At 46.1% G+C, this 57,671-nt stretch carries 49 protein-coding genes, 4 tRNA genes and 1 pseudogene (1 of these 54 running past the window's edge); 17 read left to right on the plus strand and 37 right to left on the minus strand.

Annotated features, from left to right (window positions below):
* Positions 1 to 73: 73 nt before the first annotated feature.
* From DWY79_RS09945 to DWY79_RS09970, 5 genes are all read right to left on the minus strand, one after another.
* Positions 74 to 1,507 (minus strand): sulfatase, encoded by a 1,434-nt coding sequence (locus tag DWY79_RS09945; protein ID WP_122369300.1) that lies wholly within the window; start codon positions 1,505 to 1,507, stop codon positions 74 to 76.
* A gap of 62 nt (positions 1,508 to 1,569) precedes the next feature.
* The gene (locus DWY79_RS09950) at positions 1,570 to 3,075 is read right to left on the minus strand and encodes a RagB/SusD family nutrient uptake outer membrane protein (protein WP_122369341.1); all 1,506 of its coding nucleotides are present in this window, start codon (positions 3,073 to 3,075) and stop codon (positions 1,570 to 1,572) included.
* A gap of 15 nt (positions 3,076 to 3,090) precedes the next feature.
* Complete coding sequence (locus tag DWY79_RS09955) at positions 3,091 to 6,435, minus strand: TonB-dependent receptor (RefSeq protein WP_233563962.1); 3,345 nt, start codon at positions 6,433 to 6,435, stop codon at positions 3,091 to 3,093.
* 171 nt (positions 6,436 to 6,606) lie between these two features.
* Positions 6,607 to 7,578 (minus strand): FecR family protein, encoded by a 972-nt coding sequence (locus DWY79_RS09960; RefSeq protein ID WP_122369302.1) that lies wholly within the window; start codon positions 7,576 to 7,578, stop codon positions 6,607 to 6,609.
* Positions 7,579 to 8,044: 466 nt separating this feature from the next.
* Positions 8,045 to 8,587 (minus strand): RNA polymerase sigma-70 factor, encoded by a 543-nt coding sequence (locus tag DWY79_RS09970; RefSeq protein WP_005866315.1) that lies wholly within the window; start codon positions 8,585 to 8,587, stop codon positions 8,045 to 8,047.
* 110 nt (positions 8,588 to 8,697) lie between these two features.
* Here DWY79_RS09970 and DWY79_RS09975 point away from each other — a divergent pair, with 110 nt between their 5' ends.
* From DWY79_RS09975 to DWY79_RS09995, 5 genes are all read left to right on the plus strand, one after another.
* The gene (locus DWY79_RS09975; protein WP_122369304.1) at positions 8,698 to 9,711 is read left to right on the plus strand and encodes a FecR family protein; all 1,014 of its coding nucleotides are present in this window, start codon (positions 8,698 to 8,700) and stop codon (positions 9,709 to 9,711) included.
* Positions 9,712 to 9,901: 190 nt separating this feature from the next.
* Entirely contained in the window at positions 9,902 to 13,309 is a 3,408-nt protein-coding gene (locus DWY79_RS09980; RefSeq protein ID WP_122369305.1) for a TonB-dependent receptor, read from the plus strand.
* A 27-nt stretch (positions 13,310 to 13,336) separates the two neighbouring features.
* On the plus strand, positions 13,337 to 14,983 hold the full coding sequence (locus tag DWY79_RS09985) for a RagB/SusD family nutrient uptake outer membrane protein (RefSeq protein WP_122369306.1): 1,647 nt from the start codon (positions 13,337 to 13,339) through the stop codon (positions 14,981 to 14,983).
* A 123-nt stretch (positions 14,984 to 15,106) separates the two neighbouring features.
* Positions 15,107 to 16,930 (plus strand): DUF4091 domain-containing protein, encoded by a 1,824-nt coding sequence (locus DWY79_RS09990; RefSeq protein WP_122369307.1) that lies wholly within the window; start codon positions 15,107 to 15,109, stop codon positions 16,928 to 16,930.
* A gap of 23 nt (positions 16,931 to 16,953) precedes the next feature.
* Positions 16,954 to 18,756 (plus strand): DUF5107 domain-containing protein, encoded by a 1,803-nt coding sequence (locus DWY79_RS09995; RefSeq protein WP_122369308.1) that lies wholly within the window; start codon positions 16,954 to 16,956, stop codon positions 18,754 to 18,756.
* Positions 18,757 to 18,770: 14 nt separating this feature from the next.
* On the opposite strand, the gene DWY79_RS10000 is transcribed toward DWY79_RS09995, so the two are convergent.
* Positions 18,771 to 19,349, minus strand: coding sequence for an RNA polymerase sigma-70 factor (locus DWY79_RS10000; RefSeq protein ID WP_057325935.1), 579 nt, complete (start codon positions 19,347 to 19,349; stop codon positions 18,771 to 18,773).
* A 188-nt stretch (positions 19,350 to 19,537) separates the two neighbouring features.
* Here DWY79_RS10000 and DWY79_RS10005 point away from each other — a divergent pair, with 188 nt between their 5' ends.
* Both DWY79_RS10005 and DWY79_RS10010 read left to right on the plus strand, forming a co-directional pair.
* Positions 19,538 to 21,637 (plus strand): DNA topoisomerase 3, encoded by a 2,100-nt coding sequence (locus DWY79_RS10005; RefSeq protein ID WP_122369342.1) that lies wholly within the window; start codon positions 19,538 to 19,540, stop codon positions 21,635 to 21,637.
* 3 nt (positions 21,638 to 21,640) lie between these two features.
* On the plus strand, positions 21,641 to 22,132 hold the full coding sequence (locus tag DWY79_RS10010) for an NUDIX domain-containing protein (protein ID WP_122369309.1): 492 nt from the start codon (positions 21,641 to 21,643) through the stop codon (positions 22,130 to 22,132).
* Between the two features lie 343 nt (positions 22,133 to 22,475).
* Here DWY79_RS10010 and DWY79_RS23370 read toward each other — a convergent pair.
* The 11 genes and pseudogenes from DWY79_RS23370 to DWY79_RS10060 all read right to left on the minus strand — a co-directional run bounded on the left by DWY79_RS23370 (position 22,476) and on the right by DWY79_RS10060 (position 34,669).
* Positions 22,476 to 23,626: pseudogene (locus DWY79_RS23370) on the minus strand (family 16 glycoside hydrolase).
* A 149-nt stretch (positions 23,627 to 23,775) separates the two neighbouring features.
* On the minus strand, positions 23,776 to 25,431 hold the full coding sequence (locus DWY79_RS10020) for a DUF6377 domain-containing protein (protein WP_122369310.1): 1,656 nt from the start codon (positions 25,429 to 25,431) through the stop codon (positions 23,776 to 23,778).
* Between the two features lie 113 nt (positions 25,432 to 25,544).
* Positions 25,545 to 26,933, minus strand: a complete 1,389-nt coding sequence (gene glmM, locus DWY79_RS10025; protein ID WP_005858149.1) for a phosphoglucosamine mutase — start codon at positions 26,931 to 26,933, stop codon at positions 25,545 to 25,547.
* Positions 26,930 to 27,502, minus strand: a complete 573-nt coding sequence (locus DWY79_RS10030; RefSeq protein ID WP_005858151.1) for a DUF4827 family protein — start codon at positions 27,500 to 27,502, stop codon at positions 26,930 to 26,932. The genes glmM and DWY79_RS10030 overlap by 4 nt, the downstream gene beginning before the upstream one ends.
* A 52-nt stretch (positions 27,503 to 27,554) precedes the next feature.
* A complete protein-coding gene (locus DWY79_RS10035; RefSeq protein WP_005866290.1) occupies positions 27,555 to 28,604 on the minus strand; it encodes a bifunctional oligoribonuclease/PAP phosphatase NrnA in 1,050 nt (349 codons plus the stop codon).
* A gap of 37 nt (positions 28,605 to 28,641) precedes the next feature.
* Positions 28,642 to 29,928: a ComEC/Rec2 family competence protein gene (locus DWY79_RS10040; protein ID WP_122369311.1), complete on the minus strand. Its 1,287-nt coding sequence runs from the start codon at positions 29,926 to 29,928 to the stop codon at positions 28,642 to 28,644.
* A gap of 33 nt (positions 29,929 to 29,961) precedes the next feature.
* Entirely contained in the window at positions 29,962 to 30,612 is a 651-nt protein-coding gene (rpe, locus tag DWY79_RS10045) for a ribulose-phosphate 3-epimerase (RefSeq protein ID WP_008774230.1), read from the minus strand.
* A 78-nt stretch (positions 30,613 to 30,690) separates the two neighbouring features.
* On the minus strand, positions 30,691 to 30,864 hold the full coding sequence (locus tag DWY79_RS22745) for a hypothetical protein (RefSeq protein WP_005858156.1): 174 nt from the start codon (positions 30,862 to 30,864) through the stop codon (positions 30,691 to 30,693).
* A 75-nt stretch (positions 30,865 to 30,939) separates the two neighbouring features.
* Complete coding sequence (locus tag DWY79_RS10050; protein ID WP_008774229.1) at positions 30,940 to 31,533, minus strand: RNA polymerase sigma factor; 594 nt, start codon at positions 31,531 to 31,533, stop codon at positions 30,940 to 30,942.
* A gap of 205 nt (positions 31,534 to 31,738) precedes the next feature.
* Positions 31,739 to 33,349, minus strand: coding sequence for an OmpP1/FadL family transporter (locus tag DWY79_RS10055; RefSeq protein WP_005866281.1), 1,611 nt, complete (start codon positions 33,347 to 33,349; stop codon positions 31,739 to 31,741).
* 30 nt (positions 33,350 to 33,379) lie between these two features.
* Complete coding sequence (locus DWY79_RS10060) at positions 33,380 to 34,669, minus strand: hypothetical protein (RefSeq protein WP_005866279.1); 1,290 nt, start codon at positions 34,667 to 34,669, stop codon at positions 33,380 to 33,382.
* A 287-nt stretch (positions 34,670 to 34,956) separates the two neighbouring features.
* Between DWY79_RS10060 and DWY79_RS10065 the strand changes: the two genes are divergently transcribed.
* Complete coding sequence (locus DWY79_RS10065) at positions 34,957 to 37,023, plus strand: cation:proton antiporter (protein WP_122369312.1); 2,067 nt, start codon at positions 34,957 to 34,959, stop codon at positions 37,021 to 37,023.
* Positions 37,024 to 37,026: 3 nt separating this feature from the next.
* Here the strand turns inward: DWY79_RS10065 and DWY79_RS23030 are convergent, their stop codons facing one another.
* The 7 genes from DWY79_RS23030 to DWY79_RS10100 form a co-directional block, all read right to left on the minus strand.
* Complete coding sequence (locus DWY79_RS23030; RefSeq protein ID WP_230327875.1) at positions 37,027 to 37,221, minus strand: hypothetical protein; 195 nt, start codon at positions 37,219 to 37,221, stop codon at positions 37,027 to 37,029.
* A gap of 263 nt (positions 37,222 to 37,484) precedes the next feature.
* Positions 37,485 to 37,569: transfer RNA gene (locus tag DWY79_RS10075), tRNA-Ser, on the minus strand.
* Between the two features lie 15 nt (positions 37,570 to 37,584).
* A tRNA-Lys gene (locus DWY79_RS10080) sits at positions 37,585 to 37,657 on the minus strand.
* A gap of 19 nt (positions 37,658 to 37,676) precedes the next feature.
* A tRNA-Lys gene (locus DWY79_RS10085) sits at positions 37,677 to 37,749 on the minus strand.
* A 116-nt stretch (positions 37,750 to 37,865) separates the two neighbouring features.
* A complete protein-coding gene (locus DWY79_RS10090; protein ID WP_005858162.1) occupies positions 37,866 to 38,669 on the minus strand; it encodes an MBL fold metallo-hydrolase in 804 nt (267 codons plus the stop codon).
* Positions 38,670 to 38,718: 49 nt separating this feature from the next.
* Complete coding sequence (locus tag DWY79_RS10095) at positions 38,719 to 39,783, minus strand: asparaginase (RefSeq protein ID WP_005858163.1); 1,065 nt, start codon at positions 39,781 to 39,783, stop codon at positions 38,719 to 38,721.
* A 22-nt stretch (positions 39,784 to 39,805) separates the two neighbouring features.
* Positions 39,806 to 40,417, minus strand: coding sequence for a trimeric intracellular cation channel family protein (locus DWY79_RS10100; RefSeq protein ID WP_005858164.1), 612 nt, complete (start codon positions 40,415 to 40,417; stop codon positions 39,806 to 39,808).
* 172 nt (positions 40,418 to 40,589) lie between these two features.
* Between DWY79_RS10100 and DWY79_RS10105 the strand changes: the two genes are divergently transcribed.
* Entirely contained in the window at positions 40,590 to 42,071 is a 1,482-nt protein-coding gene (locus tag DWY79_RS10105; protein WP_005858165.1) for a DUF3943 domain-containing protein, read from the plus strand.
* On the opposite strand, the gene DWY79_RS10110 is transcribed toward DWY79_RS10105, so the two are convergent.
* On the minus strand, positions 42,068 to 43,705 hold the full coding sequence (locus DWY79_RS10110) for an ABC-F family ATP-binding cassette domain-containing protein (protein ID WP_122369313.1): 1,638 nt from the start codon (positions 43,703 to 43,705) through the stop codon (positions 42,068 to 42,070). The two genes, DWY79_RS10105 and DWY79_RS10110, sit on opposite strands and share 4 nt — an antisense overlap.
* 345 nt (positions 43,706 to 44,050) lie before the next feature.
* Here DWY79_RS10110 and DWY79_RS10120 point away from each other — a divergent pair, with 345 nt between their 5' ends.
* Positions 44,051 to 44,599 (plus strand): 30S ribosomal protein S16, encoded by a 549-nt coding sequence (locus tag DWY79_RS10120; protein ID WP_005858168.1) that lies wholly within the window; start codon positions 44,051 to 44,053, stop codon positions 44,597 to 44,599.
* An 82-nt stretch (positions 44,600 to 44,681) separates the two neighbouring features.
* On the opposite strand, the gene DWY79_RS10125 is transcribed toward DWY79_RS10120, so the two are convergent.
* Positions 44,682 to 45,014 (minus strand): CGGC domain-containing protein, encoded by a 333-nt coding sequence (locus DWY79_RS10125; protein ID WP_005866270.1) that lies wholly within the window; start codon positions 45,012 to 45,014, stop codon positions 44,682 to 44,684.
* 84 nt (positions 45,015 to 45,098) lie between these two features.
* Complete coding sequence (gene trxA, locus DWY79_RS10130) at positions 45,099 to 45,572, minus strand: thioredoxin (protein ID WP_005858169.1); 474 nt, start codon at positions 45,570 to 45,572, stop codon at positions 45,099 to 45,101.
* 192 nt (positions 45,573 to 45,764) lie between these two features.
* Here trxA and DWY79_RS10135 point away from each other — a divergent pair.
* The 7 genes from DWY79_RS10135 to DWY79_RS10175 all read left to right on the plus strand — a co-directional run bounded on the left by DWY79_RS10135 (position 45,765) and on the right by DWY79_RS10175 (position 50,138).
* Positions 45,765 to 45,849: transfer RNA gene (locus DWY79_RS10135), tRNA-Ser, on the plus strand.
* A gap of 273 nt (positions 45,850 to 46,122) precedes the next feature.
* Entirely contained in the window at positions 46,123 to 47,352 is a 1,230-nt protein-coding gene (locus DWY79_RS10140) for a site-specific integrase (protein WP_007478215.1), read from the plus strand.
* A gap of 84 nt (positions 47,353 to 47,436) precedes the next feature.
* Complete coding sequence (locus tag DWY79_RS10145; RefSeq protein ID WP_007754106.1) at positions 47,437 to 47,967, plus strand: ORF6N domain-containing protein; 531 nt, start codon at positions 47,437 to 47,439, stop codon at positions 47,965 to 47,967.
* Positions 47,968 to 48,601: 634 nt separating this feature from the next.
* Positions 48,602 to 49,135: an antirestriction protein ArdA gene (locus DWY79_RS10160; protein ID WP_007754113.1), complete on the plus strand. Its 534-nt coding sequence runs from the start codon at positions 48,602 to 48,604 to the stop codon at positions 49,133 to 49,135.
* Between the two features lie 52 nt (positions 49,136 to 49,187).
* Entirely contained in the window at positions 49,188 to 49,400 is a 213-nt protein-coding gene (locus DWY79_RS10165; RefSeq protein ID WP_007754115.1) for a hypothetical protein, read from the plus strand.
* Between the two features lie 22 nt (positions 49,401 to 49,422).
* Positions 49,423 to 49,644, plus strand: coding sequence for a DUF3873 domain-containing protein (locus DWY79_RS10170; RefSeq protein WP_007754116.1), 222 nt, complete (start codon positions 49,423 to 49,425; stop codon positions 49,642 to 49,644).
* An 11-nt stretch (positions 49,645 to 49,655) separates the two neighbouring features.
* Positions 49,656 to 50,138, plus strand: coding sequence for a hypothetical protein (locus tag DWY79_RS10175; RefSeq protein ID WP_028728958.1), 483 nt, complete (start codon positions 49,656 to 49,658; stop codon positions 50,136 to 50,138).
* Positions 50,139 to 50,341: 203 nt separating this feature from the next.
* On the opposite strand, the gene DWY79_RS10180 is transcribed toward DWY79_RS10175, so the two are convergent.
* The 10 genes in view from DWY79_RS10180 to DWY79_RS10225 are tightly spaced (at most 33 nt apart) and all read right to left on the minus strand, a layout consistent with a single transcriptional unit that may run on beyond the window.
* Positions 50,342 to 50,662: a hypothetical protein gene (locus tag DWY79_RS10180; protein WP_007754121.1), complete on the minus strand. Its 321-nt coding sequence runs from the start codon at positions 50,660 to 50,662 to the stop codon at positions 50,342 to 50,344.
* Between the two features lie 12 nt (positions 50,663 to 50,674).
* Positions 50,675 to 51,133 carry a DUF3872 domain-containing protein gene (locus tag DWY79_RS10185; RefSeq protein ID WP_007754124.1) on the minus strand — a complete coding sequence of 153 codons (459 nt, stop codon included), beginning with the start codon at positions 51,131 to 51,133 and terminating at the stop codon, positions 50,675 to 50,677.
* Between the two features lie 13 nt (positions 51,134 to 51,146).
* The gene (locus tag DWY79_RS10190; protein WP_007754126.1) at positions 51,147 to 51,728 is read right to left on the minus strand and encodes a conjugal transfer protein TraO; all 582 of its coding nucleotides are present in this window, start codon (positions 51,726 to 51,728) and stop codon (positions 51,147 to 51,149) included.
* Positions 51,729 to 51,731: 3 nt separating this feature from the next.
* On the minus strand, positions 51,732 to 52,667 hold the full coding sequence (gene traN, locus DWY79_RS10195; RefSeq protein WP_007754128.1) for a conjugative transposon protein TraN: 936 nt from the start codon (positions 52,665 to 52,667) through the stop codon (positions 51,732 to 51,734).
* 33 nt (positions 52,668 to 52,700) lie between these two features.
* Positions 52,701 to 54,014 carry a conjugative transposon protein TraM gene (gene traM, locus DWY79_RS10200; RefSeq protein WP_007754131.1) on the minus strand — a complete coding sequence of 438 codons (1,314 nt, stop codon included), beginning with the start codon at positions 54,012 to 54,014 and terminating at the stop codon, positions 52,701 to 52,703.
* On the minus strand, positions 53,992 to 54,288 hold the full coding sequence (locus DWY79_RS10205; RefSeq protein WP_007754134.1) for a TraL conjugative transposon family protein: 297 nt from the start codon (positions 54,286 to 54,288) through the stop codon (positions 53,992 to 53,994). The genes traM and DWY79_RS10205 overlap by 23 nt, the downstream gene beginning before the upstream one ends.
* 4 nt (positions 54,289 to 54,292) lie before the next feature.
* Complete coding sequence (gene traK, locus DWY79_RS10210; protein WP_004325451.1) at positions 54,293 to 54,916, minus strand: conjugative transposon protein TraK; 624 nt, start codon at positions 54,914 to 54,916, stop codon at positions 54,293 to 54,295.
* A gap of 20 nt (positions 54,917 to 54,936) precedes the next feature.
* The gene (traJ, locus tag DWY79_RS10215) at positions 54,937 to 55,932 is read right to left on the minus strand and encodes a conjugative transposon protein TraJ (RefSeq protein ID WP_028728967.1); all 996 of its coding nucleotides are present in this window, start codon (positions 55,930 to 55,932) and stop codon (positions 54,937 to 54,939) included.
* A gap of 19 nt (positions 55,933 to 55,951) precedes the next feature.
* On the minus strand, positions 55,952 to 56,578 hold the full coding sequence (locus DWY79_RS10220; RefSeq protein ID WP_007566703.1) for a DUF4141 domain-containing protein: 627 nt from the start codon (positions 56,576 to 56,578) through the stop codon (positions 55,952 to 55,954).
* Between the two features lie 11 nt (positions 56,579 to 56,589).
* On the minus strand, positions 56,590 to 57,671 hold the end of the coding sequence (locus DWY79_RS10225) for a TraG family conjugative transposon ATPase (RefSeq protein WP_007478204.1). It continues 1,432 nt past the right edge of the window; only the last 1,082 of its 2,514 coding nucleotides appear in the window; the start codon falls outside the window, past its right edge — the gene reads right to left on this strand; its stop codon occupies positions 56,590 to 56,592.

The following is a 57,671-nucleotide window of genomic DNA, read 5'->3' on the forward strand; positions in this document are numbered from 1 at the left end:
TGCTAATTATCGTTAACCGTATTCAATTTTCTTATTATAGTTCATGATTTATTGAATATCATTGTTAGATACATTACTTCCAAATATTCCACCAATCTTGCCAATCCACAAGATCTTCAGTCTTTCCTTTCTCGAAAGATTGTCTGTAATCCTCCACATTCTCTTTCAAGCACTTTTCTAATCGCTCCTTTTTCTCGGGATAAGCCGCCGAAATATCATTTTTCTCACTCGGATCTTTCGCTATATTATATAATTCATATTTTCCTTTTGTATAATAAAGTTTATAATCCATATCAATCACGGCCCCTTGATAACCAGAGCAAAAGACTAAAGGCTTTATCCTATTAGTTTCATGCTTCATTAGCTTAGGCCATAAAGACTCACCATCCAATACAAGTTCTTTATTATTAGACACATTCACGATATCCAATAATGTCGGCATATAATCCACGGTAGAGCAAGGGACTCCCAGTTTACTACCTTTCGCCAATTTCGCCGGCCAACACATAAGCGATGGAACCCGTATCCCTCCTTCGTAAAGAGAACGTTTTTTACCCCGGAAATTCCCGGGAGAACCCGGAGTCTCCAATTCTGGGCCATTATCACTACAAAAGAGAATTATGCTATTCTCATATATATTTTTTGCCTTTAAATAATCCACTAAACGTCCTATTTGTTCGTCTAAAGCCGTAATACAACCATAATAATTTCGTTGTTGCAGATCTAAGTCCTTATATAAAGCAACCTGTTGAGGACCAGCTACACAAGGTAAATGAGGAGCATGAAACCAAATCACACTAAAAAAAGGTATACCTTCTTGAATAGAACGCTCCATAAAAGGCAATGCCCTATCCATTATAATTTTGGAATCATCCCCTTTGAGATCTTCAGTGACCTTTGTGCCCTCCTTATCCCAATAGGCGGTTCCATAAGCCAGACTAGGTTCTCCCTCACGAATATAGTCCCAAAAACAACCATCATTCTGAATCGGCTGTATCATCGGATCAAACGTCGGCACTTTTGATTCCGTAATAAAAGACTCCTCAAATCCGTGCCAAGAGGGTGGATTATACAAATGTTTATTATCCACACTCCCACGATTCGCATCCTTTTCCTTATATGTCAACGTTCCTAAATGCCATTTTCCAAAAAGCCCTGTCGTATATCCGTTCTCTCTCAATAACTCAGGAAGCGTGACCTCCCTTTTTCTGAGTATTCCAACATTCGCTGAGAACACACCGGTTCGGAAAGGATGCCTTCCAGTCAATACACTTGCCCGTGTCGGGGATGAGAGAGGAGCGGCAGAATAAAATCGCTCCATAATCACTCCATCTGAAGCCAAAGCATCCAAATGAGGAGTTTTAATTATGGCATTCCCATTGAATCCAACATCTCCCCAGCCCATATCATCTGCCATGATTACAATAATATTTGGACGCTCACTTGCTAGCACGCCAAAAACATTTGATGTAATCAAACACAAACCACATAAAGCAATCTTATTCATAACTCTAAAATATTAAAGATTCAATTAGAGGGTGAACACATCAGCCCACCCTCTAACTTTAACTAATCCCAGTTTGGATTTTGTTCCAAATTTGGATTTAAAACTATTTGATTATAAGGAATCGGCCATAGATAATCCCGCTTCGGATTGAAAGAACGCTCAACCACAGCGACACCTTCATTATTATGCATCATACCGTTATTCTCTTTCTCTGCTGTTTTCCAACGCAAAATATCGGAATAATACAGTCCTTCGAAAGTTAATTCGATACGGCGTTCTCTACGAACCACATCACGCATTTGGTCTTTCGTCAAACCTTTTGGTACTTCCGGCATATTGATATCCGGACGTTTACGCAGTTGATTAATAGCATCATAAACTGATTGATCCGGTCCATTCGCCTCATTTTGGGCCTCGGCATATGTCAATAAAACTTCCGCATAACGAATCAAGATAAAGTTAAAAGCGGAACGTTCTACTAAAGGAATCGTTACATCATCTTCATAAGAGGTATATTTCTTCACACCAAACCCGGTAGTCGCTACATTTTCTTTAGTAATTGTCATTCCCAAATAAGGATAACCAATACAAACGATAGACTTTAACAAACGAGGATCTCGATTTTCATAAGGTTGAGCTGGATTATAAAGAGGCGATTCCTCTATCGTTTTACCATCTGTACACAAATATGTATCAACTAATTCTTTTAAAGGAGCAGGACGATTTAAACGCCAAATATCTTGGTCATAGTTCGTAGAGAACTCAGGTATCCTCGTCTCAATATTGAAAATTACCTCACAATTGTGTTTATTTGCCTCACTAAAGAAGTGACGATAATCATCAAACAACTTATATTCTCCCAAGTCCATCACCTCCTTAGCTGCTTTAGCCGCCTCAACCCAGCGAGAATTATACAATAAAACACGTGCTTTCAAAGCCAAAGCCGCACCTTTCGTAACACGGCCTAAGTCCGATCCTGAATAACTCTTAGGTAAAACAGCCGCAGCATCATCCAAATCCTTCAGAATTTGATCCACTACTTCCTCCTTGGAATTTCTCGGCAATTCCGCTTGTGTATCCGCATTAGGAGCTTCTGTGATCAGAGGAACCCCTCCAAATTTATCTACCATATTCAAGTAGAAAAAAGCGCGCAAGAATTTAGCCTCTCCGATCATCTCATTTTTAGCCTTTTCCTCCATTTCTACGGTAGGCATATTCGCTATAAACGTGTTCGCACGCCCAATACCCGTATAACAGTTCTTCCACAAAGAACCAATTAACGCCGTAGTAGACAGATGTTCTCCTTTTCCTATAGCTTGAGTACCATTTGCCTCATTATAAGGCATTGCATTGGCAGTCAACATATCAAACTCCATTGTATGTAAAGAACGCCAAGGCATCAACGCATTATAACATCCCATCAATCCCGCATGAGCATGTTCTTCCGTCTTCCAAAATGTTTCTGTAGAATATTTGTCGGAAGGATCTACATCCAACCAACTGTCGCATGAAGTTAGACACATACAAGCGACCGAGACACATAACAATTTATATATTTTACGTTTCATAACCATTCCTTTTATTTAAAATGTAACATTAACACCTGCCGTATATGTCCGAACAGAAGGATAAGCATAAAATGTATTAGCCTTTAAATCCTTCTCAGGGTCAAAATCTTTCATAGGAGAAAAGGTGAATAGATTTTGTGCATTGGCAAAGATCTTCAATCTCTTGATAACACCGTTTTTCAAGAAAGAAGCAGGAACATTATAAGAGAGTTGTAAATTCTTCAAACGCAAATACGAAGAATTTCTTAACCAAAAATCATTTGTTCTAAAATTCTCATTTAAGCACCCTTCATAGGTAGTCAAAATAGGCAATGTAGCACTTGTACCTCTCTCCGGTGTCCAAGCGTCTGTAACCCACTTCTCCGGTAAACCACAACCAAACCATAAAGGAGTAGCGCCAATCATATCTCCATAGGTATTGACATCGGTTACACCTTGGAAGAAAGCAGCCAAATCAAAATTCTTATAACCTAAATTGATATTGAAGCCATACGTGATCTTCGGAATCACACCACCACATATCTTACGGTCATCTTCAGTGATCTTACCGTCTCCATTCACATCCTCAAACTTCAAATAACCCGGTTTGGTAGCGGCCGTCTGATATGGACTATTCTTGATCTCTTCCTCTGACTGGAAAATACCAATCGCATGCAACATGTAGAAAGAGTCGATAGGTTTTCCTTCCTCCAAGATGAACATACCATCAATAATGGTCTGACCTTTTAGACTTTCAATCTTATTCTTGATAAAAGTCATATTTCCATTCACTTCATAACGGAAATCTCCTATATTATTACGATAAGCCAAGTTTAACTCAAAACCTTTATTGCTTACCTCACCGATATTACGGATCGGGCCATCCAAACTTCCCACCTGTTGAGGTAAAGTAACCTTTCGTAAGATATCGGATGTACGTTTATCAAAATATTCCAATGAGAAATCAAGGTTGCCATTAAATAAAGAGGCATCCAATCCGATATTTGTCATAGTCGTAGTTTCCCAAGTAATATTTGGGTCATTATAAGCCGTAACAGCCGCACCAGATTGGATTTCGCCATTCAATGAATATTTAGCATCCAGATTCATCAAATCCACATAACGGAATAAATCAATACGCTCATTACCCAATTGTCCCCATGAAGCACGTAACTTCAGATTGTAAATCCAAGGAATATCTTTCATAAACTCCTCCTCGCTCAAACGCCAACCTGCGGAGAAAGAAGGAAACACACCCCAACGATTGCCTTTAGCGAAACGAGAGGAACCATCATAACGGAAATTACCCTCAAACAAATAACGATCTTTAAATCCATAATTTACACGACCAAAATACGACATCAACACCGATCTGGAAGATGTACCATCCACAACCGCATTACTTGATCCTGCTCCCAGCTCATGTAACTCATTCCCCAGAAAGCCCTCTACCTTTCCGGAAAATTCCGTCTTATCATCGCTCTCAAAACTATAACCTGCCAAAACCTTCACGTCATGAATGTCATTAAACTTCTTGCCCCAAGATAAGGTATTGAAAACTGTAACCGCTAAATTGTTTTTATCATACTTATAGGCATTCCTTGTATTCTGTCCATCAAAAACGACCTTCTTTTCCTCATTCGTTTTCAATTGATACTCATAAACTTCCGGCGCAAAACGTGATTGTAAAAAATCATATTTATTCAAACCGACATTTAAGTTATACACGATATCAAACGGTAGCTTATATTCGGCAGACAAGTTTGCTAACATACGCAAGGACTTATGCCTATTCTCTCCCTCATCGGCCAACGCCAACGGATGACGGTAGATATTATGCCCCGGGGTACGCACAAATGTATCGGCATAACGACCATCAGCCGTATAAGTCGGATGGAAAGCTTGAGCTTTATAAGTCATCTGAACCAAATTAGACACACCTGACACCGGAGCGTTATGAACTTGATAATGCGCATTTATATTGGCCCCTATCTTTAAACGGCTATTCACTTGAGCTGTCGTATTCACGGCTAATGTATATTTATTCGCATCCGTACCACGCAATACACCATTCTGATCACCATAACCCAAAGATACTGAATATGTATATTTATCATCACCACCGGAGAAACGCATATTATGTTCCATGATGAAAGCGTTGTTATACATGATATCCAACCAGTTGTTCTGGGGATACATGATCGGATCTGTCTTCATTCCTTGACGGTACTCTTCAATCAATTCATCCGAGTAATCCACTGTAAGCTTTCCCTCATTTCGCTGCGCCTGATTTCTCATTTCCATGAAAACAATCGGGTCATATACGAAATCCGGCAGATAGGTAGCCTGCTGCACTCCGAAATAGTTATTATAATCGACGGTAAACTTACCTTTCTTTCCCCCCTTTGTCTTTACCAAGACAACGCCATTCGCCGCACGAGAACCGTAGATAGCGGAAGAAGCCGCATCTTTCAATACGGAAATACTCTCAATATCATTCGGATTTACCGCTTCCAACGGGAACTCGATACCATCCACCAAAATCAATGGGTTATTATCGTTCAAGGTTCCCTGACCACGAATACGAATCGTCGCCCCGTCCGCTCCCGGCTGAGCACCCGCTTGATTTACGTAAACACCTTGCGTACCTTGCAACGCTTGGGTCGAGTTGGTGATCGGACGATTCTCCAACGTCTCCGCATCCAAAGAGGAGATCGCTCCTGTTAAATTCACTTTCTTCTGCGTTCCGTAACCTACGACCACAACCTCATCCAACTTCTGGGTATCCTCGGACAGGCTGACCATTACTTTCGAAGAATTACCAATCTCGACCGTACGATCCGTATAACCAATAAAAGAAACTACCAAGATCGCATTGTCCGGTACTTCCAGACTGAAGTTTCCATCAATATCCGTAATCGTTCCGTTCGTAGTGCCTTTAACGACAACATTCGCCCCGATAATGGGTTCTCCCAAGGCATCTTTTACTTGCCCGGTAATCTTTCGTGGCGAAGACTGGAATAAGGCATTCGGATGTGAGACACTTGAAACACTCTTTGACTTAATTATAATCTGCCGGTCTACAATCTCATATTGGTATCCCGTATTTTTCAAGGCTTGCTCTAAGACCTCCTCTAACGAAGCATTATTTGCTTTTACACTCGTTTTCCTATTTACATTTACTTGATTATCATTCAAGAAGAACGTGTACTCACTATTTTTCTCTATTTCTTTTAGCACTTCCGATATACTGCAATCCTGTTTATTCATGGAAAGCTTATAATTCTGTCCATAGGTAGAAGCGGATACAGTGCATGCGAAAGCCAAGGATAACAACGCACTTATCTTCATGACTCGGTTTACTTTTCTGATTTTTTTCATAACTTTGTAATGTTTCTGATGAATAAATTAGCAGGTGTGTCGGCCTCTCAACTCCTAACGCCTGCCGTCAAGAACATTTGATCAGGAGGAGAAACCTAGTTTTTCCTCCTGTTTTTTATTAGACTCAAGAACTGTTAACAAGCATATCTCCTAGAATTTAACGTTAGACACTCATTTATCTCCCTTTATATATAGTTCATATTCATTGTCTTTCTCTCTGTATTTAATGGGCGACGTATTGCTCAGCATAAACAGGATTCGCTCCAAGGACTCATCCCGTACCTTAAACGTAAACCGATATTTCTCCGCTATCTCCTTCGGACACTTTATCTCCCGCCCGTACCAAGGCTCCAGACGGGTAAGGATCATACTCAAGCGTTCGTTCTCAAAACTGAGGACACCGTTACGCCAACCCGAATACTCCTCGGCATTAACCGTCTTAACTCTAACCGTATTCGCTTGTTTGTCGAAAACCAACATCTCGTTCGGGTTCAATATCACCTCACGCCTGTTCTTCACATTGGGACCTCCCAAGCCAATCTTCACCTTACCGTTTAGCAGGATCGTCTCCAACTTGCTCTCGGAATCATAATTGAAAACCTCGAAGGCCGTGCCCAAGGCCGTTACATCCATGTTCTTGGTATGCACGGTAAATGGTCTTTCCCGATCTTTCGCTACGTCGAAGAAGGCTTGCCCTTTTAATTCCACATCACGGGTCTTGCCATCGAAACTCTTTGGGTAGATCAATTGGCTATTCGGCCCCATTCTCACGGTCGTGCCGTCCGATAAGGAAACCGACTCTATGCAACGGACACCGGAGGCCATTACATATATATATTGATCTTCTTTCGTATGAGACCAATAAACTACGCTTCCTACACCTAAAAGTAGCAATATGGAGGCGGCTATCGCCGTAATCTTATAGACCCAGAGTTTACGGACACCGTTTGTCGCCATTGTCCGGGCTATGATTCGTTCCCACATGCGATTCCCCACCACGGGATTCATGCGATCCGCAGCCTCGTCCCATTGGGAACGCATACGCTCTTCCACTTTGGGGTCACACAGCAAACGTTGCCGATCTTTCTCATCCAGAGCATCTCGCATCAACTTCTTCAATATCGTTCTCGTATCTTCGCTCATGTTTATTATCCTTGTTCTATTTATAAATACACGCCATGTTTTCCTTCCCCCTATTGGGTGATAAAAAAATTTCACTTAGGTATACAAGAAATACAACGGATCTTCCTTGCTTTCCATCCTTATATTTCCGTCCTTTGTATTCAATGAAATTGGTTGCCGACGGTGTCGGCAGTATTTCCGACGCCGTCAGCAATATTTCCGACAGCGTCAGCAGCATTGCCGAGGGCGTCGGCAACCGATTTCATCAAATAGAAACGCCAAAGAGATAAACGTTAAATCTCCGAGGTATCCTATACATTATCCATTTAAATAACGAGAAAATCATGGGAAAACCAAGAAGTGGCATCCAAGTCAGTATTTATAATACACCGGATTTATGTGCTGCCTGAAAAAGAAGACGAGCAAAACTAAAACTTAAGACGCAGTGGCACTTCCGGACTCTACAAATACGTGACCTAGGAAAGCGCTAGATAAACCAGATAAGTAACATGATATTTTTCTTCAAGAACTTCAAGGCTTCGCTGATTTGGTTCTCAACGGTCTTCTCGGAAATATTGAGTTGGAAGGCTATCTCTTTATAGCTTTTATGCTCCTTCCGGCTTAGATTAAAGATAACCCGGCGTCTTTCCGGCAATTCCTCTATCAAATGATCGATATACTCCCCCAAGTTATAGGCGGTGATCTCTTCCTCTAAGTCGTAGGAGGTCTCCATAGCGGACAAGACCGTCATTTTATAAAAGTCCTCGTTCACGTTCTTCCGGTGCTGATTAAAGATCAAGTTACGGGTGATGACAAACAGAAGCCCCTTGAAGTTATCATCCTCCCGGATGAATTCCCTCGACTCCCAGACCTTGATAAACACCTCTTGTACCACATCCTCGGCCACATCCCGATTATTCAAATAAAGCCCGCAGAAATGATAAACCTTTTCCCAATATTGTTTATACAACATCGAAAAAGCCTCCCTATCTCCTTCTTTCAACGACTTTATAATTTGTCTCTCTTTCATTTAGCATCACATATCGTTTCGCGAAGATAATAAAATCATATACTAATAAAAGTTAATGATATCCCAGTTCTCCCGGACTTCTTTGTACTATTAATATAGCACGAGAAATAATGGAAGAAGAAAACAAACATATAAGCGATTTATTAATCCGATACGTAAATGGACTCTATACACGGAACGATATAGAGACCTTGCGGAAGTTAGCCTCATCCATAACGGAGCGAGCAGAATTAGAAAGCGAAATGGACCGGGTCTGGAGCGAAGCGCAGGACTTACCTCAATCCGATTCCCATAATCATCTGCTTTATAAAAAGGAGGCGCAAGACCTGTTGGATAAGACACGTAAAAGAGAAAGAAGAATCTCCCTATCCACTTTCATCAAGTATGCGGCGAGCATAGCGATTATCGTTTCCATCGGATTCGGAGCGAAACTATACCTAAATCATTCAGCGAAGCAGCATGCATCTGCCAGCGACCATCTCCTAACGGAAATAAGCGTCAATCATGGCGAACATAAGCAAGTCACCCTTCCCGATGGTACGGTCGTTCATCTAAACGCCGGTACCGTCATGCGATACCCAACGGAATTTACCTCTGACATCCGTTTGGTAGAAATGGAAGGAGAAGCTTTTTTCAATGTCATGAGAGACGAGGGCAAGCCCTTCATCGTCCGTACCCGACAAGCCGACGTAAAAGTACTCGGAACCTCTTTCAACGTAAAAGCCTATCAAGAGGATGAGTTGATGGCCGTCAGCGTTCGGACCGGAAAAGTTGAGGTGGATATGCCCGAAAGCGTAATGCGTCTATTACCGAACGAGCAAGTAATCGTGAATAACGCGAATGGAGAGATCCTTAAAAAGAACGAGGACGTCCAAAAAGTAACGGCATGGTTGCAAGGCGGCCTTTATTTTAACCGGACACCTATTAGTAGCGTTGTACATGATCTGGAACGGATGTATAATCAAGCGATCGTACTCGATCCGAATAGCGTATTCGACGATTACATCTATGGCGAGCACGACAATAAAAGTCTGGAAGCCGTACTGAACGCGATTCAATATTCAACCGGCATCCGATACCGGACGGAAGGAAACCGGATCGTGTTATACAAAACGAGTTATTAACCTTAAAATCGATTTGCCATGAAAGATACGACCTAAGCATAGCCACATAAAAAAGGGAAACCGACCTCTGACCTTCGATCTCCCTTTATCTTTCCCGATATGTACACCCTTGGATTGGACCCCCTTGGAGATTACATAAATCGGACTGTTTTTAAAAGTGTATAAAAACAACCTTTAAACATACAAAATTATGAACTTTCCAACTATTACTAGGTATAATTGGATGTGTTGTTCTATTATTTTAGTTTTTTTAGCGTTAAGCTCCCCTAAGCCTCTGCAAGCCCAAGAAAATCAAAAAGAAAGAATAACGATTCAAGTAAAAAACCAATCCATACAAAAAGTCTTCGATGATTTGTCGAAGCAGACAGGATTAAAGTTTTTCTATGGAGAAGCCATCGCGAACCGGAACGTACAAGTTAACCTAAAGTTCAAGAACGCTCCCATCAACAGCGTATTGAACGAGATCACCCGGCAAGCCAATCTTTATTTTAAGCGAGAGAATAACACGATAGCCGTCAGTCTCGGAAACGCAGGCAACGCCTCCGTTCCAGTGACGCAAGACCGGAAAGTGACCGGTATCATTACAGATGAACGGGGCGAACCGATCATCGGGGCGAACGTCGTGGTAAAAGGTACGTCCAAAGGGACAGTTACCGACCTGAACGGTGAGTATAGCATCGAGGCGAACGGTAAATCGATCCTGCTCATATCTTACATCGGCTATTTATCGGAAGAAGTGGCCGTAGGCAACAACAAGACCCTTAATATCCAGCTAAAGGAAGACGCCCAGAAGCTTGACGAGGTAGTCGTGATTGGTTACGGAACACAGAAACGAAGCAATCTTTCCGGAGCGATCTCGAAAGTCACCTCCGAGGTTATCGAATCTAAGCCCGTGACCAACGTGCTATCCGCCTTGCAGGGAGAAATACCGGGGATGGTTATCCAACGAAGCTCCGGCCAGCCGGGTAACGAGGACTTTAAGATGAACATACGTGGAGTCTCATCCGCTAACGGAGACAGTGCCCCGCTGGTTTTAGTAGATGGTATTCCCGGTGATATCAATATGATCAATCCGCAGGATATCGATGCCATCTCCGTCTTAAAAGATGCCTCCGCCTCTATTTACGGAGCACGGGCCGCAGGCGGCGTTGTCTTGATTACGACCAAGAAGGGAGCGACCGGCGCACCTAAGATCACTTACAATGGAAACTTGTCGATCTCCAAGATGACCGGTATGATGAAAGCGCCAACCAATTATGAGATGGCGATCATGGACAACGAGGCCAATATCCATAACGGCTCCGCCCCTATGTATACGCAAGAGCTTCTGGATAGGATCTTGTCCAACGACCCGAATCCGATCGATCACCCGTTGTATGGAGGATGGAAATTGTTCTTTACGAACACGGACTGGATGGACGAGCTGTTGAACAACGGCGTTCAGCATAAGCACAATCTCACTATCTCCGGTGGCGGCGAGAAATCCAATTATTATTTATCCGCCGGTTATAGCAAGCAATTCGGAGTCGTAAAATATGCCGACGACAATAACACCAAGTATAATCTACGTATGAACTACGATTATAGGATCACGGATTGGTTAAAGCTGGAAACCAAAGTAGCCTTGGACAATAATAAACGTACCGATGTAGGCAGCAACGGAGCGTGGGTAATCGGTGAGGCGATTCTGGATATGCCTAACCACCCGGTCTATAATGCCGATGGTAACTTCTTCACCCAAGGAGGCTGGAGCAATGCCGTAGCGTTGGCCAAAGAGAGCGAGACCGCCACGTTCAAGACCCGGGAGATGAATGGTAATTTCAGGTTAATCGCCAACATTATCGACGGACTGACCTTAACCGCCCAAGCCGGTGTTAATTATAAGAACAAAAACAATGAGGACATAGCGAAAGCGATCCCTCTTTATACATGGGACAATAATATCACCTACTACACCGGAGCGGGAAGTCCGGAGCAGTCTGCCGTGGATCGCACGACAGAAGAGACCGTTTACCAAAATTACACGGCCTACTTGAATTACGATAAGAACTTCGGCCCGGACCACCATCTGGACGCCATGTTAGGTATGGCCTACGAGACGGAGGAAGTCCGCATGTTCATGGCACGCCGTGATAACTTCATCTCGGATGAGCTGTGGGAGCTTAACCTCGGAGGCACGGGAAATATGAAGAACGACGCCAAAGCCGAGCATTGGGCTACCGGCTCTACCTTCGCCCGCCTAGGCTACAGCTTTAAGAACAAGTACATTCTGGAGACAAACTTTCGTTATGACGGTAGTTCCCGTTTCGCCCCCGGCAACCGGTGGAGAATGTTTCCCGGAGTCTCCGCCAGCTGGCGTATCTCGCAAGAAAACTTCTTGAAAAACTCCAAGGTATTCAATGAGCTGAAGTTAAGAGCATCATACGGACAGACCGGAAACCAAGAAGGTATCCGCCTGTATGACTATATCCAGTTGCTAAAGTTTAGGGACGATGGCTGGGGAACTAAATTAATCTATCCGTTCGGAAACGGTTCCCAAAGCCAAGCCATGGGCTTAGACGTATTGGCCGGGGTAGACCGGACATGGGAAATTCTGGAGAATGTCAACGTGGGTGTCGATGCCGCTTTCCTTGATTCCCGCCTCGGCTTCTCGTTTGATTATTTCGTGAAGATGAATAATAATATGTTAATTCCGGTAACTTATCCCAGCATGTTAGGTGCGGAGGCACCCTATTCGAACTCGGGTAAATTACGCACGAACGGTTTCGAGTTGACATTGAACTGGACCGACAAGATCGGCAACGTTGAATACTCTGCCCAATTCCAGTTGACCGACGCCGTGAACAAATTAGTTGAATACGGAGGTGCCGATACCTATAAACTAGGATTGAACGAGACCCGGGAAGGTTATCCCATGAATTCCTATTTCGCTTACGTATACGATGGCGTGATCAAGGACCAAGCGGATCTCGACGCTTATAAGAAACTAGAGGGCGTACCTTCCAATATCGGCATCGGAGACGCGAAGTTCAAGGATTTGAACGGCGACGGTAAGATCTCCACCTACGGTGATAAAGATGGGGATGACGGCGACGCCGAATACGTTGGCTCCACCACTCCCCGCTATTCCTTCGGATTGAATCTGGGCGCTAAATGGAACAACTTCGATATCAGCGTATTCTTCCAAGGAGTTGCCAAGCGCACCTTGTTCCGTGAAGGAGACTTCGCCATGCCTTGGAGCGACTGGTGGAGATACCCGCCCCAGTTCTACTACGGCCAGACATGGAACGAGGATCGCCCGGACGCCTATTATCCCCGCTTGACGCATGGAGAGATCCGGCATTGGAATTATCAGGCATCCACCCTGCAAAAGATCAACGCCGCCTACATTCGCCTAAAGAATATCCAGATAGGCTACACGCTCCCCAAAGGCGCGTTACAGAAACTAGGCATCGAACGGACACGCTTTTACGTAAGCGGACAGGATCTATTCGAGATACATAACGTAAAAGGAGGATGGGACCCCGAGTCGGACAAAGCCGGATTCAATTATCCGTTCCAACGTTATTATTCTTTCGGTATTGACTTAACTTTCTAAGGTTCCACGAAAAAACAAATTAGCAGTATGAGACGATTTAATATAATTATAGCGCTATCGGCCACACTCGGGCTATCTAGTTGCGACTTGGATATGACACCTATGGATCAAGTGTCCGACGCCGTATTTTGGCAAAAGCCTTCTGATTTCGAGTTGGCCGCCAATGATTTCTACTTCAGCCTGATGGAGGCCTCCCAATATATAGATAAGAACTCGGATATCGCTTTCGGTTCGGGGGCGGACGACGTAAGCGATGGTTCTTATTTAGCACCGGTCAATTCGGATGATTGGGATGAGCCTTGGAAATTCATCCAATCCACTTCCTATCTGCTCAAGAAAGCGGAGGAGTCTAGATTGACCGACGACGAGATCGGACGCTGGAAAGCCGAGGCCCATTTCTTCCGGGCCTACAACTACTGGAAACTGGTCAAGTTCTACGGAGGGGTTCCCAAGATAGAGATTCCCTTGAATACCTCCTCGGAACAGCTTTACACGCCTCGCTCCTCCCAGCAGGAGATCATTGATTTTATCATCGACGATCTCGATAAGGCGATTCCTTTGCTTCCCAAGCAAAGCCAGTTGACTACCGAGGAATTGGGCCGTACCACGCAAGGGGCCGCCTTAGCGTTAAAAGCCCGCGTATCCTTGTACGAGGAAACTTGGGAGAAATACCATCAAGGCTCCAACGCCGATATGTATATCCAATCGGCCATCGATGCCGCCCAAGCCCTAGTGGATTCCAAGGAATACGCCTTGTTCCGGGATAAAGGGAAGGAAAGCTATAAATATCTACATATCTTAGAGGGGGATGATAGCAAGGAGGTCTTATTGGCAAGGCGTTATTATAAATTGAGAGTGACCCATAACTGGACACGGGAACTTTGGTTCGGTGCCATGGTTCCTACAAAAAACCTTGCGGATATGTATTTATGTAACGATGGTCTGCCCATCGACAAATCCCCTTTATTCAAGGGATTCCAATACCAGACGAGTGAATTCGAGAACCGGGACTCCCGTATGGAGCAGACGTTTATCGTTCCCGGTAGCGACGTCTTTTTCGAGGGAGGTCTCTGGACACCTACCTATCCGGGATTTGTAGGGAATAGCGCTACACGCACAGGCTATATGATCCGTAAGTTCTTGGATGAGACATTGGATGCCGCTCAATTCATCGGCGAATACGACTTCAAGGAGTTTCGTTACGCCGAAGTCCTGCTGATCCTCGCCGAGGCTTTATACGAGAAGAACGGACAAATCACGGACGATCAGTTAGACATCACCATCAATGATCTGAGAAACCGGGCGAATATGCCTCACCTAACCAACGCTTTCGTCTCCGCCAACGGACTGAATATGCTGGAAGAGATCCGGCGTGAGAGAACCGTGGAACTGGCATTCGAAGGATATCGCCGGGACGACCTACGTCGTTGGGGCACGGCGGAAACGGTTCTTCCCCTTGCGATCCGTGGCGTGAAATTCGTGGGTACGGAGTATCAACAGAAATTTCCGGAGTTGGTGATCGGACAAGATATACAGGTGGATAGCGAAGGCTTTATCATCGCCCAACCCACGTCCGCCCGCAAGTTCCAGACACCGAAGCATTGGCTGTCACCGATACCTTTGCAACAGGTACAATTGTCGAAAGGAACCTTGGAACAGAATCCGGGCTGGTAAGGGTTTTTCCAAGAATAAGCGACTATATATATGAGGGTAGGCCCTACCTTCTCGTATAGGTAGGGCCTACCTATCCGGGAGGGGAATCCCATTTAAATATGAATTATCTTAAATTTTTATAGCATGAAGAAATACTTTTTAGCGGTAGCTGGTTTTTTTATTTATTCTCATATCAGTCTAGGCCAAGTGTATCCGGGGCAGATGGATTCCACGTTTGTCCCTGTACGGAGTCACCACTATGACCCGGAGTTAACATTTGATTTTTGCGTGAATGAACCCGCTTGGAGCAATCAAGCGGGTATCCATTCCGCCTTCGGATCGACCGACCGGCTTTATTTCCGGAAGGAAGTACCCGTAAACCATGACAACGATTTATCATCTTCCTACTCTACGACCGTTTGGAGGGGGGAAAGAGCGAATGCCCAGATATTGGTATGGTCGTCAGAAGCATTGGAACAAGTACGTGTCTCTACGCACGACTTGAGGAGCGCCGAGGGAAACATCATCCCGAAAGATCGGATTACCTTCGAGTTGGTGCGTTACGTATTGTCCAATTATCCGTATGCCGAGAAAAAAGCCATCTGCGGGGAATCTCCCTACAAATCCGGCTTCTTGATGCCAGACCGTTTCGAGACGCTGGACCGCTTCGATCTCCCTTCCCAAACCACCCGTCCGGTATGGATGCTGGTGGATGTGCCGAGAGGAACCGCTCCCGGTACGTATAAAGGACAGGTGGAGGTGCGGGCGAAAGACAAGGCTCCTCAATTCTTGAATCTGGAGATCGTGGTGCAAAACCAGTTGCTCCCCTATCCGAAAGACTGGAAATACCGTCTGGACCTATGGCAGAACCCGTGGGCCGTGGCATGGTACAATCACGTGGAACCGTGGTCACCAGAACATAAAATGCTTCTCAAGCAGCATTTGAAGCATTATGCCGATGCGGGTGGTACCTACATCACGGCTTATGGAGTACATTCTCCTTGGTCCGATAACTCCTATATGATCGAGGGGGGTATGATCGAGTGGATCAAGAAAGCGGACGGCACATGGGCCTTCGACTACAAGATCTTCGACGAGTACGTAGAATTAGCGATGGAATGTGGCATCGACGAGGCAATCACCCTCTATACCCCGATTCCTTGGGGATTCCGTCACCGCTATAAGGACGAGGCTACGGGCGATTATTCTTATATCAACTGGGCGCCAAGCTCAGAGGAATTCAAGAAGATGTGGAATATCTTCCTCACGGATTTCAAGTTCCACCTGGAAGCTAAAAGCTGGTTGGACATCACCTATATCGGAATCAACGAGAATCCGATGGAAGAGACCTTAGCGGCTATCAATGTCGTACGTAACCATGATAAATGCTGGAAGATCACTTACGCCGGCAATTGGCATAAGGAATTGGACGGACTGCTGGACGATTATTCTTTCCTTTACGGAGAGGAACCTACCATCGCCGAGCAAAAGGCACGGGCCGCCACCGGACGCACGTCCACCGTATACGTATGCTGTAACCCGCCGATCCCGAACAACTTCGTGTTCTCACCTCCTATCGAGGGACGTTGGATCAGTTGGTATGTAATGGCGTATGGGTACGACGGCTTCTTGCGATGGGCTTACGATGCTTGGCCGGAAGATGCCGATCGTGACGCACGTCATGGCTCTTGGGCAGCAGGCGATTGCTACATGGTATATCCGGGAGGCAAAAGTTGCATCCGCTTCGAGAAAATGAGAGAAGGTATCGTGGATTTCGAGAAGGTCCGTATCTTACGGGAACTGACCGCCCAATCGGGTAACGCTCAAGCTCAAGGCTTATTGAAGCAGCTAGACCAACATTTGTCTATCTTCCCGAAAGAGAAAGAGTTCGATGAGAACAAGATCTCGGCGAATGTACGTAAGGGTAACCTCATCATCCGTCAACTGTCCGATCTATTGGCGAAATAATGGGCTTATATAGCAGGAAAGACATGAAAGCATATCGTTTAATCCTATCATTCATGGCAAGCGTAGCCGCAGGGCCGGCCTTCTCGCAGACAACAGGTGTTGTTTGCGAGGAGTTCGACCAGATACAACTGACGCACGTATTGACGCCCACCGGCCCGCTACCGACCGCCTTGGACCCGAATGGCGTATACCCCTATATGAGTTATAGCGAGACCTCAAATCGTCCGGTACCTTTTAGGTACCGGATGATCTCGCTAGAGAACGAGAAAGTCAAGGCTATCATCTGCCCCGATCTTTGCGGGAAAGTAATATCCCTCACTCACAAGGAGAGCGGCAAGGAGGTCTTGTACAGGCCAGACGTAATCAAATACACACGGATATTACCCCGTTTCTATTTCGTGGCCGGGGGGATCGAGGTCAGTTTCCCGATCTCCCACTCTCCCACGCAAAATGAGCCGGTGCTTTATCAGATCGATCATACGGGAGACCGCACATATGTAACATGCGGAGAACGGGAATCTCATTACGGTATGCAATGGTCTGTAGAATATTCCTTAGGAGATAAGGACGAATGCCTTACCCAAAGGGTTGTTTACTACAACCCGGGAAAGCAAGCCTATCCATGGATGTCATGGTCCAACGCCGCCCTTCCTTGCGCACCGGATACCGAATACGATTTCCCGAACGGGACCGTATTATCCCATGCCTCCACGTTGGACACGATCGACTGGAAAACCGAAGGAACCCATCATGAACGGGATATCAAAGAGATGACCGGCTACTTCTGGAAAACGAAAGACGTGAATGCTTTCGGGGCCTACACTCCCTCCTTGGGTAGCGGGCTCTATCATATCGCCGACGAATCCAGTACGCCCGGTATCAAATTATGGAGTTATGGCGTAGCCGGCGACAAGGAATGGTCCATGCTCAGTACCCCCGACCGGCAGCCTTACGTAGAAATCCAAGGTGGCCCGATCAGCGACCAGTCCATCAAGCTCGAATTGCGTCCCGGCGAGAAAAAGAATCACGTAGAATATTGGATACCGACAGATCATCCTTTGGATATCTATTCCTTAAAGGTTCCGGCATTAAGGCTTCGCCCGATCGATCGCATCCCGCTATTCGACTGGGCCCGGAAGAATGAATCTTCCATCTGGATCGCCTTAGCCGATGCCTATAAGAATAAGTCCATGCTTCCCGCCGCCCCCTATCCGGAAGACGGGCAGTGGGCTCCATCCGGCATGGAAGATCTGGACGATGCTTTTCGTTGGGCGATCCAAATATCTCCCCGGCCGGAACGGGATTATTGGCAATTCCACTATGGGACTTGGTTGGCTGGAAGAGAACGTGTAGAGGAGGCGATCGAACAACTATCCATCCCGGATATCGATCTGGCGAAAGCTTTATTGGCAAGGCTATATGTTCGTCGGCAGGCGTGGGAAAAGGCGAGAGATACTTACGCCGCTATCCCCGAGACCTCGTGGTTGAACCTACATCCCCAGTTGGTTATCGAGCGGGATAAAGTATTAAAGAAGTTTGGAACAGAGGCTTTACCGGAACGGGAAAAATGGTTGGATAAGATAAACGCGTCCTCTGATGAATGGGTGGTCGAGCGAAAGGTACAGCTACTGATTGATAAGAAGCAATATCAAGAAGCCAAGGATTTATTACTATCCACCCATTTCCAGAAAGTGCATCAAACTTACACCCGTACGGGACTTTGGGAACAGATCAACGAAGGCTTGGGCCTCTCCCCGCAACCTGTACCGGAACAACTCGGCGAGGATCGCTTAGCCCGGTTCGGTGCCTATCGGGAATATGAATAAAGGGAGGTGTGTTTTTAGAGCAGTAGCTTCATATAAGTCTCCGCATATTTAGCCAGAAACGCCCGGATCACTTTCAAGGCCGTAGAGATATGTTGTTGTACCGTATATACCGAGATACCCAAACTGTCGGCTATCTCCTTATGGGATTTCATATCTTTACGGCTCATATCAAAAACCCTTTTTTGTTGTGGGCTCAACGTTTCAAGCGCCTTATCCAACAATGCGTTTAAATCCGTATCCAATACCGAGTCCTCCGTCTCGTTCGTGCTATCCAATGAGGCGGACCGTATCTTATCCCTCAGCTCCAACTCACGATCCAGTCCCGCCAACAGGTTTAAGATCCGATTTTTCACGATCGTATACACATACGGGCCAAAAGGTACATTCGGGTTCAAGAAACGGCGATTTTGCCAAATAGAGGCGAAAGCATCCTGAAAAACATCTTCCGCCATATCCCGGGATTTAAGGAATTTCAAGGAAAACCACATCAAGCGATCCTTATACAGGGCATATAATTCACAAAAGGCCGACTCGTCCCCTTCTAGCAAGTCCGCCACAAGCCTTCTTTCTTTCTCTGAATCAATGTCTGCCATTCGACTTATTCTCCCACTTCGATTACATAGGTTCAAATGTATGCAAAATTCCCAAAGGTAAAAACAAATTGAACCAAAATCAGCAACTCCATCATACAGCTTTATAAACTCACGATAACAAACATCTTTGCTCATTCGGAAATAATCATGTATTTTTGTCTGTTCATTTAAGAAAGGATGATGTATTGATGAAAGTTTGTATCGCCGAAAAGCCGAGTGTGGCCCGGGAAATCGCGGAAGTATTAGGGGCAACCCAACGAATGAATGGGTATATCGAAGGAAACGGATATCAGGTAACTTGGACATTCGGGCATTTGTGTACCCTGAAAGAACCGCATGAATACGCGGAGAACTGGAAACGCTGGAGTCTGGGGTCACTACCTATGATCCCTCCCCGGTTCGGTATCAAACTAATCGAGAATCCTACGTATGAGCAACAATTCAAGGTAATCGAGAGCCTAATGCGAAATGCCGAGATGGTCATTAACTGCGGTGATGCCGGCCAAGAGGGAGAGCTGATCCAACGCTGGGTCATGCAAAAGGCAGGTTGTAAATGCCCGGTCTACCGCCTTTGGATCTCCTCGCTTACGGAGGAGGCGATCCGGGAAGGTTTCCAAAAACTCAAAGAACAGACGGAATTCAATAAGTTATATGAGGCCGGGCTATCCCGTGCCATCGGCGACTGGTTGCTGGGGATGAACGCCACCCGCCTTTATACCTTGCGCTACGGGCAGAACCGGCAGGTATTATCGATCGGCCGTGTGCAAACCCCAACGCTCGCCTTGATCGTAAACCGGCAAGCCGAGATCGACAATTTCAAGCCGGAACCCTATTGGGAATTAAAGACCATTTACAGGAATACGACTTTCTCCGCCACGAAAGGTAAGTTCACGAAGAAAGAGGAAGGCGAGGCTTTTCTGGAGAAGGTAAAGGAACAGGATTTTACTGTTACCAGTATCACCGAGAAGAAAGGGAAGGAATTCGCCCCCCGCCTATTCGACTTGACCTCGTTGCAGGTGGAATGTAATAAGAAATTCGCGTTTACGGCGGACGATACGCTAAAGTTGATCCAATCGCTCTACGAGAAGAAGGTGACAACCTACCCACGTGTAGACACGACTTTCCTTAGTGATGATATCTATCCGAAAGTTCCCAATACCTTGAAAGGGTTGGTGGATTATACGGAGCTTACCGCTCCTTTGATGAATCAGAAATTGCCGAAGAGCAAGAAAGTGTTTGATAACTCGAAGGTTACCGATCACCATGCGATCATCCCTACCGGAGTCCCCGCCCGCAATCTTACGGATACGGAACGGAAGGTGTACGATTTGGTAGCCCGTCGTTTTATCGCCGCCTTTTATCCGGATTGCGAGATATCGACCACTACGGTCTTGGGTCAAGTGGATAAGGTGGAATTCAAGGTGACTGGAAAGCAAATCCTCAAACCGGGTTGGCGTGTCGTATTCGGAGCCGAGCAGAAAGATCCGGAGGCTGAACCTACCGAGGAAGAAGGCGTATTGCCCGATTTCGTGAAAGGAGAAAGCGGCCCGCATAAACCGATCTTGAAAGAGACTTGGACCCAGCCTCCGAAACCTTATACAGAAGCTACTTTATTGCGGGCGATGGAAACCGCCGGTAAATTAGTGGATAATGACGAGCTGCGGGATGCCTTAAAGGAAAACGGCATCGGCCGTCCTTCTACCCGTGCGGCGATCATCGAGACTTTATTTAAGCGTAATTATATACGAAAGGAACGTAAGAATCTTTATCCCACCGCTACCGGCGCGGAATTGATCGGCACGATCCATGAGGAACTGCTGAAAAGCGCAGAGTTGACGGGTCTTTGGGAGAAGAAGCTTCGCCAGATCGAGCGGGGAACTTATGAGGCCCGTACTTTCCTTGATGAGTTGAAGCAAATGGTAAACGAGGTCGTCATAAACGTCCTTTCCGACCAAACCCGGCGAACGATTACGATTGAGGATACGTCTAAAGCAGCTAAAGAAACTCCCAAAGACGAACCCAAGGAGAAAAAGGAAAAGAAACCTCGTAAGCCTCGTGCCAAGAAAGAGAAAGAGAAAGCAGAGGCTACTCCTGAATTGGAGCTTCCATCAACAGATAAGCCCGTTTGCCCCATCTGTCACAAAGGCTCTATCCTCCGGGGCAAAACCGCTTATGGTTGCTCTGAATACAAGAATGGATGTACATTCCGCTTGGATTACGCTACGTATGGAAATAATTTAACGGATGAGGAGTTAGGTACGGTTATCAGTAAATTAAAGTCTATTTAAAATATGAGAACAGAATGGTTTCCTCTGGTAAACGAGGAAGGTGAGACGATCGGAAAGGCTACTCGCAAGGAATGTCATAGCGGAAGTAAGTTGCTGCATCCCGTAATCCATTTACATATCTTTAATAAGGATGGAGATCTATATCTCCAAAAACGTTCCATGAACAAGGATATACAACCGGGTAAATGGGACACGGCCGTAGGTGGGCATATTGATTATGGAGAAAGCGTGGAAGAGGCCCTGCGCCGTGAGGTTCGTGAGGAATTGGGCATTACCGATTTCACGCCTGTCTTCATCAAACGTTATATATTCGAGTCTTCCATAGAGAAGGAATTGGTAAACAGCTTCCGGACCACTTACGATGGCCCCATCACCCCCAATCCCGAGGAACTGGACGGAGGACGTTTCTGGCCGATCGAGGAGATCAAAGAGAATCTGGGGAAAGGCGCATTCACCCCGAATTTCGAAAAGGAATTCACCGCTATTTTCCTATAGGATAAAAACGCTACACTTCAGCTAGAATAGTTATTCAAGAGCCTGTTTATTCTTCGTAAGATACAGTTACATTCCACAAACTACGGCGTGAACTGTACAGACCACGACGTGAATTATACAAACCATGCTATGGTCTGTACAGTTCACGTCGTGGTTTGTGGAATGTAACTATATATGATTATCTTTATATATAGTAAATAAGATGTTTTGTCCTATAGTAATCGACCTATTATATTATAACTGTAACTCCATATGTATCTTACCTCGAAACCTAACAATCTTTGCCTAAAGCACTAATACCTCTACCTTAAATCTAATGTTTGTTCAGACCTTAAAACTAATCTTATATATTAATGTGTGGTTTATACATATCTTGCGCCGTCAAACCGCATTCCTTTTTCATACGGATGCAATAATCGAGCGTTCCTACCTCCGGCGTGATATTGTTGGAACCGAACGTGAACTTTACACCCGCGGCTTTCGCTTTCTGAATGATCGCTTTATTCGGAATATGATAAAGCTCGTTTATCTCCAAAGCCTTTCCACTTTTTGCCAAGGCATTCACGAAACGGTCGATACGCTCTTCTGTCCAAAACATATCATATCGGTCACTCATCGCATCGGGAAGGAAACAGGAATTCACGTACATATCGACCGGCTCTTCCAAGACAGAACAGATACGGTCCAACATCATATCCATATATGCTTGCTCATCATCGATAATCACTTCCTTGTTTACCCATAGGTGCGTACGCCGCCCCTTATGATCCAGAAACGTCATGGCATCGGTAAACACATAGTCAAAGCTGTTGCGGGCCGCCTCCGAAAAGGTTGTTACCCACTCACGTCCGTCTGCTCATCCACGGCATTCGCCCATTGAGCGGGAATGTCTATTCCTTTCGCGCTAAACGCCTCTAACGAGATATTCTTAAACTGAAGATTTCCACGTCCCGTACCCACCAGCGAGATAGTACCTTGGGATAACAATGCTTTAGCGTTCTCCTTCAAACGGAAAGGTTTGGAAGGCTCTATATATTCTACGACAGTCTCACCATTAATCCGCACCCGGACAAGCCGTCCTTCTACCCGGATATTCATCTTGAACCATTCGTTCTCTTTCACGAAACTCTTCGTCAGGTTCCGGACCGACACCAAGCTACCCGTCATCCGCCACCAAACCGGATCTTCCCGATCGTTGTTCAAGGCGATACGGTATCCTTTACGATCCGTAGCGTCCGTATGGATACCAATATAACCTTTGCCACCGGTCGTGGTACGTACAGCCATATCTAACTCGAAGTTCGTATAGCCTTTGCCATCGTTCAACAAAGCACGGGCGTTGGAACCGGCCAACGTAAGGACATCATTTTGTATGACCACGACGCCGGATGTCTTCCATGCGTTGTGATCGACCGTATCGGATACGTTCTCTTTCGTAAATCCCGTGAACACCAAACAGGCGATCACGGCGGCAATCATTAATTTAATCTTCATGGCATCTCTTTTTAAAAGTTATGCCGCAAATGTATCCGGGAATAAGAAGCAAAAAGAAGATTGATATAAAAATGTAGACAGTACGATCCGCTATCCTATTAAATACAAATCAGTTAATAAAGATCACTATCCTAAAAAATGTAGATTGATTATAACGGATTCCGGTTAACCCCGATCCTCATCACCCAACCTTCAAACTCATCACGAGGCACTAACGCCTTATTACGTACCTTGGTCCGGTAGTTATAGATCGTACTCAACGAACAACGAAGAAAAGCGGCTATCCTTACGCTGTCCGTAACTCCCAACCGCATCAAGGCGAATATACGAAGTTCCTTATTCAACAGATCCTCCGATTTCAAGACGATACGTTCCTCGGGCTGCAACAAAGCGTTGAAGTCCCTGACAAACGTAGGATATAATCCAAGAAAGATTCGATCGAAGTTAACATAAAGCGCTTCCACCTCATTCTCCACCATACGGGTCGAACGGAGCATCTTGAATAACTCGTCCAACTGTTTATTCATCGCCTTTTTCTGTAGCGATTTCTGGTAATCCTCCAGTTTATTAATATAGGTGGAGCAGAGATCGAGGAAATGAGCGATGTATTCCTCCTTGATATGGTTTGACTCCGATAGCTGTATATTTCGCTCTTGCAATAAATTATTCGTCTCGCTTATCTCTCCATTCAACTTTACCAAACAGGCATTGGTATTAACCAACTCTTCTCGTATCGCTGAGATCTTCCGCATCTGCCTATACACATAGGCAAGAGAAAGGATCAGAAAGAGCGTCAATAGGCTGATCAACAAGAAATAAGTCATCAATTGCCTTTTGCCTTGAGCTTCCCGTGTCTGATAGGAAGCATTAATGATAGGATAGAATTTAGAGATCTCATTCATGCGGAACTGTATATTGCAAGTAACGGCACCTTCTATAGCTAGCTGCGCATATTTAAGGGCATTGGATAGATCACCACTTTCATAATAATTCAACGCCAGCTTTTGGATAGAACCACTATCCAAGAAGGCCCTCTTGATATCGGCGATAACCGACAAGGTATAATAGTCTCGGGCGAGATCGATACGCCCATCCATATCATAAACATCTCCCAGCAGATAAGTGATCATCGCGAAATTCGGGTTATACCGCTCCTCTTTCTCCAATAAAGGGATGAGCACCTTCTCCGCAGACCTCGCCTGTCCGTGAGCCAGATATTTCTGCGCCAGATTTATCTTATACCGATAAGAGACCGTATCTAAGACAGACAATAACGAATCCTTGTATAAATCAAGTTGTTTCCTATATTCAAAAGAATCCAGATTCGTACTGTAATAAGAGAAAAACGAATAATAAGCCTCATAGAAATCCTGTTTCTGCTCTTTAGACAGCAATTCACGGTCTATGCTTCGCAACAGACTTTCCGACTCACGGTACATCCCGGAGAAAGCATAAAGCGTAGCCAGTCGTAAGCGGGAAGTATAGATGCGTGCCGTATCCTTCATAAATGACGCTATCTCCATATTCCGCTTTATGTAATAGATGGCCGAGTCTTGTTGTATTTTCTTGAATTCCTCGTATAATTGGTGGTTGATCTCATATTCCTGCCACAACGATATCTTGCTCAAGAGAAACATGTCCTTTAGCTGCGTGATCCGTTGCTCCCGTTGCTGCAGATAAAAAGATCTATTCAAAACAGCTTCATCCAACTCCTTGGCCAACGTGTCCCCTCTCAGCCCTCCCCATGCGAAGACCTGAACCATCCCGACAATTAGAAATAAGATTACCTTTATTAGTTTATTCATTACACGAACTGAGAATTATCCAAAAGAAAAGGGTTCAGTCAAATCAACAGAGCATAAATAGCTTACCTCGGCTGAAGACTGAACCCAATATTTTAAAACGCCCCGAAAGGGTGTTATTTACACATCTCGTTGATGATCTGTATTAATTGACCGCCTAATTCCTCGGCTTCCTCCATCGTATGGGCCTCAGAGTAGATACGGATGATCGGTTCCGTATTGCTCTTACGCAAATGAACCCATTTATCCGGGAAATCGATCTTCACTCCGTCGATATCCGTAATATCATATTGAGAGAACTTCTCTTTTACTTTCGCTAAAATAGCGTCCACGTCGATCTCCGGCGTTAACTGGACTTTTTGCTTGGAGATAAAATACGGAGGATAAGAAGCCTTCAACTCGCTCGTCTTCATCTTCTTCTTTGCCAGATGAGTCAGGAACAAGGCGATACCTACCAAAGCGTCGCGTCCGTAATGGCTGGCCGGATAGATCACTCCACCGTTGCCCTCACCACCGATCACGGCATTCGTAGCCTTCATCTTGGTAACCACATTTACCTCGCCTACAGCGGCGGCATTATATTCGCAGCCATGAGCACGGGTAACGTCGCGAAGCGCACGGCTTGAGCTCAGGTTACTTACCGTATTACCCGGTGTATGACTTAATACGTAGTCACTGACAGCGACCAAGGTGTATTCCTCGTTGAACATCTCGCCATTCTCGCAGATAATCGCCAAACGGTCTACGTCCGGATCTACTACGAAACCGACATCCGCTTTCGCATGTCCCATCAAATCGGAGATCTCTGTCAAGTTTTCCGGAATGGGTTCCGGATTATGAGAGAAGTTTCCATGAGGGGCGCAATGCAGCTTAAAGATTTCCTTCACACCCAACGCATATAACAAATCCGGGATCACGATACCGCCTACGGAGTTCACGCAATCGATAGCGACACGGAAGTTAGCGGCCTTAATAGCCTCCACGTCCACGAGATCCAGATTCAAGACGCTCTCGATATGTTTTTGCTTATAAGTCGCATTCGGGATTACCTTGCCCAAATGATCCACGTCGGCGAACTCGAAGTCCTCGGCGGCAGCTATGCGTAATACCTCAGCCCCCTCAGCGGCATTCAAGAACTCACCTTTCTCATTCAAAAGCTTCAAGGCATTCCATTGCTTCGGATTATGACTGGCGGTAAGGATAATACCTCCGCAAGCCCCTTCCATAGCTACGGCCAATTCGGTAGTCGGGGTCGTGGCCAGATCGATATCCACCACATCAAATCCCATACCGGTAAGCGTTCCTAGGACGACTTGTTTAACCATCGGACCGGAGATACGTGCGTCACGCCCTACAACGATCTTATTGGTCTCCACTTTTGTGTTTTTTCGGATGAATGTAGCATAAGCGGCTACAAACTTAACAATAGCTAACGGATTCAATCCGTCTTCCGGGCTACCGCCTATTGTACCGCGAATACCGGAAATAGATTTAATTAGTGTCATAAGTTTTCTTCAAATATATATTCTAGAATTTCGTAATATACAGGTTGACCGTTTGATTGATCATTATAGGCTCCTCTTTTGAAAGGCACTATCATTTTCACTTTAGCCCGATCTCCAACATACTTCAAAGGCTCTTGCATTCCCTCACTTACATAATAATAAGAGGGATCATAAGGTGAATTCTTCGAATAATCCCCATATGTAAAAGCGATAGGAGAAGTTCCATTACTATGCGGGCCATAGTTCTCAATAGCGACAATAGTAGAATCCATGAAGTAACTCATCTTACAACGGTACAACATTTTCGTCTTATATTGCACCGCTCTCTGATCGCTTCCCTTATCAATAATATTCAAATAGACACCATTATCCAAGAGCACAAACTGATTTTCCTTAAATACGCTATCAGCAGGAAAATCATCTAAGATCTCAAGGCCCTTATCATCGATAAAACGCTCGATTGCCTTTTTCTCATCTTTCAACATATCCGTGTACGACTTTGTCTTGCTACAAGAGATAGCAACTAATGCGGCACACAGAATCAACAGGATATTAAAACCTTTCTTCATTTGTTAGTCTTTAATTGAATGAATCGCAAATGTAAATAATCTTCGTCAAACCTTACGCATGTTTGCCTAAATCTTCTGATTTATTAGGATTAAATTCCTGTAAACCTTTCTCAAACACGGCTACGGCCTCAGATAAAGAGCCATAGAACTCACCTCCGGACGCATTTTTATGTCCACCTCCGTTGAAATAAGTAGAAGCAAACTGATTGCAAGGAAAATCGCCCACGGAGCGAAGCGATACCTTTATGTAATCGCTGTCCTCACGAATAAAGACACTAAAGCTTACGTTCTCTATGCTTAACGGCAAGTTCACGAAACCTTCCGTATCTCCAGTCTGGTACTGAAAACGATCCAGTTCCTCTTTCGATAATGTGATAAGAGCCGCCTGTTGTTCCGGATAGACCCTCATCTTCTCATACAACACATATCCCATCATACGTAAACGGCACTCGGAATAGACCTGATTCACCTTACGATAGATCAAATCCTTATCAATCCCCTTCTTGATCAATTCGCTGACGATCGTATAAATCTCCGGTTTATTCGAATTATAGGTGAACGATCCCGTATCCGTCATCATACCCGTATAGATACAAGCGGCGGCATCCCGATTCAATAAATCGAACATCCCCATACGACAAATAAAACGGAAGATCATCTCACTGGTAGAAGACATCTCCGGATACGACATCGTCACACGACAAAAATCCGCGGGGTTCAAATGATGATCAATCATCACCTTGCGGCCTTCTGAGGCGATCACCGCCGGAGCCAGTTTCTCGATACGTTTGGGTTCATTGAAATCGAGGCAGAAAATAACATCCGCTTCCTTGATCAATTTCTCGGCGAAATCCGGATATTTCTCATGTATCACGACATCCTTAGCGCCCGGCATCCATCTATAAAAAGAGGGAAATGCGTTCGGTACCACTACCGCTACATTATCCTTACCGTAAGCGGATAGGAAATGATATAAACCAAGGGATGAACCTAATGCGTCGCCGTCTGGTGAGACATGCGTCACGATAACAAAACTCTCGCCTTTCTCTACATATTTTTTGGCTTTCTGAATCTTCTCTTCTTGAATGATTTTAGTGATCATATAATCTTTTTGTTTTCACCCCAAAGGTACGACTTTTTTAGTTTCCGGCTATCAAAAAAAGTTCAATAAGGATCTTTACTGATATTATTAACAAAAGGGTTAAGGCGGCCAACAAAACTTTTGGTTCCCGTATCTTCATATATATCAAGCATAAAACAAGAAAACCATAACCTCCTAGCATCTCAAAGAAGCTAAAACGCCCCGTAATCGTCGCATAAGGCAGGGCGCTGAACACGTCCACCACCCTTACCATGCCATGAACCAGCCCTTCTACGATCTTCTGTATCCAGTCATATCCACAGAAATCCACCGGATAGCCTAACCACAAAAAGGCAAAAGGAATCAAAAACATAGCCAAGAGAGTGACCGGTAGATTCGTAAACAAGAAAACTGTCGAAAATTGTCCAAAATAATAAAAACAGAGCAAAGCAGTCCCTATCTGCGCAGCTATAGACACCGTAATCCATTCCCAAGGCATGGCCAACAAAGGATTTCTCACCACTATCCATTCCTTGAAACGAGGCACTAGGAATAAAATAAAAAACACAGCCAAATAACTTAACTGAAAACCGACATCAAACAGATAATACGGATTATAGGCCAGCATACAGAAAGCGGCGGCGGCCAATGTATTATATCCATCCGTAACACGCCTAAGCGCCCTTCCTGTTAAATATAAAGATAGCATCAAGGCTGCCCGTACCGCCGAGGGCGCTAATCCTGTGATAAAGACAAACCCCCAAAGACTTCCCACCAGAATGATATAACGAACCCAACGTCCTATCCCCCATCTTGGCATAAACGAGCAAAAGAAAGATAAGAATCCACAAATCACGGCAACATGAAAACCGCTCACCGCTAATATATGAGACACGCCCGCCAAAGAGAAGCGCCTTTTTGTTTCCCGACTCATCGCTTTCTTATATCCCAATGTCAATGTAGCCAAAATAGATTTCTCCTCATCAGACAAGCGTAAGCGATCAAATGTATTTACCAAAGAATATTGGGCCTCGCTAGCCAATAAATCTAAAGAAGAAGCAGGCTCATTTACAAGCGCTATACGCCAGTCACTATACCAACAGACCTCAACCGCCAAACATACAATCAAAACAGAGACTATAGCTCCCCATATCCAACGGGAATCGTATCGCAACTCAGCATGCCCTCGCCCCCACGAGAACCCCAGAAAAAGAAAAATCAGAGCAGATAAAACCCCTAAAACATATAAGAGCAAAGAGGTAGGTAAAAACGCATAGCATAAAATTCCGGTTATCCATAAAAAAAGCGGCCGTACAAAAGGCCGCTTTTGTATTTCCTCAATCATGATAGTTAGGTTTTGGTGATATATTAATGTGTTCTACAAAGCTTTCAAGTCTTTAATTGTTTGTATCGGATCTGGAGATTTGAATACGAAGTTACCGGCGACTAATACATCGGCACCTGCGTCAACCAAACGCTTTCCCGTCTCTAAATTCACCCCGCCATCTACCTCGATCATAGTACTCAATCCCTTCCGGTCTATCATTTCTCGTAAACGGGCCACCTTATCTACGGAATGCTCAATGAAGCGTTGACCACCAAATCCCGGATTCACGGACATCAATAAAACCATATCCACATCTTGGATAATATCTTCTAATAAGCAGATGGGCGTATGCGGATTCAAGGTAACACCCGCTTTCATGCCCGTTTCCTTAATAGCCGCTACCGTCCGATGCAAATGGGTACATGCCTCATAATGCACGTTCATCATATAGGCTCCCGTAGCCGCGACCTCAGGGATAAACTTCTGGGGCTCCACGATCATCAAGTGCACATCCATCGGCTTCTGGCATATAGGCTTTAATGCGTTAAGTACCGGGAAACCAAACGAGATATTCGGCACGAATACCCCATCCATAATATCCAGATGCAACCAATCGGCGTCACTTTTATTTATCATCTCCACCTCCTTCCGCAAATCCAGAAAATTAGCGGAAAGCAGGGAAGGCGCTATCAAATGCTTCATAATCTTGTCTTTTGTTTTTACAAAAGTACACAAAAAAAGAAAGAGAACCTAATAATATAGATTCTCTTTCCGTAATTCTTAGTTCAACACATACCCGCAGAGCTCCGGACGTACAGCCGGTTCCGCTTGATAAGCCCTCGCAAACTGTTTCAAGAAATCCATCGTTTGCTTCCGAGGCGAACTTTTCGCCTCCGGGGCACTTTTCACTTTTTTCTCCAAATCATCCATGCATTGCGTAGAAAGCTTCCTCATAGGCACCTTTATTTTTATCTTGTTTGCTAATAAAACGTAGGGACCTAAGACTTATTGCATGGAAAGAAAATTATTTTACACCATAGATAGCTCGATACGGTTCTCATCGGCCATACGGCGCATATTCAATATAGCGTAACGCATACGCCCTAAGGCCGTATTGATGCTAACCCCCGTGATATCGGCGATTTCCTTAAAACTAAGATCTTGATAGTAACGCATCTCCAACACCTCACGCTGGTTATCCGGCAAATGCTTTACCAATTTCTTCACGTCAGACAATACTTGATGGCGCACGATATTATCCTCTATCGTACCATCGCAAAGCTTGATGTTATTAAATAAGTCGATTTCTACCTCATCATTCGAGATCGTGTTCTCGCTACGTTCCTGACGGAAATTATCTATAATCAAGTTATGGGCAATACGAGTAATCCATGCCTTAAACTTGCCGTTCTCGGTATAGCGACCTTGTTTTATAGTCATGATAACCTTCACGAAGGTCTCTTGAAAGATATCCTCCGTAAGCTCTTTGTTACGTACTATGAAATAAATGTAAGAATGAATGCTACTTTTGTATCGATTTAATAAAATATCGAAAGCGGCATTATTACCTTCTGCATAAAGGACAACCAATTCCTCGTCGGTCATCATTTTTAAAGTCTTCATTACTTTCACATTTTTAGTTTATTCGAGTAATGTTTATGCTATAGGCGATGGGGTTTAACTGTTATACAATGTTATTTATGAAAGCAAAAGAACGAAAAATATTTTAAACCAACAAACATTTTATTTCAAATTATAAAAAGAATGTCCCCTGCCCGCACCTTTAACGTACGAACAGGGGACTTTACTGATCTAAAATATATGTATATTAGAACTTGTATCCCAATGTCAAAGCTACACGAGTCGTGTTTGTTTTCATCGTGGCGGGTTGGGCTTCGAGGAATGGCTTCGGATCATCTCCCGCAAACATATTAGAGAACGCATAAACATCTTCCTTATGCGTACGGAATACACAAGCCAAGTCCGTATAGAAGTTCGGGGTGAAGCGATAACCGATACCTACCGTATAATTCATGACCCCTTTATCGATCGTATAATTAGGAATCGTACCAACCGTAAAGACCTCTTTCTCTCCATTCTTCAGTTTATCCTTGATCGGACTATCGCTGTAGGCGACACCTGCTCTTACGGCAAATTGAGGAGTAACCTTTACCTCCGCACCTACACGGATCGTATTCATTGACTTGAAATTATCCGTTATATCTTGGTTAGTATACACGTTACTGCTACCATCCGTTTGATACATACGCATATTCTTATAATTCATCAACTCGTAATCAACGCTTATCAAAGCGGTCGTACCCAAGATTGCGGCGGCACTAAAGATCCATTTATCCGGAGAACGGAATTCATAGTCATAATAAGCATTATTAGGAGTAGCCGCATCCAGTTTACGCTCCTTCATCTCCCCTTTATCCATAAAGGTCAGATAAGAACCGGCCTCACCATAATAACGATCTGTCATCTTATACCACGTAGGTGAATTATAAGCTACACCTAAACGAAGAAAATCAGTAGGACGAACAATGGCACCCACATTAAATGAATACCCGGTACCATCCGTATCCAAGTAATTATCTAAGTATAAATTATTGCCGTTCGTAAATTCCTCATCATACGATGACTGATATCTATAGTTCAGATCCGTAATCGCAACCGTAGCGCCAAGCATCACAAGTTCCGATATATTTATACCGAAAGCCAAGTCATATTGATCCACGGAACCTCGCTCTGAAACTTTTAATTGACCTCCTTGCAATAAATACGGACTCCATTGCCCATCCGCATCTTTATCCCCGAACGCACTATAATACTCTTTATCATTATCGTTATATGAATCCATATAACCGGCATTGTATCCTAGAATAGATAGCCAATCACCTAAGTCTTGGTTATTATAAGGGTTATAGTCTTTACCCTCCCCCAACAGTCCGCTAGGCATTCCTGCCGCACGCATGGCCACATAATCAGAAAGAGAAGTATTCAAATCACCTCCTGTAGCCATCGTATAGTTCCGGTTATAATTCTTCAAGCGATTATAAGAGAAACCAACGTTCCAGCTCACGATACCCTCATCATTCGCTGTCGGGAAATATCCTACGTAAGCGATATTATCGAAACTCACCTTCGTACGGCTGTTGTCCACCTTCGAACCAAGCCAATCGGTCTTCGCGGAGGCCGAAGACAAACTCAATGTCGTAACCACCTCCGAGCTTTTATAAATCGCCAAGCCTGCCGGGTTCGTATTCATAGCGGAAATATCACCACCTAACGCACCAAAAGCACCACCCATTCCTAAATAACGAGCCGTACCATTCAACTCCGTCTGGGAATACTTAAAGGCATCCAACTGTGACTGCGAAAAAGCGGTGCCGCCACACAGGGCAAGCACCGACATTATAATTCCTATCCTTTTCATCGTATCTCTAATTTTATCAACCTAACACTTTTACCTGCGACCACCACCGGCACGGCCACCTCCGCCACCAACAGAGCCTCCACTAGAACGACCTCCACCGAAGCTACCGGAAGAAGAACCTACCGAACTACTACGAGAAGGAGAGGAACTTCTAAATTGACTGGAAGAAGAGCGACTATTTGAGAAATCGCTACTGCTTCTGGAAGAAGAACGTGTTACCGGAGCTGAATATTGACGTCCGGAAGAAGATGCGGCTCCAGAACTACTTCTGGAAATCCTTGTTCTCGCCGAGCTATTACTTATGCCCGAGCTACTTCTTGTCGTTGCCGAATTTCTAACAGAAGAAGAGGAACGACGTCCCGCACCAGAGGAAATAGCAGATTCCCTACGGGTAGATCCCGCACGTCCATTGCTCAAGGAACTTGAAGACGAAGGTCTTGTAGTCGATCCGGAATTTCTCAAGGAAGAAGAGCCACTGCTCCGCCCACCTGTATAACCGGAACCTCTGCCACTCGCATAAGAGCGATTATCTCGATAAGAAGAACGTCCGTTTGAATAATGTCTACTTGGAGTCGAATAGTAACCGGGATAGTAATGATGGTGATGTCCCCAATGGCCACCCCAATAGCCTCCACCCCAGCCCCAAGACGGGCCATACCATGGATCGTACCACGGACTATAATAGCCGGCATAAAAGCCTCCCCAGCCCCAGCCGAATCCCCAAGACGGGCCGTAGAAGCGAGATGAATAAGTCCACCAAGGGCTATAACTATAGAACCAAGGATCGTACCAACCTGTATACCAAGGCGAGCCCCAACCGTTGCCGACATTGATATTAAAATTCACGTTCGCGCTACCGTTCGAATAATCCGTATCATAGCCGTAACCATAATATCCGTCACTCAGATACAAATCGACTTGATCCGCTCCGGCGATCGTAATCTTACTCGGCGAATGATAACGAATGATACGTTCCGTATATTCAGTATCCGAACGACGCTCGGAAGAAGACTCATTCTCATCGCTATCCTCATAGATAACGGAATCATCCTCACGATAAGGCTCCTCCACCTCGACTGATGTATAACGACGGTTATATTCATCCACATCCCGGCTGTCTGAAGAAGCTTGGCTCTTGGCTGTAGCGACCAGGGTCCTAGACTCCTGTTTCGGCTGAACAACCTTTTTCTCTTCAACCTGTTCTTTCTTTTTCTTGTTTTTGGAAGAGAAATACACATCATCAAAGAACTCCTCCTGAGCCGCGGCACTAAACGCGATCAGAAGCATCATCACTAAAGATGTTAATTTCATGGGTTTCATATTTGTTTCTCCTCTACATTAAATAAATATTTTTCTCTTTTCATGTTTGACACCCTTTTATGCAAAGGGTTTAAACGCTTTTTAGTTTTATAACAATAAACTCAATGCAATGTATGTACAAATATAATCGGTTCACGCTAATGTCCCAAGATTTACATATACTTTAACTTATAAAACTCACACATTTATTGTTATCTATAAAAGAAGATGCAAAGTTGGCGTAAACGCTGCAATCTCCGCAAATTCTTATTATTTTTGTTTCAAATTATAACGAAAAAATTACGCATATGGTATTAGCCTCGACAATAGATTTCACATTGCCCTTAGCGGACCCGGTATTAAAATTTCTCTTGATTCTTTTAATTATCCTGGCCACTCCCCTTTTATTAAACAAGCTGAGAATCCCTCACCTGCTTGGACTGATCATTGCCGGCGCAATTATCGGACCGCACGGCTTTAATCTCGTATTACGGGATAGCAGCATTATCTTGTCCGGGACGGCGGGATTGCTTTATATCATGTTTCTCGCCGGATTGGAAATCGATATGGCGGATTTTAAGAGAAATAGTACGAAAAGCCTAGCTTTCGGCATGTACACATTCCTCATTCCGATGATCCTAGGAACGGTTGTCGGGATATGGGTCCTGCGATTCAACGTATTGACCTCCGTTTTACTCGCCAGTATGTTCGCCTCCCATACATTGATCGCCTATCCGATTATCAGTAAACTGGGTATCAGCAAAAACAAAGCTGTCAGTATCACCGTAGGAGGAACGATGATCACTGATACCTTGGCATTGCTCGTCCTAACGATCATTGTCGGCATGGCCACCGGACAGGTCAACGATATGTTTTGGATTCGTCTGGGGGTTTCCATCTTGATATTCGCGTTAATCGTATTATTCGGTTTCCCTTTCATTGGGCGTTGGTTCTTTAAGCATGTACACGATAATATATCACAGTATATATTCGTGCTGGTGATGGTATTTCTGGGATCTTTCCTAGCTCAGGTAGCGGGCATGGAGGCGATCATCGGGGCGTTCTTATCCGGACTAGCCCTAAATCACCTTATCCCGCAAAGCTCACCCTTGATGAATCGTGTCGAGTTCGTAGGAAATGCCATATTCATCCCATTCTTCTTGTTGGGCGTAGGTATGTTAATAGATTATCGTACGTTCTTTACCAGTTTCGAGACCATTAAAGTTGGGCTTATCATGATTATCGTAGCTACGGCCGCCAAATACATAGCCGCTTGGATGACCCAAAAGACTTTCCATCTGTCCACGGATCAGCGAAGCGTTATTTTCGGCTTAAGTAACGCACAAGCCGCCGCTACATTGGCCGCCGTGATGGTCGGATATAACGTAATCACCGGAACAGACGCTAATGGGGAACCAATCCGGTTATTAAATGAGAGCGTGTTGAACGGTACGATCCTGATGATACTTGTCACTTGCACCATCGCCTCTTTCGCCGCCCAAAAAGGCGCTCATAACATAGCGGCCCAAGATATATCCGATAAGGAGGAAAACAAAAAAGAATCAGAGCATATCTTGATACCGGTCAGCAATGAAGAGACCGTGGAAGAGCTGGTCAACCTCAGCTTGGCGATCAAATCTCCCCAAAACAAGAACGGCTTGTTTGCCCTAAAAGTGATAGATAACCATCATTCAGACGAGAAAGCGTTAAAACAGTCCCGCAGGGTTCTACAGACCGCAGTCAATACGGCTGCCGCCACGGATACCCGGATGAAAGATTTATTAAGATATGACTTAAGCGTATCGAATGCTATCGCCAGCGTGGTAAAAGAGCGGGAGATCACAGATCTGGTAGTGGGATTGCACAAGGAAAAAGATATACCGGCGGCCTTCCTAGGCCATATCGTGGAAAGCGTATTGGCGGAAAGTAGTGTAAGTACATTCATATACAAGCCCGCACAACCCATCTCTACTGTTAGACGGCATCTGATCATCATCCCGGAATTGGCCGAAAAAGAAATCGGTTTCAACCAAATCATCTTCCGGCTACGAAACGTGACCCAGAACACAGGTGCAGCGACAGTCTTTTACGGTTCGGAAGCGACCTTGAATGCCTTAAAGAAATTATTAGCCAAGAAAAGCGGAGAAGCCAGTTATATCGAATTCAACGACTGGGATGACTTCCTGATCGTTTTCCGGGATATAAAACCGGACGACACGATGTGGATTATCCTTAGCCGCAAGGAAGGACTTTCCTACGCTCCCGCCATGGCCCGTATCCCCAAGTACCTCAACAAATACTTTCAGGCAAACAGTTTCGTCTTGGCATATCCCGTGCAAGCTGGCATGAACGAGGGCACTCGCTATCTGACTTAGCCATTACGGAACCAGCCTCTCACGCCAAGACTTTCGAGGTGAGTACGGCATTTTCCGCTTAGCGTATCCCAGACGGAGGATCAAGGCAGGAATCTCGTTGGTGAAAGACAAGTCTTTCGCCAGCAAACCGGAAAGATCACGCACCTCACAAGGCTGGTTCAAAAAGGCGAAAGCGATATTCTTTTCCGTAGCTCTCAAAAGAAAACGTTGCAAACTCCGGCCTAGCGCAAACCATTCCGGTAGCGTATTTGTCCGTAAGGCGAACCCTATTTTGTATGCCGGCTTTCAAGACACTTCCCATGATTTCAGTTCTCGCTTAAACAGACGATCGCTCATTTGCCGGTTATTCCCCGCAAATATATAAGAAGAAAGCGTATCGAACTCCCACTTTCCGTTCATGCCCGGACAAACGCCTCAAAAACAAAAAATCCCGTAAAGCTTTCGCCTTACAGGACTCTCTGCGGAAAGACAGGGATTCGAACCCCGGGAACCTCTCAGTTCAACGGTTTTCAAGACCGCCGCAATCGACCACTCTGCCATCTTTCCAATAAGTAAATCGTGTGACCTGGGAGGGGCTCGAACCCTCGACCCAATGATTAAGAGTCATTTGCTCTACCAACTGAGCTACCAAGTCAACATGTTATTTGTTTGAGTGACCTGGGAGGGGCTCGAACCCTCGACCCAATGATTAAGAGTCATTTGCTCTACCAACTGAGCTACCAAGTCATTCTGTTTTGCTATCGTTACTTTTTCAAACCACCGTTTGTTTCTCGATTGCGGGTGCAAAGATAGAGGTTTTATTTTTCCCCGCAAACTTTTCGACTACTTTTTTTCTTAAAATTTTAATCAAACTCGTAAATATCCGAGGGTGTAGTCCGCTTCAACGCTACCAATGAGACATCTTTCCCTACCCTTATGCCCTCTTGGAAAAGACGTATATCCACTGTCTTATAGGCCAGTTCGGGATGGTTATTGTCCCGGCTGAGATGGCAAAGCCAGATATTCTTCAAACCGGTATTATAATGGGTCGCCAAGAACTCTGCAGCCTCCCTATTACTCAAATGCCCGGTGGGGCTCGCCACCCGCTCTTTCAAGAAAGCGGGATATGTACCGAAACGAAGCATCTCCTCATCATAGTTCGCTTCCAATATTAAATGGTTCGCCATGCAGATATATTTCCCCACCGTGTCCGTGATATGGCCTACGTCGGTAGCGAAAGTGAATTTATGATTACCATACTCGATATGGTATCCCACATTATCAGTACTATCGTGAGGCACCTCGAAAGCCGTGATACGGAAATCACGGATAAGGAATGGAACTTCTTTTTCTATAACCTTGCGGGAGACACATAAGGTCTCCTCCACATACCGGCTCTTATCAATCCCCCGGTGCACGTCGGCTGTCGCATAGACAGGAATGCAAAGCTTCTCGCCCAAATACCCGACCGTCTTGATATGATCCGCATGATCGTGGGTAATCAACACGGCCACGATCTTGGTAAAATCGATCGACCGGTCCTTCAATACTTTCTTTATGGTCCGGATTCCGATACCTGCGTCAATCAGCATACCGAATTCCGAAGTCCCCAAATAATAGCAGTTCCCACTGCTCCCACTCGCTAAACTCAGAAATGATAGTTTCATACTCTCCTATTCCGCAACACTGCTTTTTTTCTGTTTTACATAGTATACACTAGGGGCGGAACGTCTCAGGGATCGATACCTCCCCGATCAACGAGCAGTTCATATGCTCCTTCACCTCGTCGGGTGTCAGCCCATGGCCGAAGAGGAACATTAGCTTCGTCACGGCGCTCTCCGTCGTACTATCGAAGCCGCTCGTCACGCCTGCCTCCAACAATTTGTGCCCCGTCTCATAACGGTGCATCTCCACACTTCCGGCCCTACACTGAGTAACATTCACGATGACGATACCACGGTCTACAGCCTCCTTCAACATATTCAAGAACCATTCCTCGCACGGAGCGTTTCCGCTTCCGAATGTTTCCATCACCACGCCTTTCAGACCCGGGATATTCAGGATACTTTCCACTACTTGCGGAGAAATTCCGGGGAATAGTTTTAGTATAGCGATATTTCGGTCCAACAAATAATGCGGCTTCAGCGGCTTACGCGATACCGGATGATATACCTGCGGCAGATCATACTTAATATAGATACCCGCATGAGCCAAAGCCGGGTAATTGTACGAACGGAACGCGTTAAAATTATCTGCGTTTATCTTACTCGTACGATTCCCCCTCAATAAATCATTCTCAAAAAAGATACAGACCTCCGGGACCAACGGTAAGCCGTTCTCCTTGGCGGCCGCTATCTCGATCGCCGTAATCAAGTTCTCCTTCCCATCGGTACGCAACATCCCGATCGGTAATTGCGATCCCGTAAGGATCACCGGCTTACTCAGGTTCTCGAGCATAAAACTCAAAGCCGATGCCGTATACGACATTGTATCCGTGCCATGCAGTACCACGAAGCCGTCGTATTTCTGATAATTATCGGCGATGATTTTCACGATCTTCATCCACGAGTCCGGCCCCATCTCCGAGGAGTCCATCGGAGGATCGAACTGTATCGTGGCCACCGAATACCCCAGTTTCTTCAACTCCGGCATATTGTCCTTCAAATGCTGGAAATTAAACGACTCTAACACTCCAGTCTCCGGATTCTCGATCATACCTATCGTCCCACCCGTATATATCAACAGGATGGAAGCCTTTTCTTGTTGAGTATGCATGTCCATATAATTATGCAAAGTTAATAAATTATTCTTCTCCTTTCAACACCGGAACACTTATATGATATTTTACGGCGATTATACGTGCGAGGAACACGCTCAACGCCGATACGAACTGTATCATCGCCGCCGACATAGAAGTTTGCATACATATATAATATATCAAACCGCCAAAGACACAAGCCAACGCATAAATATCTTTCCGGAATATCAAAGGCTCCTCATTAATCAATATATCCCTCATCATACCGCCAAACGAGCCGGTTATGGTTCCCATCACGATCGCCACCCACATGGGAAACCCGAAATCCAAGGTCTTGGCGATACCTACCACCACAAACAACCCCAATCCGATAGCATCGAATATAAAAAATGTATTGTTCAAACGGATCACGTATTTTCGGAAAGCGATAACGAACAACAAAGCCAAGGCCGAGACAATCAAATAAGAGGCTTGTTCCATCCAAAAAGGCACCGCATTCAATAAAATATCACGAATCGTACCTCCTCCTACAGCGGTCACGACACCCACCACATAGGCGCCAAACCAATCAAATTGTTTCGCAGAAGCCAATCTTATGCCACTTATGGCAAACGCAAAGGTCCCTGTATAGTCACAAAAGGTGATAAAATCTATCATTTTGTTTTTTTCGCAAAAATACGGAATAGTTCGCAAATAACAGCATTTATAGAAAGAATACCTAACAATAATTTAAACCAAACGAATCCCTTAATGTTTATTATATATAAGTTTGCGGAGTGGTTATAACCGTAACCTATTGATTTTTATTCACAAAAGAGAATTGAGTTAGATGAGGATGAAAAAATGCATGTTGATCGGGTTGATCTGTCTGCTATCCAGCCAATGGATGTGGGGGCAACACTTCCCTCAGATGGATGCCCGCAATTACGTGAGCGACACGGCCCTTTTCATTCCACGCCGCCCTTGGTTGGCAGCAAGCGAGGTATTCGGAATGAACATGGCCGTCTGGACTTTCGACCGTTTCTTAATGAACGAGGATTTCGCGAAGATAAACGGACATACGATTAAGCAAAACTTCAAGACGGGGCCTGTTTGGGACACGGATAAGTTCTCTACCAATCTGGTGGCCCATCCCTATCACGGATCGTTATATTTCAACGCGGCCCGTAGCAATGGACTGAATTTCTGGCAATCCATTCCATTCGCGGCGGGAGGCAGCCTAATGTGGGAATTCTTTATGGAAACGGAACCGCCCTCCATCAATGACATGCTTGCCACCTCTTTCGGCGGTATAGAATTAGGTGAGATTACCTACCGGCTCTCCGACTTATTCATCGACAACCGCTCCCACGGGGCGGAACGTGTGGGACGGGAGATCTTATCCGGTTTGATATCTCCGATGCGGGCGATCAATCGTATCATCACGGGAGAAGCTTGGAGACACAGCAGCTCCAAGGGGCGTGTCTACACCTCGGTTCCCGTAAACTTCATCGTGGGTGTCGGCCCTCGCTTCCTTGCCGAGCAGGAAGGCTCCAAGCATGGCACTACGAGCATGCACGTATCCTTCAGGTTGGATTATGGAGATCCTTTCAATGATGACTTCTATTCGCCCTATGAATGGTTTCAGTTGAAGGCCGGGTTCGATTTCTTTTCCAGCCAGCCGCTCATCAGCCAAGTCAATGCCGTTGGGGCTATCTGGGGGAAACAGGTCTGGAGTAAAGGCCCTCGTAGTCTGGCCGCTGGAATCTTTCAGCATTTCGACTACTATGATTCCGAGTTAAAATCCAATAGTTCCCAAACGGTAGCTCCCTACCGCATATCGGAAGCGGCGGCGGTCGGTGGTGGATTGATCTATTACAAAAGAGGCACGCCGGACAATAAGGTAGATGTTTACGCCGAATTATACGGAACAGGAGTCGCCTTGGGCGCAAGCATCTCCGATTACCTCCGGCTGGAAGAGAGAGATTATAATCTGGGAAGCGGTTATAGCGTGAAAGCGTTCACCGGATTGGCCTACGATAAACGCTGGGCGTTCTTGATCGATTTGGAGAACTACCATATCTTCACATGGAAAGGATACGAGCCGGATATAGACTGGAACGCAGTGGACCCTACAAAGTTAAACGTACAAGGCGATGCCGGCAACGCACGTTTAACGGTATTTTCCACCACCTTAGCCTATATGTCCAAGCATAAATGGAATATTGCGTTGCGAAATCGTTATTTCTCCCGCCGTACCCATTATAAGTATCATAAAGATATAGATAGCTCCACGTATGATATTATGCTGACGCTTGGGTGGAGGATTTAATTCTTCCGCTCAAGCTCACGCAGATTCTCCATCTTCTTGCGCTGCATAAACTCATAGATGCCTTCCAAATGCTCCGTCACTTTTTGGTTTCCGAACTCATAGACCTTAGAGACCAGCCCATCCAAGAAATCACGGTCGTGGGATACGACGATCAACGTCCCGTCAAAGTCAAGCAACGCCTGCTTCAAGATATCCTTCGTCTTCATATCCAGATGGTTTGTCGGCTCATCCAGAATCAGCAAGTTCACAGGCTCCAACAATAGCTTAATCATGGCCAGACGTGTGCGCTCGCCACCGGAAAGCACCTTCACCTTCTTCGCCGAGTTCTCGCCGCCAAACATGAACGCACCCAGCAGATCCTTGATCTTATTACGGATATCGCCTTGCGCCACATCGTCTATCGTCTGGAAAACCGTAAGATTCTCATCCAGCAGGGAGGCTTGGTTCTGGGCGAAATAACCGATCATCACGTTATGCCCCAGCGTCAACGTCCCCTCATGCTCGATCTCTTTCATGATACACTTCACCAAGGTAGACTTACCCTCGCCATTCTTCCCGACGAAAGCGATCTTATCCCCTCGCTCGATCATCAGATTTGCGTTCCGGAAAACCGTATGATCGCCATACGCTTTCGAGACATTCTCAATCGTCACCGGATAAGAGCCCGAACGGGGCGAAGGCGGAAACTTCAAGCGCAAAGCCGAGGTATCTTCCTCATCCACCTCCAAGATCTCCAGTTTCTCCAGCATCTTCACACGGCTCTGCACCTGCAAGGTCTTGGAGTACGTGCCCTTGAAACGCTCGATGAACTCTCTCGTCTCGGCGATCATCTTCTGTTGCTCGTCATAAGCCTTCTGTTGTTGCTCACGACGTTCCTTCCGTAATTGCAAGTATTGGCTATAGTTTACCTTATAATCATAAATCCGGCCCATCGTCACCTCGATCGTACGAGTCGTGATATGATCCACGAACGCACGGTCGTGGCTGATCACCACTACGGCCTGACCGTTATCGATCAAGAAATCCTCCAACCACTGGATAGACTCGATATCCAAGTGATTCGTCGGCTCGTCCAGCAAAAGGACATCCGGTTTCTTCAACAGTAGTTTCGCCAGCTCGATACGCATACGCCAGCCACCGCTGAATTCACTGGTTTGCCGGCTGAAATCCTCCCGTTTGAAACCAAGTCCCAACAAGGTTTTCTCTATATCGGCGTCGTAATTAATCTCCTCTATGGAATAGAATTTCTCGCTCAAGGTAGAGACCCGCTCGATCAGCTCCATATAACCATCCGACTCATAGTCCGTACGAGTCTCCAGTTGCTTATTCAATTCAGCGATCTCCGCCTCCATCTTGTGCAGATGGGCGAAAGCCTGCGCCGTCTCCTCGAAAACGGTACGGCCATCCTCCGTCATCAAATGCTGCGGCAAATAAGCGATCACGGTATCTTTAGGGGCGGACACTTTTCCACGGCTTGGCTCCCGCACGCCAGCCAATATCTTCAACAAGGTAGATTTACCGGCACCGTTCTTACCCATCAAGGCGATACGATCTTTCTCGTTAATCACAAAAGAAACATCCGAGAAAAGGGCGCTTCCACCAAACTCTACTGTTAGTCCGTCAACTGAAATCATATGTTTATTTTAATACATTAATATAATGAAGCCGCAAAGATAAGAAAAATCCCTTTCATTAGGGATGTACAGGAGATTTCATACGATCTTTCCGGAACAAGACTAGGAAGAAATTGGTTACCGATGCCGTCGACAATATTTTCGACGCCGTCAGCAATATTTCCGACAGCGTCAGCATTATTGCCGACGGTGTCGGCAACCAATTGCATAAGGGACTAATCCCTTAAACTACCTTTAAAAAAAGCAGAAGCATCCACATATTTTCCAACAAAACGCTTGTTTTATAAACAGAAACTCCTATCTTTGCACCCGCTAATACAAACAGCTTAAATTAATTATTCAAACATGGCAACAAAAATTAGATTGCAAAGACACGGTCGTAAAGGTTACGCCTTCTACCAAATCGTGATCGCAGACAGCAGGGCTCCACGTGATGGAAGATTTATTGAAAGGATAGGTTCTTATAATCCGAACACTAATCCTGCTACAGTAGATTTGAACTTCGAAAGAGCTTTGTATTGGTTACAAGTAGGTGCTCAACCTACAGACACAACTCGTAACATCCTTTCTCGCGAAGGCGTTTGCTTGAAAAAGCATTTATTGGAAGGTGTTAAGAAGGGTGCGTTCGACGAAGCCGCAGCTGAGGAGAAATTCCAAGCTTGGTTGAAGAACAAACAAGCTTCCGTACAAGCTATCAAAGAAAAAGACAGCGAAGCAGCTAGAGCAGAAGCTAAAGCACGTCTTGAGGCTGAGAAGGAAGCTAATAAGGCAAAAGCAGAAATCGTAGCTAAAAAGAAAGCAGAATTGGCAGCAGCTGAAGCTGCTAAGCAAGCTGAGGAAGCAGCCGCAGCGGCTCCCGCTGAAGAAGCTCCGGCAACTGAAAGCGCTGAATAATTCGTGCGATGCCAAAATAAAAAAGAGGACATTTTTCAATGCCCTCTTTTTTTATGCCTTTTCCACCAGCTACCGGATCTTCCTAATGCGTATAATCGATCAGCCGGATGCCATCGCCTAAATCGTTCTGGATAACATCCTTCATCCTTTTGGCGAAAGGACAGGCATAACCTATCGGCGTCCCTTTTTGGATACAGGAAGCAAAAGCGATACTATCCGCCCCTCTATTCACCAACTCCCTCGCCCTTAATACGGCCTTTTTTCCGGGACAACCTCCGCAATTGATAAACCCAATGATCTCAATATCTTCCTCTACACCCTCAAAGGCTCCCTTTTTCTCACGGATCATCCTAAAATCAGTAGTACCGGGGCAAAAATCCTCTGTTTGCATACATCTGATAATTCCTACTTTCATAAAGCATCCCTCCCAATTAAAAAAGCCGTAAAATCTAAAATTCTACGGCTTTCCGATCTATAAATGATGATTAACTAAGTCGTGTTACTTCTTCTTCAACAAGAAAGTATCGATCTGTTTCACAAACTCCTCACGGGGAAGAGCTCCCATCGATATCTGAGGCTGTCCTTCCTTAGGGATAAACAAGAACGTAGGAATACTTTGTATGCCAAAAGCGGCAGCCAACTCCTTTTCCTTATCCACATTTACCTTATAAACTACGATATCATTCTTATACAGGATAGCCAAATCCCTTAAAATAGGAGCCACTTGCTTGCAGGGACCACACCAGTCCGCATAAAAATCGATGATACAAGGCTTATCACCTTCATATACCCATTTCGTAGCGTTCTTCTCGTAATTGAATACCTTTTGCAGGAACTCTGCCTTGTTCAAAGTAACGACCTCTCCCTTGGAGGCGGTACCAGCCTCACTTGATTTATCTGATTTAGCGGACATCGAGCAGCTTACTAATAGCAGCACAACCGAAACCAGCCATAAACTTTTCAACTTTCTCATATAGAAACCTTTTACTTGATTGATAAATTATTTGCTACAAAAATAGCAATAAAAAGGGGATTCCCACACATTCTATTCTTAAAAGAAAAGAATAAACAAAAAGAAAAAAAGCGCATAAGACTCTTGTATATTCCAAAAGAATGACTACCTTTGCAAAGCAATTAAACGAAACGTTTGATCGCACAACATATTGGAAAGATGGCAGAGTGGTCGATTGCGGCGGTCTTGAAAACCGTTGAACCGAGAGGTTCCCGGGGTTCGAATCCCTGTCTCTCCGCTGAACGTGCTGGACAGAAATGGTCAGCAAACGGACAAAAAGCTACAAATCAATGATTTGTGGCTTTTTTTATTGCCCGAAAGTCCTGCTTCCAAGACTTCAAAAGTACGGTAAAAGACAAAGTTTCGTTACTAAATCGTTACCTATTCCCCGCCGGACAAAAACGGTAACGATTTGTCCATAAATGACCTGATAATGACTTGATTAGTCCATAGTCTGCATAACTCGAAAACGAGAGGTAAAAATTAATTTTGCAACTAAAAAAAGTGAGTTATGAAATCGACATTCAAGGTTCTTTTTTATTTGAAGAAAGGTTCTGAAAAGAAAAACGGCGAGGTTATGATTATGGCACGCATCACCATAGACGGCAAACTTTGCCAGTTCAGTACGAAACAGAGCATCCAGCCCGACAACTGGAGCATTACTGCGGGCAAAGCCAAAGGCAGGGATGCCGGGAGGATAAACGCCCTTTTGGACGACATACGTTCTTCCCTGAATACCATTTACCACGAAATGCAGCGGCGTGACAATTACGTGACCGCCGAGAAAGTGAAAAACGAGTTCTTGGGACACAGCGAGAGCCACGAAACAATCCTTTCATTGTTCCAAAAGCACAATGACGATGTGAAGCAGCTTGTAGGCATATCCAAGACGATAGCGACCTACCGCAAGTATGAAGTGACCCGCCGCCACCTCGCTGAATTTATCCAAAGCAAGTACAACGTATCGGACATATCCATAAAGGAGATAAGCCCGATGTTCATTACCGATTTTGAGTTGTATTTGCGTACCGCCTGCAAGTGCGGCTACAACACCACCGCCAAGTTCATGCAGTTCTTCAAGCGTATCATCATCATCGCCCGTAACAACGGCATACTGGTGGGCGACCCTTTCGCCAGCTACAAAATCCGGCTGGAAAAAGTGGACAGGGGTTATCTGACAGAGGACGAGATTAAAATTATCCTTAAAAAGAAAATGGTTTCCGAACGGCTGGAACACGTCAGGGACTTGTTCGTCTTTTCCTGTTTCTGCGGTCTGGCATACAGCGATGTCGCCAATTTGCGGCAGGAGAATATCCAAAAGTCTTTTGACGGCAACCTTTGGATAATCACCAAGCGGGTAAAGACCAACACGGACGTGAATGTCCCCCTGCTGGATATTCCCAAGATGATTTTGAAGAAGTACAAGGGCAAGTTGCCGGACGGCAAGATACTTCCCGTAATCAGCAATCAGAAGCTAAACGCCTACTTGAAAGAGATTGCCGATATATGCGGTATTAAAAAGAACCTGACATTCCACCTTGCCCGGCACACGTTCGCCACGACCACCACGCTGTCAAAGGGCGTACCCATTGAAACGGTGTCCAAGATGCTGGGACACACAAACATAGAAACTACGCAAATCTACGCCCGCATCACCAACAGCAAGATAGGCAGCGATATGCAGGGGCTTGACAAGAAGTTTGTCGGCATTGAGAAGATTTACAAGGAAGTTGCCATGTAATCTTGATTATATGGAACTGGTCACAATTTGTGACCAGTCCTTACTATTATTCCAACATTGCTAAATCTCCTAAAATATACGATTATGGATTTGCAGATTATCCAAAACAAGATTTTTGAGGTCAGAAGTTGCCGGGTGATGCTCGATTATCATTTGGCAGAACTCTACCAAGTGGAAACACGAGCCTTGAAGCAGGCGGTCAAGCGCAATATCGAGCGTTTTCCGGGTGATTTTATGTTTGTACTCACCCAAGAGGAAGCTAACTTGCTGTTATCCATAGGGGTATCACAAAATGTGATACCCCCTGCTTACAACTTCGGCGTTGCTATGCCTATGGCTTTCACCGAGCAGGGCGTAGCCATGCTTTCTTCGGTTCTCCGCTCCAAAGTAGCCATAGAAGTAAACATTTCAATCATGCGGGCTTTTGTCCTCATGCGCCAAATGGCAATCGGTTACGAGGAACTGTCAAGGCGCATCGAGGAACTGGAGGTAAGCACCGATGCGCAGTTCAACGAACTGTACCAAGTCCTTACCCAGCTTTTGAGCCAGTCGAAACAACAGAAAGAACGCCGTCCGGTAGGTTTCGTTACCTATAACCGTGGCAAGAACGAATAGGTAACGATTTCGGTAACGAAATTCCACTTAATAACCTATATCCCAGCATTGTACATTCTTCCACCTTGCGGGCAGTCTACCGACTACCCGCATTTTTTATATCCTTTTCCAACTGGCACATTTCCCGAAACGCCAGCCGTGCGTGGCATGGCTGACTGTATTTCGTGAAAAGAGCCGTTGGAAACCCGCACAAGCGTATTGCAAGCAAGCTCACAACACCCTTGCCTTTCCCGCCCGCATGGAGTGTTCCCTAAAAGATGAAAGAGAACAGGCACTTTTCCCCAGTTTCCCTATTTGTAAATCTTCCTCTTACGCAGTCCCCCAGCCGGGACAGTCGTTTTAATCATTTCAATAGGCAAAGGTAGTTACGTGTTCTTCACGATTTTGCAAGGTCGAGCCGTTCCGGTTTGGCGAAAAAATCTTCCCTGCCTTGCGAGGTATTTTTTGCCCAAAACCTTGCAAACTCTAAACACTACCCTTTTACGCCTATGTGAAACGAAAACGACCGACCCGACCGGAAGACGCATAAAAAAAAAGTCGGATTTACGGGAAACAGGAAAAAAATTCAGTGAAACTTCAACTCCCTCACCTCTCAAATCCGCATAAAATTAAAAACTTAAAAAATTACAGCAATATGGAAGCAAAGGTATTATCGGAAGCAAAAGTTTATGTAGGCACTTATGCCAAGTACAACAACGGTTCATTGTCCGGCGCATGGCTCGACCTTTCGGACTATTCGGACAAGGAAGAATTTTATGAAGCCTGCCGGGAACTTCACAAGGACGAGGAAGATGCGGAATACATGTTTCAGGACTGGGAGAACGTGCCGGAGGGCTTAATCGGCGAAAGCTGGATTTCTGAAAACTTCTTCGCCCTGCGTGATGCGGTGGAGGATTTGAGCGACACCGAGCAGGAAGCCTTTTTCGTGTGGTGCAACTATAAAAGCCATGATTTGGGCGAGGAAGATGCGGACGACCTTGTACGTGATTTCCGGGACGAGTATCTGGGTCAATATGACGATGAAGAAGATTTCGCCTATGAAATTATCGAGGAATGCTACGACCTGCCGGAGTTCGCAAAGACCTATTTCGATTATGAAAAGTTCGCCCGTGACCTTTTTATGTGCGATTACTGGTTTGATGACGGTTTTGTGTTCCGTGCGGCATAACAACCAATCCGGGCGGGGTGTCAAAGCCCTGCCCGTTAAAAACGACCAAGCGATGAAACGGAAAAGCATTTATAAAATCCTTTGGCGGGTGTTGCTGCTCTGCCTTGCATGGCGGTTTACCAGCGTAGCCGGAGCAGGCACGGCGATAACGGCGTATATCGTGTTTTGTGCCGCCCGTTTCCTGCTCCGGGTCTGCCTTTCAGCCCTTTATGCGCTGGGCGTGGCTCTGCTTTTCCTGCTGTTGCTTTCTTTACTGATATTATAACCATTAAAAAAAATAGAACATCATGCAGTCACTTAACAAAAACGGGGTAAGCATTACCCAAACACCGGGAGAAGAAAAGTTCGTGAAATGCTGTTTAGGGGCTTTCAGGGGACAAATTTATTATCAATATGACTACCGCCACACGGACGGCGAACTTTTCAGCACGGTAGCCAAAACGCTGGACGAGTGCCGCCGCAGGCGTGACGAATGGATAGCGAAGAAGAACGGAGTAATAAACAAGTAAATTTTAGGGACATGAAAACAACAGAAGTAAACAAGGAGCTTATCGGCAGGCGTTGCGAGTGCATTTTTACGGGCTTAATGGTAACGGGCGTTATCGAGGACACAGAAGAAAACGAACACACCATAGAGGTAAAAGTCCGTTTCGACCACCCGCACCAGTGGGGCGATGATTTGTATAATGATGTGTGGGCGTGGGGGCGCAAAATAGACGAGTTCGGCACGCTGCACCATTTGCAACTGTTGGAGGATAAACCGGACTTTCAGATAATGACGGTAGTTTTCGGCGAACCAATCAGCCGGATAGACCGCAGTGTTTTTGAAGATGTTGCAACGTGGGGTGTCTGTTCCCTGCAAGGCTGGGTAAACAGCTATGAAAGTGTCCGGTTTGTAGCTATAGACGACCATACGGCAATCATCACGGGCGAATATAACATGGAGCAGGTAAAGGTGTGGTTAGAGAAATACACGTCCATAAAGAGCCTTAAAACCAGTTGATAGAAAACGGCGGCTGCTTGCCGCCGTTACTTTCTTCCGTGAGCCTGCCAGCGGGTGAAGAAAGTAACAAAGAAGCCTTTCGTTTTCCCTATCATGGAAACATCCCGCCGATGCTTCCCGGCGGGATGTCTGCCCGATATTTACGCTTTGCGTATCATTCCATACCCGGTTTCCCAAGAGGATGATAAAAACGAATGTCGCAACTATAAATCCTCATAGTGAATAAATTTTACACCAAGTATGCACACGGTTTCTTCTTCCTCGATGTCATATTTCCATGTCCGTTTATTGACAAGCATTTCCGTGTCGCAATCGAACCATTCCATTACAGGCGCATCATCTTCTTCGTCCGCCCATTTGAAAACCTGATTGGACGGCGTTTTCCATAATTCAGCACTGTCACGTTCGGAAATACAGTCCTTGTCCATAATGATGATGTCACCTACTGCCGGAACTGTATCTGTTTCCAACGTGGTTTCTATGTACCACGAGATGCCTTCTATATCCAATTCTATTTTTACCATGTCGTTTTATTATTAGGGGGTTATTGTTTCCGTTTCTTCTTCGCTGTTGTCATTATTAAATGATAGTGTAAGTTGCTGCATCTGCCCGAAGCTGTCGATGATATAAATGTCAATCGTCTGCTGGTCGGTCGATGCCGAGGTGTAGTAGAGCCAGAACGTTTCTTTCTCCAGCGGGTAGAGGTCATTGGGCAGGAACACCGTGCCGTTATCCATTTCCAGCTTCCCTTTGCCGTCCGGCTGGAAATACCTTATCTGATAGGTAGTCGGCTGGTAATAGCCGCCACGCACCAGTCGGCAGCGTATTTCGGCGGTTTCCCCGACTTTCAGCCTTTTGGGTACTGGCAGTGTTTCGATGCTGAACGGGTACGCCTGCTGAATATCCAAGTTGTCATTACAGGCGGTGACAAGCACGAGGGCGGCCACGATGTAGCAGCCCATGATGATTTTATACATTACATTCTTCATATACATTATTATATAGCGGTCAGTTGATAATGAATTTCAGTCCCAAAGATACCTGCGTGTGGAACTTGCCTATGTCCGAGCCGAACAACGCCCGTTCCCTTGCACTGACAAGCAAGGCTATCCGGTCGGTCAGGTAGGCTTCCAGTTCCAGCGTCAGCGCACCGCCGTAGATGAAGCAATCCTTATCCAGCAAGGTAGAGCCGTCCGGCAGCAGCTTTTCGCTTCGGTTGCTTGTTTCGTACCCGGCGAGAGCCGACAATCCCAATGAAAGGAAAAAAGTCTTTCGCCTGTCCGATAGGAATTTCAGGTAATAGCCGCCCTCTGCGGTGAACTGTTCTACGGGTATCTGCATATCCTTGTAGTCATACTTCTTGTGCAGGTATTCGCCGCCAATCACCCAGCGGTTGGCGTTCTTGGTGTAAACGCTGTACGCCGCCCCGATGTGGTAGGCAAAATCCGTGTCGGAGTTCCAATGCACCCCGTCCGCCATGCCCGCCGTGACTTGCAAGCCTTTCATGCCCGGCAGGTATCTTTGCGCATGTGCCTGAAACGAGGTCAGGCACAGCGCAAAGAGCATCATTATAAAGATGTGTCTTTTCATTCCCTATTTGATTTTTAGTTCGTCAATCACTTCTGCGTTCACGATGTCGGCGTTCTCCACCCGTATGGTCTGATGCCGCCCGCCGTTCTTCTCGTAGAGTTCCACGACCAGCAGCTTGTCGTCAGGAATGGTGAACTTCGGCAGGGCGTACACCGTGCGCACGGTACTTTTTCCTGCAATCTCTATCACCTCGTTGTAGCTACGTACCGCATCCAGCACCGTTTCCTGAATAGCCGTGCGCTTGGGTACTTTCTTATCGGTTATCTTAAACTTGATGAAGTCGGTATCGAAAGGCACGTTGGAACTGTTCTTTGTCTGCGTGTGTACATAGAGCATCCCGTTATAGGTGTAAATCCCCTTGATTAAGAACTGTATGCCGAAACGCTTGCTACCCAAGTGGCGCACTTTCCGGTCATTGTTCTTGTAGATGCTCTGCATTATCAGTTTCACCAATAGCGGGCTTTCATTCCCCAGTTCCCGGAAATAGATGTTCATCCGGGTATGTGAGAAGTCGGACGTATCTTCATTCTCCAAGAAGTCTTTCATTTCGATGTTGAGCATTTCCGGTTCACGGGCGTACTTGGCGTTGAACGAAAAGAAACTGCCGTCCTCGCAGATAACGGAGAAGTTCGTTTCTCCCGGAAAGCCCTCTGTCGTGGCTTTCACCCTGATTACGTTCTCCGCACCGTCCGCCTTGCCCGCTATGATATGGTTGCTTCCCAAATCGACATAGCGGACGGCGGCGGGGAAGATGATATGCACCGTCTTGGCAAAGGTCACTTCCACGCCGTAGGGCGTAACCATTTGGCGGTACGGGAGTTTCCGGGTAATCCCCCGGTACAAGTCGTTGCCAGCCGCATACTTCACGGTGTCAGTGGTTTGTGCGTTTGCCGCACACACGCCCAGCAAGAGGGCGAACATTACAAAAATCTGTTTCATTGCTAATTGAAATTTTAACGGTTGATAAAATGGTTATTGTTGTTTGGCGTAAAGCATCACCCTGTACCCGGCTTTCAGCTTCACTTTCACGGTTCGGAACTTCTTGGCGAGGTAGCCGGACGTTCCTTGCAGCAATCCCCTTGTCACGTCCATAGCCACCTGCTGCCCGGCACTTTGGGCAAAGGAAATGCTTGTACCCAGCCCGCTTCCGATATTCGCCATAGCTTCGTTGAACGCTTCCTGCTCCATAGAGGACGGGACGGACAGCCCCTTTTGCCCGTCCGTGTCGAACACGGCGAGTTCCACCGGGATGATGTTGCCAGCGTACTCAATCGAGGACACCAGTATGTCAAGCCGCTCGCCCTGCACCTTTGCCGTCCCCGCCACGAGGGTATTCTTCGGCACGACTATGTTCCCCGCCTGCATGGGTTCGAGCAGCCGTAGTTTCACCGCCTGCCCGTCCGTCAGGGTTTGGTCTTGGTGGATGCAGGCGGCTACCGTGTTCTTTCCCATAGCGTACCCCGTGCCTACTGCCGTGTTGAAGCCGTAGTTTCGTGGCTGGCTGTAAGCCCGGATGAAGTCGGCATCGCTCATGGGCTGCCGCAATCCCGAAACGGTCGTTTCCCTGACAGCCTGCACCGCCACCGCATCCGGCTTGCGGTCAATGTCGCCCGTTACCGGGACTTGTGCGACTTGTCCCTGCCCGCCGTTCATGTACTTTGCCGCCAGCTCGTAGGACTTTTCCAAGAGTGCCATTTGGTCGTCAGCGGTGGGTGTGGCGTTCTGTTGTTGCAGCCTATCGGTCAGTTCCGCTACCTGCCGCTTCAAGTCCTCTTTTTCCTCGTCCACCGCCGGAGTTTCATAGAACGTGCTTAACTGGCGGTTGATGTCCCGGTAAGCGTATGCCGAAGAAGCACCGCCGCCCCTTTGGGGCTTCGCATCCTCTTCCGGCATCAGGTCGATTTCCGCTTGCGGTTCTTCCGCTTCATCGTTCCCGGTGAAACCGAAGTCCTGCAAGGACTGTATCTTCTCCTGCTGCCTGCGGCTTATCATCGCCTGTTCGTAAGCCTTTTGCTTGTCGGCTATAATCCCGTCCTCTGCGGGCAGGGGTATGTCGGCGTTGAAGCCGCCCACGCTTTCCACGTTCACGTCCTCTTTGCCGGAGGGTGCGAATATCAGGTACATGCACCCGGCAAAGGCAAGGAACATCAGCGGGAAGACTATCATTTTCCTGCGCTGCTGCACCTGCTGCGGGGTAAGTTCCCGTTTGGGTTTATCTTCCTTTTTCGGCTTCCCGTCCGCCTGCGGTACGGTCGTGCCGTTCTCATTCTTCTGTACTTCTTCCATATTGCGGTCTGTTTAAGGGGTTGATACTTTTGGTTGTGTCGTTGCCGTGCAACGGCAGTTGCCTGATGTGTTCTATTTGCAGCCGCCTGCCGTCCCGCTTCCCGATGTTGTAGATTGATGAAACGGTAATGTAGATAGACAAGCCGCCAAGGAAGAAGAACATCACGAGGATAACCGCCAGCCTTTTGCCCGGCGTAATCCGTCCGCACATTCGGCGCAGGCGGTCGTCCGCCCAGTCCCGCACCTTTCCGATGTAGTTTCGTTTTCTTTCCATAAGGCTATCTCTTAATGGTCTGCAAATCCTTGTTCTCGGTAATGGTGAACGCTTCGATGATGAAGCCGTGCGGGTTGTTGTCGCTCCGTGTGGCGTTGAGCAGGCGGCACGAGGTCACAAGGCTTCGCACCGTCAGGCTGCTTTCCCGGACAATCAACTGGCGGGCATACGTGTTCACCTTGTAGGGGTACTGGTCGAAGTCGCACTTCACGCTGTCAATCTCCACCGTCTGCGTGACGTTTCCGGAAATCACCCGGTTGTAGTAGCCCTTTTCCGCCAAGTCCTTGTAATAGTTGAAAGCGGTCTTGTCGGCGAGGAACAGCGAGCGTTTGATGTTGCTTTCGATAGCCCCCTTGTCGGGTGAGAGCGTGAAGAAAAGTTCGTGGAAACGCCGCACGTGCGACTTGGCTTCCACGGGTCTGTTCTGCGCCATGTCCTGCGAGAGTGCCAGCATCAGGCTTTTGCCGTTGTCGAGGACGTATATCTTCTGCCGCTGCTTTTCGGCGAAGCTGTACGAGTTCCACACGGCAAAGCCCGTCACCAGTGCGCACAGGCAGATGAATACCAGCGCAAAGAGCCTGATTTGCCGGAAACTCGTTTCGATGTTCGTTAATGACTTAAATTCCATATACTAAATATTGATGTTGGTTATTTGAGTAGTTTCCCGGTTACTTTCCCGCTTGCCGCACCGACCGCCGCCCCGGCGATTGACCCAGCCCGTGCCACGTTGCGGTTATAGGCAGACGTACCGCCAGCCGACACTATCCAGCTTGCCACCGTTGGAATGGTGAAGTAGCCCACGATGCCGATAATCATAAAGATTACATACACGGTGCTGCTCCCGTCAGGAATGAAATTCGGGTCTGAAAGCTGCTCGATGTCTTTTTGTAGCATCAGGGTTTGTATGCGTGCCAGCACGCTGCTGAACAAGTCCGACACGGGTAGCCACAGGTAAATGGATATATAGCGTGAAATCCACTGGGTCAGCGTGCTTTGGAAACCGTCATAGACGGAAATCGCAAACGCCAGCGGACCCAGTATGCTTAACACGATTAGGAAGAACGTGCGCAGCGTGTCTATAATCAGCCCCGCCGCCTGAAAGAGCATTTCCAGCAGTTCCCTGAACCAGTCCCGGACGGACTTCTTTATATTGTACGCCGCCCTGTCCATATACATACCCGTCATAGTTACCATATCGGAGGGCGACCAGCCCAGTTCTTCCAGTTGCCTGTCAAATTCCTCGTCCGAAGCGAGGTAAGCCGTTTCGGGGCTACGCATCAGGGCTTCATATTCCAGTCGGTCTTTCTGTGCCCGGTATTCGTTCATGTCGAAAGTCTGCGTTTCCATAAGTTGGTTGCACCCTTTCACCACTGGCGACAATACCGTGTTGATAGTCCCCAGCACGAACGTGGGAAAGAACATGATGCACAGCCCCAGCGCAAAGGGACGCAGGAGCGGGTACACGTCTATGGGTTCGGCACGTGCGAGCGACTGCCACACTTTGGCGGCTACATAGAACAGCGCACCCAGCCCGGCTATTCCTTTGGCTACCCCCGTCATGTTGCTGCACAAGGGCATCATTTCATCGTACAGCACCCGCAACACTTGGTGCAGGTTGTCAAAATCCACCGCTGCTAATAACATAGGCATACCGATTTATATGTTACCAGTAGCGTTCATCCGCCGAGCCGTAAAGAGCCAGCACCCGGTCTGTGTCGTTCTTCTTCTTTGCCCGCAGGTAGGACACGGATATGTTCTTTCGGGTGTAGTAGTTCACGAGGTTGCGGTAGTTGAGCAGGCTTTTGTAGGCGTTGTTGATTACCGCCAGCCTTTCGGCATCCGTCAGCGACATACCCGTCACGTTCACTACATTCTTCAAGTCCTGCAACACGTCCGCACTTTCGGAGAGCAGCTTGGCATACCCGGCTGAAATGGCGGTGAGTTCATCCGGCGTGTAGTTCGGGTCAGCCAGCATGTTCTGGTAGTTTCGCACGTAGATTTCGGATATTTCCGCCACCAGTTCAATGGACTTCTTCACCTTGATGCCGCCCTTGACAACATCGTGTACCGCTTTGAGCGCATCGTAATAGACTTTTCCCTGCTGGAAAATCTTCTGCGCTTCCATGAAGCCGTCCAGCGTGTTTTTGGCTGTGGTGGAAGTCTGCACTATCTGCTTGGTGGTGTTGATGATGCCCTGTGCCAAATTGCCGGGGTCTGACACCACCCACTGTGCGGATGCGTTGCCGATGAAGCAAAGGCATACCGCCATAAGGAGAATTGTTCTTTTCATGTTCCTGATTTTTAAGTTGTTGATGATTGGGGATTACGTTTGCTTTCTGCAAGCCTCTTGATAGCCAGTTCAAGGTTGCCGCCCAGCTTGTCGGCAAGTGCGAACAGTTCCATTTTCTCGCTTTCCTCTGTCGTGAAGGTGTAATATTCTTCCAATGAAACTTCTGTGGCGTACACCGCCGACTGCGTGCCGCCCAGCGAGAAGAAAACTTCCTTGTACTTCCGTCCGGGGTGGTTCGCCATGTTGATAGACAATATCTGCGAACGCTCCTTGTCGGTCAGTCCCAAGAGGTTCTGTATGCTGTCAAACTTGTTGAGATATTTTCTTTGGTCTAACAGGATTTTGCAGTCCGAGTTATTGATGATACTCTCTTTCACGATAGGGGAAGAAATAATATCCTCAATCTCTTGCGTGACTACAATCGCTTCCCCGAAATATTTTCGGACGGTTTTGTAGAGGTAGCGGATATAGTCCGCCATGTTCGCCGATGCAATCGCTTTCCACGCTTCCTCGATTAGTATTAACTTCCTTATTCCCTTTAACTTGCGCATCTTGTTTATAAAGGCTTCCATGATGATGATAGTCGTTACCGGGAATAAAATCTTGTGGTCTTTGATGTTGTCCAACTCAAAGACAATGAAGCGTTTGTGCAACAAATCCAGTTCCTTGTCGGAGTTCAGCAGGTAGTCGTACTCACCGCCACGATAGTACGGTTCAAGCACGTTCAGGAAATTGTTTATGTCAAAATCCTTTTCCCTGACGTTCTTCTGTTCAAGCTGTCGGCGGTAATCATCCCGGACAAACTCGTAGAACGTGTTGAAGCAGGGCGTTACCGAATGGTCTTTGCCTGTCAGTTCGATATAGGCACTCACGGCGTTTGACAACGCCACTTCTTCCGACCGCTTCGGGGCTTCATCATCCCGCTTCCACAGGGTGAGTATAAGGGTCTTGATGCTCTCTTTCTTCTCTATGTCGAATACCCCGTCCTCGACATAGAACGGGTTGAACGCTATCGGGTTCTCGTTGGTGTAGGTGAAATAAATCCCGTCCTCGCCGTGCGTGCGGTTGTGGATAAGCTGGGACAGCCCCAAGT

The sequence above is a fragment of the Parabacteroides sp. AF27-14 genome, assembly GCF_003635425.1.
GTDB classification, from domain to species: Bacteria; Bacteroidota; Bacteroidia; order Bacteroidales; family Tannerellaceae; genus Parabacteroides; species Parabacteroides distasonis.

Coding starts and splice junctions, on each gene's coding strand:
- DWY79_RS09945 (WP_122369300.1), bottom strand. CDS start 1,507: ATGAATAAGATTGCTTTATGTGGTTTGTGTTTGATTACATCAAATGTT.
- DWY79_RS09950 (WP_122369341.1), bottom strand. CDS start 3,075: ATGAAACGTAAAATATATAAATTGTTATGTGTCTCGGTCGCTTGTATG.
- DWY79_RS09955 (WP_233563962.1), bottom strand. CDS start 6,435: ATGAAAAAAATCAGAAAAGTAAACCGAGTCATGAAGATAAGTGCGTTG.
- DWY79_RS09960 (WP_122369302.1), bottom strand. CDS start 7,578: ATGAGCGAAGATACGAGAACGATATTGAAGAAGTTGATGCGAGATGCT.
- DWY79_RS09970 (WP_005866315.1), bottom strand. CDS start 8,587: ATGAAAGAGAGACAAATTATAAAGTCGTTGAAAGAAGGAGATAGGGAG.
- DWY79_RS09975 (WP_122369304.1), top strand. CDS start 8,698: ATGGAAGAAGAAAACAAACATATAAGCGATTTATTAATCCGATACGTA.
- DWY79_RS09980 (WP_122369305.1), top strand. CDS start 9,902: ATGAACTTTCCAACTATTACTAGGTATAATTGGATGTGTTGTTCTATT.
- DWY79_RS09985 (WP_122369306.1), top strand. CDS start 13,337: ATGAGACGATTTAATATAATTATAGCGCTATCGGCCACACTCGGGCTA.
- DWY79_RS09990 (WP_122369307.1), top strand. CDS start 15,107: ATGAAGAAATACTTTTTAGCGGTAGCTGGTTTTTTTATTTATTCTCAT.
- DWY79_RS09995 (WP_122369308.1), top strand. CDS start 16,954: ATGAAAGCATATCGTTTAATCCTATCATTCATGGCAAGCGTAGCCGCA.
- DWY79_RS10000 (WP_057325935.1), bottom strand. CDS start 19,349: ATGGCAGACATTGATTCAGAGAAAGAAAGAAGGCTTGTGGCGGACTTG.
- DWY79_RS10005 (WP_122369342.1), top strand. CDS start 19,538: ATGAAAGTTTGTATCGCCGAAAAGCCGAGTGTGGCCCGGGAAATCGCG.
- DWY79_RS10010 (WP_122369309.1), top strand. CDS start 21,641: ATGAGAACAGAATGGTTTCCTCTGGTAAACGAGGAAGGTGAGACGATC.
- DWY79_RS10020 (WP_122369310.1), bottom strand. CDS start 25,431: ATGAATAAACTAATAAAGGTAATCTTATTTCTAATTGTCGGGATGGTT.
- glmM (WP_005858149.1), bottom strand. CDS start 26,933: ATGACACTAATTAAATCTATTTCCGGTATTCGCGGTACAATAGGCGGT.
- DWY79_RS10030 (WP_005858151.1), bottom strand. CDS start 27,502: ATGAAGAAAGGTTTTAATATCCTGTTGATTCTGTGTGCCGCATTAGTT.
- DWY79_RS10035 (WP_005866290.1), bottom strand. CDS start 28,604: ATGATCACTAAAATCATTCAAGAAGAGAAGATTCAGAAAGCCAAAAAA.
- DWY79_RS10040 (WP_122369311.1), bottom strand. CDS start 29,928: ATGATTGAGGAAATACAAAAGCGGCCTTTTGTACGGCCGCTTTTTTTA.
- rpe (WP_008774230.1), bottom strand. CDS start 30,612: ATGAAGCATTTGATAGCGCCTTCCCTGCTTTCCGCTAATTTTCTGGAT.
- DWY79_RS22745 (WP_005858156.1), bottom strand. CDS start 30,864: ATGAGGAAGCTTTCTACGCAATGCATGGATGATTTGGAGAAAAAAGTG.
- DWY79_RS10050 (WP_008774229.1), bottom strand. CDS start 31,533: ATGAAGACTTTAAAAATGATGACCGACGAGGAATTGGTTGTCCTTTAT.
- DWY79_RS10055 (WP_005866281.1), bottom strand. CDS start 33,349: ATGAAAAGGATAGGAATTATAATGTCGGTGCTTGCCCTGTGTGGCGGC.
- DWY79_RS10060 (WP_005866279.1), bottom strand. CDS start 34,669: ATGAAACCCATGAAATTAACATCTTTAGTGATGATGCTTCTGATCGCG.
- DWY79_RS10065 (WP_122369312.1), top strand. CDS start 34,957: ATGGTATTAGCCTCGACAATAGATTTCACATTGCCCTTAGCGGACCCG.
- DWY79_RS10090 (WP_005858162.1), bottom strand. CDS start 38,669: ATGAAACTATCATTTCTGAGTTTAGCGAGTGGGAGCAGTGGGAACTGC.
- DWY79_RS10095 (WP_005858163.1), bottom strand. CDS start 39,783: ATGGACATGCATACTCAACAAGAAAAGGCTTCCATCCTGTTGATATAT.
- DWY79_RS10100 (WP_005858164.1), bottom strand. CDS start 40,417: ATGATAGATTTTATCACCTTTTGTGACTATACAGGGACCTTTGCGTTT.
- DWY79_RS10105 (WP_005858165.1), top strand. CDS start 40,590: ATGAGGATGAAAAAATGCATGTTGATCGGGTTGATCTGTCTGCTATCC.
- DWY79_RS10110 (WP_122369313.1), bottom strand. CDS start 43,705: ATGATTTCAGTTGACGGACTAACAGTAGAGTTTGGTGGAAGCGCCCTT.
- DWY79_RS10120 (WP_005858168.1), top strand. CDS start 44,051: ATGGCAACAAAAATTAGATTGCAAAGACACGGTCGTAAAGGTTACGCC.
- DWY79_RS10125 (WP_005866270.1), bottom strand. CDS start 45,014: ATGAAAGTAGGAATTATCAGATGTATGCAAACAGAGGATTTTTGCCCC.
- trxA (WP_005858169.1), bottom strand. CDS start 45,572: ATGAGAAAGTTGAAAAGTTTATGGCTGGTTTCGGTTGTGCTGCTATTA.
- DWY79_RS10140 (WP_007478215.1), top strand. CDS start 46,123: ATGAAATCGACATTCAAGGTTCTTTTTTATTTGAAGAAAGGTTCTGAA.
- DWY79_RS10145 (WP_007754106.1), top strand. CDS start 47,437: ATGGATTTGCAGATTATCCAAAACAAGATTTTTGAGGTCAGAAGTTGC.
- DWY79_RS10160 (WP_007754113.1), top strand. CDS start 48,602: ATGGAAGCAAAGGTATTATCGGAAGCAAAAGTTTATGTAGGCACTTAT.
- DWY79_RS10165 (WP_007754115.1), top strand. CDS start 49,188: ATGAAACGGAAAAGCATTTATAAAATCCTTTGGCGGGTGTTGCTGCTC.
- DWY79_RS10170 (WP_007754116.1), top strand. CDS start 49,423: ATGCAGTCACTTAACAAAAACGGGGTAAGCATTACCCAAACACCGGGA.
- DWY79_RS10175 (WP_028728958.1), top strand. CDS start 49,656: ATGAAAACAACAGAAGTAAACAAGGAGCTTATCGGCAGGCGTTGCGAG.
- DWY79_RS10180 (WP_007754121.1), bottom strand. CDS start 50,662: ATGGTAAAAATAGAATTGGATATAGAAGGCATCTCGTGGTACATAGAA.
- DWY79_RS10185 (WP_007754124.1), bottom strand. CDS start 51,133: ATGTATATGAAGAATGTAATGTATAAAATCATCATGGGCTGCTACATC.
- DWY79_RS10190 (WP_007754126.1), bottom strand. CDS start 51,728: ATGAAAAGACACATCTTTATAATGATGCTCTTTGCGCTGTGCCTGACC.
- traN (WP_007754128.1), bottom strand. CDS start 52,667: ATGAAACAGATTTTTGTAATGTTCGCCCTCTTGCTGGGCGTGTGTGCG.
- traM (WP_007754131.1), bottom strand. CDS start 54,014: ATGGAAGAAGTACAGAAGAATGAGAACGGCACGACCGTACCGCAGGCG.
- DWY79_RS10205 (WP_007754134.1), bottom strand. CDS start 54,288: ATGGAAAGAAAACGAAACTACATCGGAAAGGTGCGGGACTGGGCGGAC.
- traK (WP_004325451.1), bottom strand. CDS start 54,916: ATGGAATTTAAGTCATTAACGAACATCGAAACGAGTTTCCGGCAAATC.
- traJ (WP_028728967.1), bottom strand. CDS start 55,932: ATGTTATTAGCAGCGGTGGATTTTGACAACCTGCACCAAGTGTTGCGG.
- DWY79_RS10220 (WP_007566703.1), bottom strand. CDS start 56,578: ATGAAAAGAACAATTCTCCTTATGGCGGTATGCCTTTGCTTCATCGGC.